The sequence below is a fragment of the Burkholderia sp. Bp8984 genome (assembly GCF_003853755.1).
Taxonomy (GTDB): domain Bacteria; phylum Pseudomonadota; class Gammaproteobacteria; order Burkholderiales; family Burkholderiaceae; genus Burkholderia.
The window spans coordinates 1-42,898 of sequence record NZ_QTQN01000049.1 but is presented as its reverse complement, the minus strand read 5'-3'; the positions used below and the strand labels follow the sequence as shown (position 1 = coordinate 42,898).

33 protein-coding genes and 8 pseudogenes are annotated in these 42,898 nt (G+C 59.2%); 18 read left to right on the top strand and 23 right to left on the bottom strand.

The features are described from left to right. Together DID98_RS32705 and DID98_RS36695 are read right to left on the bottom strand one after the other, a co-directional pair. Positions 1 to 920, bottom strand: a 920-nt coding sequence (locus tag DID98_RS32705; RefSeq protein WP_148091656.1) for a methyl-accepting chemotaxis protein, incomplete at its 3' end; no start/stop codon positions are given. 645 nt (positions 921 to 1,565) lie between these two features. After that, positions 1,566 to 1,670 (bottom strand): annotated as a pseudogene (locus tag DID98_RS36695) (IS6 family transposase); the annotation flags it as partial. A gap of 3 nt (positions 1,671 to 1,673) precedes the next feature. Here DID98_RS36695 and DID98_RS32700 point away from each other — a divergent pair. Further along, positions 1,674 to 1,891: pseudogene (locus DID98_RS32700) on the top strand (IS3 family transposase); the annotation flags it as partial. A gap of 695 nt (positions 1,892 to 2,586) precedes the next feature. Here the strand turns inward: DID98_RS32700 and DID98_RS32695 are convergent. Both DID98_RS32695 and DID98_RS32690 read right to left on the bottom strand, forming a co-directional pair. After that, positions 2,587 to 3,147, bottom strand: coding sequence for a hypothetical protein (locus tag DID98_RS32695; RefSeq protein ID WP_124572033.1), 561 nt, complete (start codon positions 3,145 to 3,147; stop codon positions 2,587 to 2,589). A gap of 211 nt (positions 3,148 to 3,358) precedes the next feature. Continuing rightward, positions 3,359 to 6,307 (bottom strand): DEAD/DEAH box helicase, encoded by a 2,949-nt coding sequence (locus DID98_RS32690; RefSeq protein ID WP_124572032.1) that lies wholly within the window; start codon positions 6,305 to 6,307, stop codon positions 3,359 to 3,361. Positions 6,308 to 7,256: 949 nt separating this feature from the next. Here DID98_RS32690 and DID98_RS32685 point away from each other — a divergent pair. Both DID98_RS32685 and DID98_RS32680 read left to right on the top strand, forming a co-directional pair. Further along, positions 7,257 to 7,445: a hypothetical protein gene (locus DID98_RS32685; RefSeq protein ID WP_034175061.1), complete on the top strand. Its 189-nt coding sequence runs from the start codon at positions 7,257 to 7,259 to the stop codon at positions 7,443 to 7,445. 129 nt (positions 7,446 to 7,574) lie between these two features. After that, positions 7,575 to 7,823 carry a hypothetical protein gene (locus tag DID98_RS32680; RefSeq protein ID WP_260426327.1) on the top strand — a complete coding sequence of 83 codons (249 nt, stop codon included), beginning with the start codon at positions 7,575 to 7,577 and terminating at the stop codon, positions 7,821 to 7,823. A gap of 257 nt (positions 7,824 to 8,080) precedes the next feature. On the opposite strand, the gene DID98_RS32675 is transcribed toward DID98_RS32680, so the two are convergent. Continuing rightward, positions 8,081 to 8,365 carry a hypothetical protein gene (locus tag DID98_RS32675; RefSeq protein ID WP_124524294.1) on the bottom strand — a complete coding sequence of 95 codons (285 nt, stop codon included), beginning with the start codon at positions 8,363 to 8,365 and terminating at the stop codon, positions 8,081 to 8,083. 73 nt (positions 8,366 to 8,438) lie between these two features. Next, positions 8,439 to 8,543 (bottom strand): annotated as a pseudogene (locus DID98_RS36690) (translation initiation factor IF-1); the annotation flags it as partial. Positions 8,544 to 8,600: 57 nt separating this feature from the next. Here DID98_RS36690 and DID98_RS32670 point away from each other — a divergent pair. Continuing rightward, a pseudogene (locus DID98_RS32670) lies at positions 8,601 to 9,731 on the top strand (IS256 family transposase); the annotation flags it as partial. Here the strand turns inward: DID98_RS32670 and DID98_RS32665 are convergent. After that, positions 9,710 to 10,945 carry an IS110 family transposase gene (locus tag DID98_RS32665; RefSeq protein ID WP_124524293.1) on the bottom strand — a complete coding sequence of 412 codons (1,236 nt, stop codon included), beginning with the start codon at positions 10,943 to 10,945 and terminating at the stop codon, positions 9,710 to 9,712. The pseudogene DID98_RS32670 and the gene DID98_RS32665 sit on opposite strands and share 22 nt — an antisense overlap. A gap of 234 nt (positions 10,946 to 11,179) precedes the next feature. Between DID98_RS32665 and DID98_RS32660 the strand changes: the two are divergent. Further along, positions 11,180 to 11,401 (top strand): annotated as a pseudogene (locus DID98_RS32660) (transposase); the annotation flags it as partial. 189 nt (positions 11,402 to 11,590) lie between these two features. Here DID98_RS32660 and DID98_RS32655 read toward each other — a convergent pair. Next, positions 11,591 to 13,012, bottom strand: coding sequence for an aldehyde dehydrogenase family protein (locus tag DID98_RS32655; RefSeq protein ID WP_124524292.1), 1,422 nt, complete (start codon positions 13,010 to 13,012; stop codon positions 11,591 to 11,593). 199 nt (positions 13,013 to 13,211) lie between these two features. On the opposite strand from DID98_RS32655, the gene DID98_RS32650 reads away from it, so the two are divergent. Next, complete coding sequence (locus tag DID98_RS32650; RefSeq protein WP_124489528.1) at positions 13,212 to 13,907, top strand: SDR family NAD(P)-dependent oxidoreductase; 696 nt, start codon at positions 13,212 to 13,214, stop codon at positions 13,905 to 13,907. A 93-nt stretch (positions 13,908 to 14,000) separates the two neighbouring features. Here DID98_RS32650 and DID98_RS32645 read toward each other — a convergent pair whose 3' ends face one another. The 3 genes from DID98_RS32645 to DID98_RS32635 are packed head-to-tail and all read right to left on the bottom strand — an operon-like array spanning position 14,001 to position 17,410. Then, the gene (locus DID98_RS32645; RefSeq protein WP_012366404.1) at positions 14,001 to 14,723 is read right to left on the bottom strand and encodes a GntR family transcriptional regulator; all 723 of its coding nucleotides are present in this window, start codon (positions 14,721 to 14,723) and stop codon (positions 14,001 to 14,003) included. Between the two features lie 60 nt (positions 14,724 to 14,783). Continuing rightward, positions 14,784 to 15,794 (bottom strand): zinc-binding dehydrogenase, encoded by a 1,011-nt coding sequence (locus tag DID98_RS32640; RefSeq protein ID WP_124489527.1) that lies wholly within the window; start codon positions 15,792 to 15,794, stop codon positions 14,784 to 14,786. A 2-nt stretch (positions 15,795 to 15,796) separates the two neighbouring features. Further along, positions 15,797 to 17,410, bottom strand: coding sequence for a GMC family oxidoreductase (locus tag DID98_RS32635; RefSeq protein WP_124489526.1), 1,614 nt, complete (start codon positions 17,408 to 17,410; stop codon positions 15,797 to 15,799). Positions 17,411 to 17,705: 295 nt separating this feature from the next. On the opposite strand from DID98_RS32635, the gene DID98_RS32630 reads away from it, so the two are divergent. The 4 genes from DID98_RS32630 to DID98_RS32615 all read left to right on the top strand — a co-directional run bounded on the left by DID98_RS32630 (position 17,706) and on the right by DID98_RS32615 (position 22,374). Continuing rightward, positions 17,706 to 19,199 (top strand): sugar ABC transporter ATP-binding protein, encoded by a 1,494-nt coding sequence (locus tag DID98_RS32630; protein WP_124489525.1) that lies wholly within the window; start codon positions 17,706 to 17,708, stop codon positions 19,197 to 19,199. Continuing rightward, positions 19,199 to 20,194 (top strand): ABC transporter permease, encoded by a 996-nt coding sequence (locus tag DID98_RS32625; protein ID WP_124524291.1) that lies wholly within the window; start codon positions 19,199 to 19,201, stop codon positions 20,192 to 20,194. Before DID98_RS32630 ends, DID98_RS32625 begins: the two co-directional genes overlap by 1 nt. An 85-nt stretch (positions 20,195 to 20,279) precedes the next feature. Continuing rightward, positions 20,280 to 21,533 carry a sugar ABC transporter substrate-binding protein gene (locus tag DID98_RS32620; RefSeq protein WP_124489523.1) on the top strand — a complete coding sequence of 418 codons (1,254 nt, stop codon included), beginning with the start codon at positions 20,280 to 20,282 and terminating at the stop codon, positions 21,531 to 21,533. An 85-nt stretch (positions 21,534 to 21,618) separates the two neighbouring features. Then, complete coding sequence (locus DID98_RS32615; protein ID WP_124489522.1) at positions 21,619 to 22,374, top strand: SDR family NAD(P)-dependent oxidoreductase; 756 nt, start codon at positions 21,619 to 21,621, stop codon at positions 22,372 to 22,374. An 82-nt stretch (positions 22,375 to 22,456) separates the two neighbouring features. On the opposite strand, the gene gabD is transcribed toward DID98_RS32615, so the two are convergent. The 3 genes from gabD to DID98_RS32600 form a co-directional block, all read right to left on the bottom strand. Further along, positions 22,457 to 23,938: an NADP-dependent succinate-semialdehyde dehydrogenase gene (gabD, locus tag DID98_RS32610; RefSeq protein WP_124489521.1), complete on the bottom strand. Its 1,482-nt coding sequence runs from the start codon at positions 23,936 to 23,938 to the stop codon at positions 22,457 to 22,459. Between the two features lie 169 nt (positions 23,939 to 24,107). Continuing rightward, entirely contained in the window at positions 24,108 to 25,094 is a 987-nt protein-coding gene (locus DID98_RS32605; RefSeq protein WP_124524290.1) for a transketolase family protein, read from the bottom strand. 2 nt (positions 25,095 to 25,096) lie between these two features. Further along, complete coding sequence (locus tag DID98_RS32600; RefSeq protein ID WP_124524289.1) at positions 25,097 to 25,966, bottom strand: transketolase; 870 nt, start codon at positions 25,964 to 25,966, stop codon at positions 25,097 to 25,099. A gap of 240 nt (positions 25,967 to 26,206) precedes the next feature. Between DID98_RS32600 and DID98_RS32595 the strand changes: the two genes are divergently transcribed. From DID98_RS32595 to DID98_RS32580, 4 genes and pseudogenes are all read left to right on the top strand, one after another. Next, on the top strand, positions 26,207 to 27,031 hold the full coding sequence (locus DID98_RS32595) for a shikimate dehydrogenase (RefSeq protein ID WP_124489518.1): 825 nt from the start codon (positions 26,207 to 26,209) through the stop codon (positions 27,029 to 27,031). Positions 27,032 to 27,214: 183 nt separating this feature from the next. Next, on the top strand, positions 27,215 to 28,297 hold the full coding sequence (locus DID98_RS32590) for a glycerol dehydrogenase (RefSeq protein WP_124524288.1): 1,083 nt from the start codon (positions 27,215 to 27,217) through the stop codon (positions 28,295 to 28,297). A 61-nt stretch (positions 28,298 to 28,358) separates the two neighbouring features. Further along, positions 28,359 to 29,660 (top strand): MFS transporter, encoded by a 1,302-nt coding sequence (locus DID98_RS32585; RefSeq protein ID WP_124524287.1) that lies wholly within the window; start codon positions 28,359 to 28,361, stop codon positions 29,658 to 29,660. Positions 29,661 to 29,847: 187 nt separating this feature from the next. After that, positions 29,848 to 30,102, top strand: a pseudogene (locus DID98_RS32580) (transposase); the annotation flags it as partial. Positions 30,103 to 30,345: 243 nt separating this feature from the next. On the opposite strand, the gene DID98_RS32575 reads toward DID98_RS32580, so the two are convergent. Further along, entirely contained in the window at positions 30,346 to 31,395 is a 1,050-nt protein-coding gene (locus DID98_RS32575) for an IS110 family transposase (RefSeq protein ID WP_124524286.1), read from the bottom strand. 72 nt (positions 31,396 to 31,467) lie between these two features. Between DID98_RS32575 and DID98_RS32570 the strand changes: the two are divergent. Continuing rightward, positions 31,468 to 31,867 (top strand): annotated as a pseudogene (locus DID98_RS32570) (IS3 family transposase); the annotation flags it as partial. 912 nt (positions 31,868 to 32,779) lie between these two features. On the opposite strand, the gene DID98_RS32565 reads toward DID98_RS32570, so the two are convergent. Continuing rightward, positions 32,780 to 33,382, bottom strand: a complete 603-nt coding sequence (locus DID98_RS32565; RefSeq protein WP_124469844.1) for a hypothetical protein — start codon at positions 33,380 to 33,382, stop codon at positions 32,780 to 32,782. Between the two features lie 592 nt (positions 33,383 to 33,974). Between DID98_RS32565 and DID98_RS32560 the strand changes: the two genes are divergently transcribed. Then, positions 33,975 to 34,844 carry a LysR family transcriptional regulator gene (locus DID98_RS32560; protein WP_119338660.1) on the top strand — a complete coding sequence of 290 codons (870 nt, stop codon included), beginning with the start codon at positions 33,975 to 33,977 and terminating at the stop codon, positions 34,842 to 34,844. Between the two features lie 293 nt (positions 34,845 to 35,137). Here DID98_RS32560 and DID98_RS32555 read toward each other — a convergent pair whose 3' ends face one another. The 5 genes from DID98_RS32555 to DID98_RS32535 are packed head-to-tail and all read right to left on the bottom strand — an operon-like array spanning position 35,138 to position 39,106. Then, positions 35,138 to 36,343: an L-dopachrome tautomerase-related protein gene (locus tag DID98_RS32555; RefSeq protein ID WP_124524285.1), complete on the bottom strand. Its 1,206-nt coding sequence runs from the start codon at positions 36,341 to 36,343 to the stop codon at positions 35,138 to 35,140. Positions 36,344 to 36,373: 30 nt separating this feature from the next. Continuing rightward, positions 36,374 to 36,664, bottom strand: coding sequence for a putative quinol monooxygenase (locus tag DID98_RS32550; protein ID WP_124524284.1), 291 nt, complete (start codon positions 36,662 to 36,664; stop codon positions 36,374 to 36,376). Between the two features lie 14 nt (positions 36,665 to 36,678). Further along, the gene (locus DID98_RS32545; protein ID WP_124524283.1) at positions 36,679 to 37,473 is read right to left on the bottom strand and encodes an SDR family NAD(P)-dependent oxidoreductase; all 795 of its coding nucleotides are present in this window, start codon (positions 37,471 to 37,473) and stop codon (positions 36,679 to 36,681) included. 56 nt (positions 37,474 to 37,529) lie between these two features. Then, positions 37,530 to 38,384 (bottom strand): type 1 glutamine amidotransferase domain-containing protein, encoded by an 855-nt coding sequence (locus tag DID98_RS32540; RefSeq protein ID WP_260426326.1) that lies wholly within the window; start codon positions 38,382 to 38,384, stop codon positions 37,530 to 37,532. An 8-nt stretch (positions 38,385 to 38,392) separates the two neighbouring features. After that, positions 38,393 to 39,106 carry a type 1 glutamine amidotransferase domain-containing protein gene (locus tag DID98_RS32535; protein WP_124524282.1) on the bottom strand — a complete coding sequence of 238 codons (714 nt, stop codon included), beginning with the start codon at positions 39,104 to 39,106 and terminating at the stop codon, positions 38,393 to 38,395. 120 nt (positions 39,107 to 39,226) lie between these two features. Here DID98_RS32535 and DID98_RS32530 point away from each other — a divergent pair, with 120 nt between their 5' ends. Continuing rightward, positions 39,227 to 40,141, top strand: coding sequence for a LysR family transcriptional regulator (locus DID98_RS32530; RefSeq protein ID WP_124489509.1), 915 nt, complete (start codon positions 39,227 to 39,229; stop codon positions 40,139 to 40,141). Positions 40,142 to 40,328: 187 nt separating this feature from the next. Here the strand turns inward: DID98_RS32530 and DID98_RS32525 are convergent, their stop codons facing one another. Further along, positions 40,329 to 41,183 carry a LysR substrate-binding domain-containing protein gene (locus DID98_RS32525; RefSeq protein WP_059619746.1) on the bottom strand — a complete coding sequence of 285 codons (855 nt, stop codon included), beginning with the start codon at positions 41,181 to 41,183 and terminating at the stop codon, positions 40,329 to 40,331. 105 nt (positions 41,184 to 41,288) lie between these two features. Here DID98_RS32525 and DID98_RS32520 point away from each other — a divergent pair, with 105 nt between their 5' ends. After that, positions 41,289 to 41,993 (top strand): haloacid dehalogenase type II, encoded by a 705-nt coding sequence (locus DID98_RS32520; RefSeq protein ID WP_124524281.1) that lies wholly within the window; start codon positions 41,289 to 41,291, stop codon positions 41,991 to 41,993. Between the two features lie 707 nt (positions 41,994 to 42,700). Here DID98_RS32520 and DID98_RS32515 read toward each other — a convergent pair. Beyond that, positions 42,701 to 42,898 (bottom strand): annotated as a pseudogene (locus DID98_RS32515) (ABC transporter ATP-binding protein); the annotation flags it as partial.

The window sequence follows — 42,898 nt, the reverse complement described above, 5'->3', positions numbered from 1 at the left end:
GCGGTCGCCTGCTGCTCGCGCGACGTCGCCGCGATTTCGGCGACCGACGTCGTCACCTGCAGCGACGACTGCTGCGCCTGCGACACGAGGCTCGCGAGCTGTTCGGCCATCCGGTTGAAGCCGTCCTGCAGCGTGCCGAATTCGTCGCTGCGGCGCAGGTCGAGCCGCTGCGCGAGGTTGCCGGTGCGCATTGCGTCGTGCACCTCGACGAGCCGCGCCATCGGCCCCGTGATCGCGCGGAACAGCGCATAGCCGGTCGCCAGCGCGACCAGCAGCACGACGCTCAGCGCGGTCGCGAGCGTCGCTTCCGCCGTATTGACCGACGTGCGGATCTGCCGTGCCGAATCGTCGGCCTGGCCGCGGTTTTCGTCGACCAGCGCGTCCGCGACACGGACTACGTTCTCCCACGCCGTCGTCACGTGCGCGAAGTTGGCCCGCGCAGCCGCGCGGTCGCTCGCCGCCGCATGCGCTGCGTCGTTCAACAGCGGCAGGTACTGGTCGTATGCGGCCCGGAGCGCGGCGAAGCGCGCCTTGTCGTCGTCGCGGAACAGCGTCGCCTCGTATTGCGTCGACGCCTGATCGAAACGCCGCAGCGCTTCCGGAATCCGATCGAGATCGCGCTTCGTGCCGTCCGAATCGCCGTCGCTGAAGATCGCGCGTTCGACCACCGTATAGCTTTGATTGGTCGCGGCGCGCAGCGACGTCGACAGGTACAGGCCCGGCACCGAATCCCGCTGGAGGCTGTCGGCAGCGGCGTCGATCGCCGTCAATCGAGTGTATGAAATCGCGGCCATGACCAGCATCAGCACGAAGATCGCGCCGAAGCTGAGCACGATGCGCGTGCCGAGCGTGAAGCGTCCGCCGCGCAGCAGGGCGGGCAAAGGGGGCGTGCCGGCGCGGGGCGTCGTCGCAGTGGCCATGTCTATCTCCCGTAGGGCTTGGGTCGTCTGGATCCGGCGGCGCGAAAGGCAGAGAAAACGATTCGGTCGCGGGTCGGCGCGATCGATCGAATCGTTCCGGACGGGTGCCCGATTGCCGACGCCCCGCATGCTGTCATGCGGCGCGTCTGATCGCAATCGAATTTTTTACGCATTGAGCCATGCTTTTTTCATCCCATTAAAGATAGGTCAATACGCAGACGTTTGCGGAAATTTGAAAGGGAGCAGGGGTAGGTTGCTGCCGGTATTTCGGCTGGCCGGCCGACGATTGGGCATCGGCGGCCTGAAATGCGGAACAATGACGCATGATCGAATCGCCTGAAATCTAATTGAAATGTTTCCGATATGGGGATGTGAGCACGACTATCGATTTTTGTGTCGCCCAACTCGTGAAAGCCACGCAAAGACTCTGTAAGTTGGTGAAGAGGCGGCGGGAGAATGAAGCGATGAAGGAGACGAAATAGTTATATCAAGGTGATAAGTGCATGCCACGCGTCTTCCTCAAGAGTCGTTATCCTTATCAGATAACTTCGTTGGCTGCGGGAGAGTCAGTCCAACCATGCCATGTCGCGAGGCGTTCTTTGAGTATGGCGCGACGACATACCGCGTTCATTTGATGTCTCGGCAGGGAATTTCAGCCTTCACCGCCGGATAACTGCGCAGTTGATCGGTCACAATCTTACTCGGCACCAGGTTTGAGCGCAGCATCCGCCGGAAGAAGCGCTTGCGTGCTAGCAACGCAAACCGCCACCGGGATTGCTACTGCACTCCGATTGCGGCACCCAATACGTCAGTCGCGCGTACCGGAAATTGACCGCCGCGTTCAAGATAAACGTTTCAATGAGCCGCCGTGCCAACGCCTGGGATAACGCCCCCCGATGGAGAGCTTCCTCAAGACGTTGCGGGTCGAAAGAATCTACCAGACTCACTACGATACGCGTGCCCACGCCCGAGGCGGCGCTTGACCAAGCGCAGCACCGATTGATCGATATAGGTTTGCCGACATCCCGCTGCTCTGCCGCTTAAGCCCGACTCACCATAGCGACGACTGAAAGCTGTAGCTTGTGTCGGCACTTTGATTTGGCATTGCGGATGATTTGCGATGAGAGTGCAAAGTTTAACGACAAATCGTGCGATCGCCTTTTAATCAGTGGTTCCCTAATTCAGTCGAATATCCAACGACAACATATTGAGAATCCGGACTTCTTTTCAGAGAGACAACTGTGGACGCTCAGAAAAGATGTCTTTGGCGCCCTATAAAAATCAACGGCTTGGACATCTTTTTGAGACGACTGCATGCGGCCCATCTCAAAGAAGATGTCCTTGGTCACTGAAATTCTCAGAAAAGTTGTCTTTGGGGCGCGCTCTCCCGCGTCCGAGTGCCCCTGTAGTACCGAGCGACAAATAATCTCGACGATTCCTGTTTTTTTAGTGTCAACCGCCCCTCCTGGCCAACTCGATCAACGGCTTTCAAAACAACGTCGAGCCGGGGGCTCGTTGCCTACTCTCAGCATCATCTGTTCGATAAGCTCGCAGGCTGCTCGCGTTTCGAAACTTCGCTCGCGCGCCAGTTCGTCAGTCGTCTCGGCTACCTCCTCGATCCTGCGATCGACCAGTTACACACCAATGACCTTGAACGCTCGCGCCATCACTTTCCCTTCAATTCGTCAGAAGTGGAGTCATCGAAGAGCAATCTCTGAATATGAGCGGCAGCAGCCTTGGCGTGCTGTTCAGACGCTAACCCGGTGACTTGCACGTCCAAGCAGTAGTCAGCTTCCCCATTTTTTGAGTACCGCATCGAGATGGTTGGGCGACAGTCGCCTACGGTAGTCGTAACGGACTCAAGACAGCCTTTCAAATCACGGGTGGCTTTCCGAATATCTTCGTCAAACGCTTCTGCCATAAGTGGATTCTCTGCGACTTCATTTCGTAGACTCTCGATGATGGCGAACAATGCCTCCCGAGCGATGGGGTATGATGGATTTGCCGTGTCACCATCGAAGCACGGCTCGTCGCGAAAAAATTCGTCTTCCTCAAGTATCAATTCGCAATAGTCTTCCATATCGAGACACGCGTACCACACCGGAGCCCATCGTCCTGAATACAACTTGACGAGCACCCAGCGGCCGTAGTCTCCACAAATTCGTGAGTTCAGTTCGTCCTGAAATGACTTGAAAGTTCCGGACGGCGGGCGTTGCATAATACTCATGGTTCTGTCTTTCACGGTGCCGGGCTAGCCGGTGTTTTCCTATTCGCTTGCGTACGCCGAGCAGTTCCAGTCGCCGTACAGCGGGTATCCCCCATTGCGTTAGTTGCCTTACCAGCGTTTCCTGGTTTCTTAGTCTCGTTGTGCAGAAGTGGGGTTTAGCTAGTAGAGGCGCCAGCTAGCGCCCCGCTATCTCAAGAACCGATTGAAGTGTTCAGGGGCTGCCGATCACGAGCAGATTCACATTTGCGACGCTTTTGATGTACAGATAGCTTGTGCCGAGAACCGAGAGAACCTCATCTAGGTTGCCCCCTGCAGAAATTGCAGGCTGTACCACGATGAAACCCAGTCGAACTTCCATGTCCCTCGCCTTCTTTCGCAATACGTCTATTCCCTCGGGTGAACCCTTGAGGATGCGATCTCGCCCCTTGCTTTGGGATTTGCTATAACGATCTAGCAGACGCTGGAACAACGCTGGCCCTCGTGTATGCCACTTCACTGACCGGCTTGCTTGGCCGGTCACGACGTATACGTCGTCAACCCGAGCGCCAGGCATTTGCCCAGACTTGCAATACTTGCAGTGGTAGAGGTCAACCTCAATCCAGTGTTGCCGTACACGCACTGCAACCAGATCCGCGACCTCGCCAGCGCCATCGTCATCGAAAATGATGTCGTAATCGTCTTCGATCTTGCTGAACGTATAGCCCTGTACGCTCGCAAGATCGCTTCGATCTGCCATAGATTCTCGACTGATATCAACCCCGTCCCATGACCAACTCTGCATCAGCTCTTGGGGTAATCGAACATTTAGGCTCGTCGGGGAGTAGATCCGGTAGTTGCCGATCACGATGGAGCCATCGACATTCAGTAGTCTCAGTCGATCACGGTCGAGGTACTCCGCAAGCGCACACTCTCTACTGCCAACTGTGAAGCGAGCACCTGGCGCGGAGTAGGAATAAGAATCGCCGCGCAGATGGATCCTGATCTTCAATAGCTCCCGCTCCGACTCGCCATCGCGTGCGGCGATCAACGGCACCGCAAGCGTCGTGGCCGACTCGATGGATGGCGGCCCCAAGACCAGATCCGTTATTGCATAAGACTCCGACTCCACAGTGACCACACACTTTGTCTCCGTGTCGATAAACAGTTGATCTGGCCAGTCTGCGAAAAACAGTCCTTGTGGCCAAGCATCCTTGATCCTGTCGGAGCGAAGTACATTTTTCAGGATGTCTGTCGTATCGATGTTCTCATCGTTGATTTTGACGGCTACCTCGTCACACCAGCTGATCCACTCATCCACTGCAGTAGAGTCCATCTTCCAAAGCTTTCCTTTGGCGGAACATCCCGCTGATGTTCGCTCGCCCTCGGAGTGCCCTACGGCGAAGATGTTGGACTTGGCCGACGTTCCATTCTCTAGATCGGCCATGACCGTGTTTACATCATGGCCAACATGCATGGTAAAGCGAACCTCACGCCCCCCTCTGATCAGGCCAACGTTCTGCAGCTTCAGTAGATCGATGCCACTCAAAATCCGGAAGACTGCCTCATCCCGGATGCGAGAAGCCGAAGGCGCGATTAGCTTCACGAATCGCCCGAGTTGAATCTCGTCACCGGTGCAAGTAGCAAACAAAGTCCTGTCCGACGGCCTGTAGTATGCAAGATAAAGCTGCCAACTGGTTGTCATTACCGAAGCGCTCTTGGCCCAGTCGACCGGAATGCTCTCCTTTGTGACAGCCATCACGATGCGCTCATCATCGCTGACCGACTCCAACTCCAGTGACTCGCCTCGACCGCGAAGCATGCTTACATTGGCAGGTCGCCACCCGGATCGATCGACTCGGTAAGCGACAGCACTAGTGTGTGGCCGAGGATTGAGAGCTACGATCTTTTCGGCATCGTCATTGCCCTCAAACTTAGCCTCGAATTCCTGCCGCTCAACCTCCCGGCGGATCTTGTTCTCGCTGACTTCGCGAATAACCATGCCCCAATCGGCGTCTGACTCGTAGAGCCCTTGCATCTCCCCCTCAATTCTTTGGTTGGCAATATTCGCAACAAACTTGGCAGGACCAAGCTTGGATGACACACGAGTCAACCGTCCGATGAACTGAAGCGTCACCGCAGGGCTACGATGTTGGTCGTGAATCGCGGCCAGTTTCAGTTGAGGTAGGTCGAAACCTTCCCCCAGCATGTTCACGCAGATTACGACCCGGCTCCGACGTTCAAGGACTGTGTTCAACGTCTCACGGCGATCGCCAGTTCGACTATGCAGGAGCACCGGATTGAGTTCGGTTCCTTCCGAGAGGCGCTCGTAGATGGCTGCAATAGTCTTGGCTTTCGCAATCGATGAGCATCGGGCCATCAGGATATGGTCGAACCCGTCCGCAAGGTCCTTTTGCAGTAGCTCCAGCGCTTTCTCGGCGATGGCCTCATCCGCCAGTTCGTCGCGGTACTCGCGTACATGGTGAAATTCAATTTGTTGAAAGTAGCCATCTCGCTGGGCCTGCCGCAAGGTGTAGTTGAACACGATCTTGCTGCCCAAGCGTTGTTCGTCGAGACGGAATGGCGTAGCAGTGAAGTAAAGCATGGGCCTACCTTCGGCACCGGTCCGGATTCGATCCCAAGTTGCAGCCGCTACGTGATGAGCTTCATCGAATACGATGTGGGTATATAGCTCCAGAACGCTTTCTAATGTATTCGTATCCAGCGTGGCGAGTGTTGCCGGCGTTGCAACCGTCACGTTGGCGTTCTCAATTGCGGCTGTATCCGAGGCCTTGTCTGATCCTTCGGCTACATGGACAGCCGGTGATCGCACGCTGTCCGACACAGCCCCGATGGTCCTGAGCGTCTGAAGCGACCGCAGCCTCTCGCTCATCTGCGTTCGCAGTGCGTCGGACGGAACCACCAACAGTGTTCGCTTGAACAACCCAGCTAAGACAAGAGCGAATATCGTATCAGTCTTGCCAGTTCCAGTGGGCATGACGACTGTTGCTGGTTTAGTGGGTTCCATGTCGAGATGCGATAGAACGGCAAGGACTGCCGCTCGCTGGGGTGGCCTGAATCCACGCCCTTCATTAGCTTCGGTTGCGAGACCAAAGTTGATGCGATTGTCGGCCCAGCTCCTGTAAATCTCATTCTTCCCATAAAAATCAACATCAACGTCCATTCCCTTGCTCCCCCGTTAAGCTTCATATGTTTGTATCACGTGACGACGTAAACGCATCTCGCAACAGACTAAGCCGTTGCCAGTCCAGCATCCACTGTAGCGTAACGCGCCGACAGGAGATCAGTGCGTTTGTCACGAAACAGACTTTGCAAAGTGGCTGGATCGATCAGCGGCTCTTACCACCCAACGATCACGATGCGGCTGATCGCAACGTCGAACGGATCAATAGAATTCACAGAAATCCACGCAAACTGTTACACGACTAGACGTCGAGAATCTCCGACGGCCCCATTCTTTCGGCGAGCGCAGCTCTTTCCCTCATATCGATCGCCGCAGCACTCTTCCATCCTGATCGGTATGTCGTTCGATAGTGAATATTCACTTACTCCATATTCGACATATAGCCCGAACAACAACGCGATCATGGATTTCGCATGCATCAAATATGCCGATATATCATCGAATTTTTAAACGCATGACACCGAGGAAATCATTTTTTATTCAAAGGCAACATATTGAGACCGCGGACATCTTTTCTGAGAACCAACTGTGGGCTCGCAGAAAAGATGTCTTTGGCACCCTATACAAATCAATGACTTGGACATCTTTTCTGAGACGATCACATGCTCACCGTCTCAGAAAAGGTGTCCTTGGGCACGGAAATTCTCAGAAAAGTTGTCCTTGGAAGCATCGCTTGCCTCCGTTCGCGCATTCCGTTTGAACCGAGCGGTGAATGCCGTGGATCAAATCTGCACGACATCCCGACCGAAACCTGTCACCTCATCAGTCACAGCTAAGGCCTGCGCCCCAGATCCTTGGATACGGGGCGCGACCGATCAGGTGGAGGTCGAGCGTACCTTCCCCAGGATCGTGCATGTGGAGGCGGTTCGTCCGCGCGGCGTGGCGCAGGACTTGTGAATCCTTCCGCCAAGACGCCTAGAATTCAGTCATGGCTGCATTCCACATTCACAAGGAGGCTGTCATGACTCAGTCGATGATTGGTTGGGTGGTTGGTCTTGCGGTGGTCGCGGTGGTTGCAGTCGCGTTGGCGCGCCGTTACCAGAGCGAACATTCAAGTATGGAAGTCGTTCAGTGGCTGGACTCCCATCACTTGGGGTGGATGCATCGCAAACATTGACCTCTCGGCGCTGGCGGCGATAAACCCCGCCTTGCCGAAGTTTACCGGGAGCCAAACACACGGATGCAGGCGGGCGGGTGAAGTCTGCCATGTCGTTGTCTCGCCAGGGGTCTTGGCAAGGAAGGCATCATGGATGATGAAGTGTGTACGACCCACACGCACGTGGCACGCCTTCGCGTGATGCGGACCACGTCTGGGCGCTATCGCGGAATCGTCCACTTGCACCGCATCGGAGAGGATCCCGGCACCTCTGATCAACACGATACCGAAGGGGATTTTGCATCGGACGTGGAGGCGCGTGACGCCGCACGAACGCTCGCACGCAGATTGCTCGAAGAGCAAATCCAGGGGCACGAAAAGGCGCAAGGCATCGATTGAATCTGCGTCGGCGGCCTGGTCGTTACGCAACGTCGATCGGCAACGCGACGTCCATCAGCGCGTAGCGCGCCAGTCGCACAATGCGGCCGCTCGTCCGTTGATCTGCCTTGAGAGCACGGGACAGAAAGGAATGTCGGCTTACGACGCGAGTTTCCCGTTGACCGGCAGCATGGCGTCGGCTCGCGCAATTTCGGATCGGGACGCACGTCTCCGATTGACGCGCGCTCCCATGCATTGCTGTTCAACAGAGAGCCGTATCAAAGAACTGCGTCGAACATCCAATGTTCGCCTCGGTTCTGATCGATGATGTCTTCTGCGTAACGTTGCGAAGCCCGGCGTGCGTCACCGGCACTGGCAAACGGCGAACCGTCGACAAGCTTGAAGGTCTGGCTCCGGGTCAGCGTGGTGTTAGTGCCACGCAGGCAAACCTTGACCGCCGCGTCGAAACCGGCTTCGTAGTTGTGAGTACGGCCAGCGCCTGTGTGAAAGTGAGGATAAGTCAGCGGATATATTTCGAATCCGCGATAGGTACGCATACTCATGATGAACTCCCGGTGATTGATGGCTACGAATTGCGTAGAGGAGCGCAATCAATCCTGTATCGGCGCTACATGGTTAGCGTCGAACAAATCTGTTTCGAGGCACACCGGGCGAAGCCCGTTCGTCTTTGTGCCGGAAATTGATACGCCCTTTGGTGAGGTCATAGACCGACAATTCCAGTGGACCTATCCGTCATTTTGTGGGCGGGGCATATCATGAGAGGTAAAAGTCATGGATATGCCAATGAAGAAGAAACGGAGAACAGTAGCCTCTCAGGCAGCGGCCCGCGGGCCGCTGCCTGAGTTGCCCAAAGAACTGCTGGACCAACTGGTCAAGGGGCCGATGACGCCGACCGAGGTTCAGGATCTGATGCTGGCGTTCAACAAAGCGGTCATCGAACGCGCGATGGGCGCCGAAATGAATCTACATCTGGGCTACCCGTCGGGCCAGTCCAAGCCGCCCGGACAAGCCAACGAGCGCAACGGCGCCAGCGGCAAGACGGTCATCACGGATCGCGGCCCGGTTCGTGTCGAAGTCCCTCGTGACCGTGACGGAAGCTTCGAGCCGATCCTGATTCCCAAGCACGAGCGCCGCTTCACCGGCTTCGACGAACGCATCATTGCGATGTACGCGCGTGGCATGAGCGTGCGCGAGATTCAAGGGTTTCTGGCCGAGCAATACGGCACCGAAGTGTCGCCCGACTTCATCAGTTCGGTCACCGACGAGGTGATGGCCGAAGCGCTGAGCTGGCAGAGCCGCCCGCTCGAGGCGATGTATCCGGTCGTGTTCTTCGACGCGCTGCGGGTCAAGATCCGCGACGACGGCGTGGTCAGCAACAAGGCCGTCTATCTGGCCTTGGGCATCCAGGCCGATGGCCAGCGCGACGTGCTGGGCCTCTGGATCGAGCAGACCGAGGGCGCCAAGTTCTGGCTCAAGGTGTTCAACGAACTCAAGACGCGCGGCTGCCAGGACATCCTGATCGCCGTGGCCGATGGCCTGAAAGGACTGACCGAGGCGATCAGCGCAGCCTATCCGCGGACCACCGTTCAGACCTGCATCGTGCATCTGATCCGCAACAGCCTCGAATACGCCAGCTACAAGGACCGTAAGGTACTCGCCACTGCGCTGCGCCCGATCTACGCGGCTGCCAGCGAAGAGGCGGCAAGGCAAGCGCTGCAAGACTTCGCCGACGGACCTTGGGGGGCGAAGTACCCGACGATCGTGCAGTCGTGGCAACGCGCGTGGGAGCACGTCGTGCCGTTCTACGTGTTCCCGCCGGAGATCCGACGGGTCGTCTACACCACGGATGAAATACACAAGCCCCCACGCCGTACTTCGCTCGTTCGCTATGTCCGCGCTTCCGGCCACCGTATCGGCGCGCTGTCTGATTTGGGGCGCGACTGCTTCCACCGGTTAAACAGTCTTTGATAGGTTCGCTCAGACTGCTCAGCCACGGCTCGTTCCTGCTGACGGACACTCTTCAGACTGTAGGCGGCAGCCGGACCTTTGCGCGAGCCATGCTGCGCCGGCATTCCAGCCTGCAGTTCCAGCGCACGTAACTTGTGTGCGGTCAACGCGGGACGGTCCCACGCGAACGGCTCGTCGCGTGTCAGCACATACCATACGATCACTGCGAGTTTGCGAGCGGTCGCGACGACAGCAATTTGCTGGCCGCGGCGATCGCGCACGCGTAGGAAGAAGGCGCGCAGCGGCCCAGGCGCCTGCGTGGCGCCCCAGGCAGCCTCGACCAGCATCGCCCGTGCGTAAGAGCGCCCGCGCTTGGTGATGTGGCCGTGCCTGGCCGGTGTCGGGCCGGACTGATAGACCGACGGATTGAGCCCGAAGTAGCTCACCAGCTTCTCCGGATTCGGAAACCGCTCGATGTCGCCAATGGCAGATAGCAGCCCGATCGCCACCGTGGTGTTGACGCCGGTGATCGTCAGCATCACGCGCAATCGCGCGTCGTCGATGGTCGCTTGCGCGAGTGCTTGCTCCACCTCGCGCAGATCCTCACCGAGGCGGTCCAGTTCGCGCAGCCGCTGCTCAACACCGAGTCGCTCGTCCAACGGAAGCGGTTGAACGCCGAGCCAGGCACGCCCCTTCTTGCCAAACAGATCGGTGGCGGGGCATCGCTCGATCAGATGCGCGGCCAGAACCGCATGAATCTCGTTCTTCAGCCGCGTGCGCTGCCGCACCAGCTGTGAACGACGCGAGATCTGTCGGCGCAGCGCCAGCGTGTGCTCGTCCGGCATCCATACTTCCGGCAGAAAGCCGCTTGCATACAGCTGTGCCAGTACGGCTGCCTCGATCTTGTCCGTCTTGACGCGAGCCTCCGCGATCAGCCGAACTTGCAGCGGATTGGCAATCGCCACGCGCGCGACGTGCCGACGAAGCACGTTGACGATGGCGGCAGTGTTGCCGGTTGCTTCGAGCACCACATGATCGGTGGCGCGCAGCTTCTCGGCAAAACGCTCCAGTTCGTCGCGTCGCAACCCGGTGCGGCCGCCTGCATGCAGCGTGCCATCCTCCAGGTACGCGATCTCGGCCACTGAGCGCGAGACGTCAAACCCCACGATTCGCATAACCGTCTCCCGCATCAGATCACTGTTGGGAGCCGGTGGGACAGCACGACAACTACGGATTCGCGCTCACAGCGCAACCGGGCGGGTCGCAGGGGCGGCCAACTACTAACACGAGCTCGCGGCTCATCGTGTAACAACGGCCTGCCCACCCGAAGTGCTCCCCAGTGCCCCTGTCCCGGATGGTCACACCATACGCTCAAACCACTCGGCGCGGAAACGCGAGGCACCGGCTATATCATGCCGGTTACGAACGCCATAGAAAGTTTGAACATGCAGTTGCGCAAGATCATCAAGACCCGTGGTCACTTCCCGAATGATGAGGCCGCGATCAAACTGCTCTGGCTGGCGTTGCGCAACGTGCTGGCCAAGACCGTACGCGCTGCGTTCGACTGGAAATCAGCGATGAATCAGTTTGCTATCCTGTTCGGAGAGCGATTTATGCAGGCGCGTGGATAACGCGCTGTTCAACCGCCTCGCCCACAAAAATGCAGACAGGTTCCGCTGACGCGTATCACCGCTATGCGCGGGCATCTCCGCATACGGACGCCCGGCATCATCAATATCATTCCGGAGCTCCACGAATCTCAATATAGCCAGGCTGGCTGAACCTCGTCCTCACACGTTCACGAGCATCGACCTGGCATTTCATCCGGCCGCGTTGATGACCTTCGTTTCCAGGTAATCCTCGAAACCGAACGCCCCCCACTCGCGCCCGTTCCCCGACTGCTTATAGCCGCCAAACGGCGCATCGAAAGACTGATCGGCGCCGTTGAGACTCACCATACCGGCACGCAGTTCGCTTGCTACGGATCGTGCCAATTCCGCATTGCCCTGCAGATATGCCGCAAGTCCGTACGGCGTGTCATTCGCAATGGAGATGGCTTCGTCGAGACTCCGATACGGGATCATCGTCAAAACGGGGCCGAAGATTTCCTCGCGCGCGATACGCATATCGTTATGCACATCAGCGAACAGCGTCGGTTTGACATAGTAGCCGAGCTCGAGACCAGCCGGCGCATCCGGCCCGCCGGCGACGAGCGTAGCGCCTTCATCGATCCCCGCCCGGATGAGAGCACGGACCTTTTCGAACTGAGCGTGCGACGCAACAGGGCCGATATGGCCGCCGTGCTGCTCAGGACGACCGACCTGAATGCTGTTGGTCACCTCACGAGCGATTTCGACAGCCGCCGCGTATTCGCTCTCGGGCACGAGCATACGTGTGGGTGCGTTGCAAGACTGTCCGCTATTAGCCATGCAATGACGCACGCCTCTCTCCACGGCCGGACGCAAATCCGCGCCTTCGAGAATGATGTTCGGCGATTTGCCGCCCAGCTCTTGGGCTACCCGTTTGATCATTTGCGCACCCACCGCGCCGATCGTGCTGCCTGCGCGGGTCGAACCCGTAAACGAAATCATGTCGATGTCAGGATGCGCCACAAGCGCCGCGCCCGCAGTCGCACCGTCGCCGTTGATCATGTTGAACACGCCGGGCGGCAAATCGAGTTCATCGATCATTTCGGCCCACAACAGCGCGCTCAGCGGCGTGACCTCGCTCGGCTTGAGCACCATCGTGCACCCGGTTGCGATGGCGGGCACCACCTTGCACGCGATCTGGTTGATGGGCCAGTTCCACGGTGTAATCAATGCGCACACGCCAATGGGTTCGCGAACCACAGTCCCGCCGGAGACTGCGTGCTGGAAGCGAAACGTCCGAAGGGCATGGATCCCGGCCTCAATGTGCCCTTGCCCCGTGCGGGCCTGTGCCGCTACAGCGAAATCGATGGGCGCGCCCATCTCTAGCGAGATGACGCGCGCCATCTCGTCGTAGCGCCGGTTGTAGATCGACAGCAGTTTGACGAGCCATCGCTCCCGCTGCTCGACGGTAGTCCGCGAAAATTCGCCGAACGCAGCTTTTGCGGCCGCTACCGCACGACCGACGTCCGACGCGGAAGCAGCGGCAATCGTCTCGATAATCGACTCGTCCGCCGGGTTTTCCACTTCGATCTGCGCGCTCGACTCAGGCGCTTGCCATTTGCCCGCAATGTAAAACCGCTTCGCATTGGTCATTCGAGTCTCCAGTTGTTGAATTTAAAAAGGGGATTCAGCCTTGCCGTCATCGTCACCGCATCTGCTGCATCTGCTGCATCGCATCGAGAAATGCCCGTGGCTTTCCTCCTCCACTGCCACGATTGACCCGGGCGCTTGTGCCTGCCCGCATACCGGAATATGATGCATCATATATTTTATTTTCACAGGAGGAAAGTCCATGACGAAAGTTGCTGTAGTAACGGGGGGCGGCACCGGAATCGGTCGCGCGATCGCCGAAGAATTCTTGCGCGCGGGTCTGCGCCCCGTGTCCGTCGGAAAGGACGCGGACGAGGATCTCGATCCGGCGATCGCGTTCAAACGAGTCGACGTGACGTCAGCTGCTGAAGTTCGCGACGCATTCGGCGATCTTGCGCAGATTCACGTGCTCGTCAACGCCGCCGGAATCATCCTCCACGACCGCGCGGAGTTCGATTCAGCGGGCTTTCGAAAAGTGGTCGACGTCAATCTGAACGCCTGCCAGCTCACGACCGAAGTCGCGCTCGACAAGCTGTCCGCGGTGCGCGGCTGCGTCGTCAATATCGCATCGATGTGGAGCTTTTTCGGCTCGGCCCGTAATCCTGCCTATACGGCAAGCAAGGCCGGCCTTGTTGGCTTGACGCGCGCGCATGCCGCCGCGTTCGCGGATCGCGGAGTGCGCGTCAATGCAGTGGCGCCTGGCTGGATCGAAACGCGACTATCTGCGGGAGCGCTGAACAACCCCGAGCGCAGCGGTTCAATTCGCGCACGGCTGCCGCTCGGGCGCTGGGGGCAGCCTTCGGATGTCGCCAGGGGCGTGAAATTCCTTTGCTCGGCCGACGCGGACTACATCACGGGAGTCGTCCTTCCGATCGACGGCGGATTCAGCATCGCATGATGAAGCAGTGAGGATAGGCGGCGGCGATGCGCCGCCGCACGCATGTGCTACCCGCGTGGGGTAGCATCGCAATCGGATCGGGTAATCGGCTACTTACGTAGCGGCGACTTCGCCATGCTCCCGCTCGGCCATCCATTCGAGCAGCACGCGCTGGCCCCATTCGATATCTTCCTGGATCGCTCGCGATGCCCCCTCGGGATCACCCTTGCGCAGCGCGGCCAGCACGCGATAGTGGGGGTGCGAACGATTCGATATCTCGCGCCGCGGCAGATGCGAATGAAACGTGTGCAGCAGCGGCCCCATCCGGACCCACATGGTTTCCACGGTTGCGCTGAGCGTGGGCATCCTGGCTGCCGCCATCAATTCGAAATGGAAGTCGCGATTGCGCTCCGCGGCCTCTGAAGGGCTCGCGGCAACTGCCTCGATGAACTCGTCGTGCGTCAGGCTCAGATGGCGGATTTCCTTTGGGGTAATGCGCTGCGCCGCCTGTTCGGCCGCCGCACCCTCGAGAAGCCGCCGCATGAGCTGAATCTCCGCAACGGTATCGGCGTCGAGCACCGGCACCACGATCGAGGTTGCCGCAGTCATTTCCAGGGCCTGTTCACTGACCAGGCGGAAAATCGCTTCGCGCACCGGCGTGATGCTCGTGCCGAGCTTTTCGGCAAGGTCGTTGATACGCAGTCGGTCGCCAGGCGCGTACTGACCGTTCATTAATCGGGAGCGGATCTCTTCGTAGATGCGTGACGAGAGATTGCTCTTTTCGACACGGGCGAGTGGCTTCATTCTGATAACGGGACGAAAAATGTTTTCATGCATGATACATCACGCTCCATCGCCGCAACAGGCGGTGCCGATGCCGATAACCCGGCTGCGGGCTCAGTCGACTACGGCGACGGGCCGGCCGTGCCCGGTATGGGCTTTCAACGATTCCAGTGCTTCGGGCAAGCGCGACAGCGGCATCGGCTCGATAGGCAGCGGCGCCAGTGCGCGATGCAGCACGTCAGTGAGCAGACGCTCTCCCGCATCGACCAGCGTGCGCCAATGCGCGGCCGAGCCGTGGGTGTGCAGTGCATTCAGGGCCACTTCATGCAACGAGATGGCCGTCGTAAACGGTGCGACCGGGGATGTCTCCAGACGGTCCTGGATGCAGACGAGATGGCCGTTCACGGCGACGAAGCGCGCAAGTCGGGCGGCATGCTGGCCGCTCACCGTGTCAAACACGACGTCGAACGGCCGATGCGATGAAAAGGCGCTGCTTCCGATGTCCGGCAACAGACTCGTCGAAGCGCCAAGACGCGCCATGCGCTCGAAATGACGTGAGTTGCACATCACCGACACTCGCCAGCGAGCCCGCACTGCGAGCTGGACCAACAGCGTGCCGACCGCTCCACCGGCACCCGTTACCAGTGCTTCGAGGCCGGTCCGGTGCGGCACTTTCTGCGTGGCTTGCCACGCCGTCAGCATGGGGCACGGCAACGCCGCCGCCTCGGCAAAACTCAGGCCCGGCGGCAAGCGCAACAGTGCGCGGACCGGCACTGCGGTGTACTCCGCGAAACTGCCGTCGCGCGTGAGCGACTGGTGGTAGGCCACACGCACGCCGAGCCATTCCTGTTGGATGCCCGCGCCTACCGAGACCACCTCTCCCGCCCCGTCAACCCCTGGTATGTGGTCCGGCCGCCATGCCGGCGACCCCCATTCGATGAATTTCCAGTCAACGGGATTCAGACCCGCGGCGCGGTTGCGCACGAGCACTTCTCCGGGCCCCGGCACCGGCCTCGCCGCACGCCGCCATGCGAGCGCGGAAGGCGCGCCGGCGATCTGCCAGGTCCAGGCGCCCATCGTATCCGTCGTGTTGTTCGTGCCGATCGTCACGCTATCTTCCAGCATCGCTACACCACCGCGTCAAGTGCTGCGCCGCTCAGGGTCGTCTTGCCGAGCACGTAGTCCGCGCCCTTCTCGCCGATCATGATGGAAGCGGCGTTCGTATTGCCCGACACGAGATTCGGCATGATCGATGCATCAATCACGCGCAATCCATCGATGCCGCGCACGCGCAATTCGGGATCCACCACCGCGTGCTCGTCCACGCCCATCCTGCACGTGCCGACCGGGTGATAGACGGTTTTCGCGCGCTTGCGAATGTAGTCCATCAGCGCGGCGTCGGTCGCGACGCCCGCGCCCGGCAGCGCCTCCTCGCTCGTATAGCTGCGCAGAGCCGGTTGCGCGAGAATCTCGCGCGCCTTTTTCAGGCCGGCTACAGCGAGGCGTCGATCCTCGGCATGCTGGAAGTACTTCGGATCGATCCACAGCGCGGCGCCCGGATCCGCGCTGCGCAGACGAATCTCGCCACGGCTTTGCGGACGAAGCACGCAAGGATTGATTGTCGCGCCTGCCGACTTCACGTGGTCCTGATCCAGGTCCAGAAACACGATCGGCACGAAGTGCATCTGGATATTGGGACGCTCTTGCGGCGCGTCGACGTTGACGAACGCGCAGGCTTCGGTCACGTTCGATGTGACGGGCCCGCTCTTGAAAAGCAAATATTGCAGCCCGTTCTTCAGCGTGTTGGTGAAGCTGTCCTGGCCGTAGTAACCGTAGTTTCCCGTGCAGTAGGACACCGCCGGAAATTCGATATGGTCTTGCAGGTTCGCACCGACACCCGGCAGATCCTGCACGGCCTCGATGCCGTGCCGAGCGAGTTCCTCCGTCGCGCCGATTCCGGAAAGCAACAGCAGACGCGGCGACTGCACGGCTCCTGCCGACAGGATCACCTCCTTGCAGCCCTTCTCGCGTACGAGCTGGCCGTTGCTGACGTATTCCACACCGATCGCGCGACCCGCCTCGATCAAAATGCGGTCCACGCGCACACCGGTACGGATCGTCAAACGCCCGCTCGCCTCGGCGTTGCGCAGATAAGCTACGGCTGCGCTGCAACGCTTCTTGTCGCGTGTCGTGATTTGATTGAAGCCGACGCCATTCTGCCGCGCGCCGTTGAAATCGTGCGTGAAAGGAATGCCGGCTTGCTGCGCGGCGCGCACGAACGCCGTCGACAATTCGCAGCGTTGCGAAAGATCCGACACGCCAAGCGGCCCGCCGACGCCGTGATACCGATCGTCGAGCCGCTCGTTGTCCTCCGCGCGCCTGAAGTACGGCAACACCTCGTCGTAAGACCATCCCGAGTTGCCCAGGCGAGCCCATTCGTCGTAGTCCTCTTGTTGCCCCCGGATATAGATGAGCGCGTTCACGGAACTGCCACCGCCCAGCACCCGGCCTTGCGGCACGATGCGCGGCCGGGAGTCGAGCCCTGTCTGCGGCTCGGTTTCGTAGTGATACAGCAGATCCGTCGAGAGCAGTCTCGTGAAACCGGCGGGGATATGCACGAGCGGATTCCTGTCGCGCGGCCCCGCCTCCAGCAACAGGACGCTTGCGCCAGCTTCGATCAGTCGGCCGGTGACGGCGCTGCCCGCCGAACCGCCTCCGATCACGATGTAGTCGTATGTCAAGGGTGTCTCCAGTGTCTGCTTCTGGTCGATTGAACGGGCGCGACTTCTTTTGCACTACACATCGCTGCACTGCACATCGCTACAGCCCGCCAACCAATGATATATGATGCATCTCTATTGAACAACAACGACCGTGGTCGTATGGCTTCGCAGCGCCTAGGGGAAATACCCATCTAAGTCAGGCCATCTTGAATATATGATGCATCATCCATTCTCAATCGCCGCAAGATGACACGCTTTCACTTACGGGCAGCAATGAACACCGCCCATGGCAAACAGGATTACAGAGGAGACGATGAGCAACCACTTGATCATGCGCAACATCAGCAAGCACTTCGGTGGCGTACAGGCGCTGCGCAACGTCAGCCTGGAAGCGCACGGCGGTCAGGTACACGCGCTGATGGGCGAAAACGGTGCGGGCAAATCGACGCTCATGAAAATACTGGCGGGTGCGCACACGCCTGACGAAGGCGAGATCCTGCTGGACGGTCGCCACCTTCCAATCGACAGCCCGCACGCCGCGCAGGCGCACGGAATCTCCGTCATTCATCAGGAGTTCTCGCTCGCAAAGCATTTATCCGTCGCGGAGAACATCTTTCTGCACGACCTCGGCGCGGGAACGTCGATCATCCGCTGGTCGAAACTGAAGGCGCGCGCCCGCGAACAACTGGATGCGCTCGGCTTCGGTGAGTTGGACGTGTCGCGTCCCGTCTCAACGCTGTCGGTCGCCGAGCAGCAGATCGTCGAGATCTGCAAGGCGCTCTCGCGCACGTCGCGTGTTCTCGTATTCGACGAACCGACGGCCGTGCTCACCGCGCGCGAAACGACGCGTCTGTTCGCCCTGCTCGAGCGACTCAAGCGTGATGGCGTATGCGTCATTTACATCTCGCACCGGCTGGAAGAAATCTTCCGGCTGTGCGACAGCGCCACCGTGCTCAAGGACGGCACCTTCGTCAGCACGGTGCGCATTGCCGACATCGACGAAAATCGCCTCGTTCAGCTGATGGTCGGCCGAGAGCTGCAGGATCTCTTTCCGAAGCGCGACGCGTGCATCGGCGACACACGGCTGGAAATACGCGGCCTTTGCGCAGGCGAACGCGTGCGCGACGTCTCTTTTCACGTGCGCGCGGGCGAGGTGCTGGGCTTCAGCGGCCTCGTCGGCGCAGGCCGAACGGAGACGATGCGCGCGATCTTCGGTGCGGACCGCAGGAGCAGCGGCGAAATTCGGGTCGACGGCCGTCCAGTCGCAAAGCTGAAGCGTCCCCGCCACGGCATCGAGAGCGGTATCGGGATGCTGCCCGAGGACCGCAAACAGCAAGGCGTGCTCCTGAACATGCCGATCCGCGCAAACGCGATGATGACGCCGCGCAACACGCTCGCGCACCTGCGCTGCATTCTCGATCATCGTGCCGAGCGCGTGCGCACGCGCGAACTGATCAAACAGCTGCGGGTGAAGGCGCGCGATACCGACGTCGACGTATCGACGCTCTCGGGTGGCAATCAGCAGAAAGTCGCGCTGATGAAGTGGCTCTCGAACGGCTGCCGGGTACTGATCCTTGACGAGCCGACGCGGGGCGTCGATATCGGCGCCAAGATCGAGATCTATCACGTCATCAACGATCTCGCACGCGCCGGCGTCGCCGTCATCGTGGTCTCCTCCGACATGCCGGAGATCATCGGCCTGTGCGACCGCGTGCTCGTCATGCGTGCGGGCCGTATTGCGGGCGAACTCAGCGGCCCCGCCATCAACGAAAAGTCGCTGATATCGCTGGCCATGGGAGTCAAGTAATGGAAGGAATCATGCAAACACAGCGCACCGATGTTCCGCTGCTCCGCGGTCTGTTGCGCCATAACGCGTTGATCATGCTGATCGTGCTGTTCGTCGTATCGAGCGTCATGTCGCCCGCGTTTCTGAGCCAGGAAAACCTCTATAACCTGCTACGGCAATTGACACCCCTGCTGTTCGTCAGCCTCGGCATGTTACTCGTGATCAATACGGGCGGCATCGACCTGTCGGTGGGGTCGATCGCAGCGGCGGGCGGCCTGCTGGTAGCCATGCTGGTCCCGGCGATGCCGTTCGGCGGCATGACCGGGCTCCTCCTCTCGGTCGTGCTGGCCGTGATGCTCGGTGCGCTTTTCGGGGCGTTCAACGGTGTACTCGTGACCGCCCTCGGTCTCGCGCCATTCATCGTCACGCTTGCCATGATGACCATCGCACGCGGAATCACATACATGATGTCGAATGGCCAGCCGACGATGCTGCCGCTCGATCTGCCGGCGGCGGAATTGCTCAATGAATTCGGCAGCGGCAGCGCTCCTTGGATCAACGTGCCATGGCCGGTCGTGCTCGGCGTGGTCATCGCGCTGCTGTTCTACTTCCTGATGACCTACACCACGTTTGGACGCATGGTCGTCGCCACGGGCAGCAATGAGACGGCCGTGCGGCTGGCAGGTATTTCCGAGCGCGGTTACAAGTTCTGCGTCTACGTGATTTCCGGTGCGCTGAGCGCCGTCGCCGGCATCGTTTTCACGGCACGCACGGGTGTTGGCACGCCGATCACCGGCGTCGGCCTGGAACTCGACGGCATCGCGACGTGCGTGATCGGTGGCGCGTTGCTCTCGGGCGGGAAGGGATCGGTTCTCAACACGGTGATCGGCGTGCTCGTGCTGGGCCTGATCGGCAATGTGATGAATCTCCTGAGCGTGCCTGTTTATCCGCAACAGATCATCAAAGGCGCCATCATCGTTCTTGCCGTGCTGGTCCAACCTATCGGCCAACGCTAAACCACTTCTCCATCCGCCCGGGCCGCCACGCGGCCCCTCCGCTTCATCTTTTCTTTCATCCAACAATATTATTCAGGAGACTGAAATGAATGTTGCTCGCAGAGCACTCGCCGTCGCCACCGTGCTGGCGTTCGGCATCACCGCCCCTGTCCACAGCCAGGCCAAGGCAAAGATCTACACGCTTCTGCCGAATACGGCACTGTCCGGTGTGGTGGATCCGGCCCTGCCCGATCGAACGGCGGTCCGCAAGGCATGGCCGAAGCAGCCGGCCAATCCGAACCAGCTAAAAATAGGCTGGACCGACATCACGCTGGGCAATCCGTGGTTCGTTGAGCTCATCAAGGGGGCACGGCAGAGTGCGGCGAAATACGGTTACTCGATCGACGTGCAAGTGGCCGACGGCGATCTGCAGCGCCAATGCGCGCAGATCGACAACTTCGTCACGCGCAAAATGGACGTCATTGTGGTCGATCCGACCGATACGCTAGGTGTGTCCGCATGCATCAATCGCGCCGTCGATGCCGGCATTCCGGTCGTCACCGTCGGCACCACGCCGGACGCGAGCGCCCGAGTGCTCACCACACTGCTTGGCAACCCCTATGCAAGCGGTTTCGAGGTAGGCCGGTACGTGGCGAAGGAGGCAGGCAAAGACACGCCGATCGACGCAGCCGTCGTCATCGGCGTGCTCGGAAACTCGACGTCGGAAAGCCGCATCAACGGACTGATCGCGGGCATCGTCGATCAGCGCATGCGCGAGCGCACCACAAGCGCGAGCCGAGAGGACGCCATGTTGCGCGGCTTCGAACTGTTCCAGACCTTGAAGAAAACCGGCAAGCTGAGCGCCCCGGACATCAGATTCAACGTACTCGCGCTGGGCGTAGGCAAGTGGACCGAGGAAGGCAGCCTCGCAGCAACTGAAGATATTCTCTCCGCGCACGGCAACAAGCTGAATTTCATCCTCTCCGAGAACGACTTCATGGGGCTCGGCGCATTGCGCGCCGTACGAAACATGGGCAAGCAGGGGAAGATACGCATCGCCGATGCAGCCGGCGGTTACCGTGGAGAGCTTGACCAGATCAAGAAGGGCAACATCCTCGTGTCCGGCGAAAACTCCGGCGAGCAGACCGGTGTGGCTGCCATCGAATTCATCCACAACGCGTTCACGCGGCGCGTCGATGCGAACAATCTGCCCATGGGCTCCGGTTTCCCGCCGGCAATCATCACGCAAGGCAACGTCGACCAGAAGATCGATCCGAATCCGGCGAACCTCTTCTACAAGTACACGATTCCGCCCGTCCGGTCGATTTCGGAGATTCGGGCGCAAGGCACAAGCAACTAATTCGTTTCGCTTTGTTCCGCATGTAATGCAAGGGCGTGCACTGCCTTGGTCCGCACGCCGCGTGCTTTCACTGGAGATTCACTTCATGAGCTTTGACACCGACAGTTTTCGCGACAATCTTTTTACAGGACGGCACGTGCTCGTTTCCGGCGCGACGAGCGGCATCGGGCTTGCCATCGCGCGTGCGTTCCACCGACTCGGCGCGCATACCATCGCCACGGGCTCATCCGCAACGAAGCTCGACGCGCTACGCAACGAGGCGTCGCTGACCGGCCTGCGTTTTGCCGCGCTGGACGTGCGCAGCCACGGCGAAATCGACGCATTCTTCGGCAGCCTCGGCCGCCTTGACGTGCTCGTCAACGCGGCCGGCGTCGCTCGCCCGCGCGACGAATACGCGGATGATGTGTTTAGCGATGTACTCGACGTCAACCTGCGTAGCGTAATGCGCGTGTCGCAGGCCGCACGCCCGCTCCTCGAACAGTCGCGCGGCTCGATTGTCAATATCGCGTCCATGCTCAGCTACCTCGCCGACGCCGACGTACCGGCCTACTGCGCCAGCAAGACCGGCGTGGTCGGTCTGACTCGCTCGCTGGCCCATGAATACGGGCCGCGCGGCGTGCGCGTGAATGCGATCGCTCCCGGTTACCATCGAACCGACATGACGCGGATATTCTGGGAATCGGAAGAGTTGTCGCGCAAGATCGTGTCGCGTTCCGCTCTCGGTCGCTGGGGCGAAGCAGGGGATCTCGCGGGCGCGGCGGTGTTTCTCGCGTCACCCGCCGCGGCTTTCGTGACCGGGGTGACGCTGCCCGTCGACGGAGGATATGTGTCCGGCTTCTAGGCCGATTCGATACGGCGTTCGAAGCCGATCAGCCAAAAACGGCCGCCCGTGGCGGCCATTTCCTTTTCCGCACGTTCGGCGATCAGGCGATGCCGCCGAAGCACAGATACTTGATCTCGAGATAGTCGTCGAGGCCATAACGCGATCCTTCCCTGCCAAGGCCGCTTTCCTTGACGCCGCCGAACGGCGCGACTTCGGTCGACACGATTCCGTCGTTGATGCCGACCATTCCGTACTCGAGCGCCTCCGCGACACGCCACACCCGCGCGATATCACACCCGTAGAAATACGAAGCAAGCCCGAACGGCGTATCGTTTGCGAGCGCGATGGCTTCCGATTCCGTCTTGAACCGGAAGATCGGCGCAATCGGGCCGAAAGTCTCTTCGTCAAAGATGCGCATGTCGCGTGTGGCGTCGGCCAGGATAGTCGGCTCGAAGAAATTCGCCCCCTGCGCAGCGCGCTTGCCGCCGGCCACGACACGTGCGCCCTTCGCGAGCGCATCCTGCACATGCTCTTCGACCTTCGAAACGGCAGCGGCATCGATCAGCGGCCCGATCGTGACGCGTTCGTCCAGGCCGTTGCCGACCACCAGCTTGCCGACGGCCTCCGCGAGTCGCGCGACGAAGCGGTCGTAAATGCCATCCTGCACGAGCAGGCGGTTGGCGCACACGCAGGTTTGACCGGCATTGCGATATTTCGACGCGATCGCACCGCGCACTGCCGCATCGAGGTCGGCATCGTCGAACACGATGAACGGTGCGTTACCGCCTAGTTCCATCGATGTCTTCTTGACCGTTGCGGCACACTGGGCCAGCAGTTGTTTGCCGATTTCCGTCGAGCCGGTAAACGACAATTTGCGCACGAGTGGATTCGACGTGAGTTCCGCACCGATCTGATTCGCTTTGCCCGTCACGCACGAAATTACTCCGTACGGAATACCGGCGCGTGCGGCGAGCACGCACAGCGCCAACGCACTGAACGGGGTTTGACTCGCAGGCTTGAGTACCATCGTACAGCCGGCGGCCAGCGCCGGCGCGAGTTTTCGCGTGAGCATCGCGGCCGGGAAGTTCCATGGCGTGATGGCCGCACAGACACCGATGGGTTGCTTCAGTACGACGATTCGCTTGTCGCCGGCCGGCGACGGAATCGTGTCGCCATAAACCCGTTTGCCCTCTTCGGCGAACCACTCGACAAACGACGCCGCGTAGTCGATTTCACCGCGGCTCTCGTTCAGCGGCTTGCCCTGTTCGAGCGTCATGATTTTCGCCAGATCGTCGCGATGTTCGCGCATCAGCTCGTACCAACGGCGCAGCAACGCGGCGCGCTCCTTTGCCGTTTTCGCACGCCAATGCGGCAGCGCCTGCGCAGCCGCATCGATCGCGCGGCGTGTCTCGACCGTGCCCATCCGAGGGACCGTGCCAAGCAACGCGCCGGTTGCCGGATTGAACACGTCAATGGTCGTGCCGTCATCGGCCGCGCCCCACTCACTGCCGATCAGGCACGCGTCTCTCAACAGATCCATATCGCGCAGCTCCGCGCCGCGCCAGCCATCGTCATTCAACATCGCTACTCCCGTTTATCAGAACCGGCGCGAAGTGGTGGCGCCCGAGTTCCGATGTCGGGAGATGGCTTCGCGAGCCAGCGCGTCGCTGCCACCCTTCGCGTACCGTAAACACCTCGATTACCGCGTGCCGCCCGCGATACGGTGAGCTGTTTTGCGGGCGGCTGGCACGTCAGGTCGCCTTCGCGAGCGCGGCTCGCGCAACGCGGGTGATCCCGGGACCGTCGAGTTCGTAGTGCGCATACAGATGCGTCGGCGGTGCGATCAGGCTGTACTCGTCGTAGATTCCGTGCCGCACGAGCCGCACGCCGAGCCCCTCGTCGGCCAGGACCTCGGCCACCGCCGCACCCAGCCCGCCGATCACGTTGTGCTCTTCGACCGTGACGAGCACCTTCGACTGTCGCGCCGCCGCGATAATGGCGTCACGGTCGAGCGGCTTGATGGTCGGCATGTCGATCACGCCCGCCGAAATGCCTTCCGCCCTCAGATTGTCAGCCGCTTCGAGTGCACCGGCGACCGGCAATCCGCAGCCGATAATGACGACGTCGCGTCCCACCGAATGAACGATGGCTTTGCCGATCGTGAACTCGACACCATCCTCATAGACTTTCGGATCCCGCCCGCGTCCGATGCGGAAGTAGATCGGGTCGGGCCACGTGGCCGACGCGCGGATCGCGGCGGCGAGCTGCGCGCCGTCGGCGGGCGAAATGACGGTCAGATTCGCAATCGCGCGCATCGTCGAGATGTCTTCCGTTGCATGGTGCGAGGTACCGTAGAAGCCGAGCGAGATGCCGGTATGGTGACCCACGAGCCGCACCGGCAGCTTGCAGTACGCGACATCCATGCGAATCTGCTCGCAGCACAGCAGGCCGAGAAACGATGCGAAGGTCGCGACGAACGGCATGAGGCCCGTGGTCGCCATGCCGGCGGCGGCGGAAACCATGTTCTGCTCCGAGATGCCGAATTGCACGTAGCGCTCCGGGAATTCGCCGGCGAACTTGTTCAAGCCGTTCGAATACTGGAGATCGGCGGAGCCGGCGACGACGGGATGACCTTCGCGCGCGAGATCGATGAGCGCATCGGACAGATAGTCGAGGCCAGGATTGCGCGCGTTGAGCGCGCGGTACTGCCACGAATCGGGATTTTGCGGAGTAGACATGCTTAGATCACCTTGCTCTTGATTTCTTCGATCGCCCGTTGCGCGTCATCGGGTGCCAGATAGCCGAGATGCCAGCCGGGTTCGGTTTCCATGTACGACACGCCCTTGCCCTTGACCGTCTTCGCGATGATGCAGACCGGCTTGCTGCGCACCGGGTCGGCCTTCACACGACGCAGCAGCGGCACGAGGGCGGTCAGATCGTGGCCGTCTACTTCATGCGTCTCCCAGCCGAAGGCGCGCCACTTCTCCGCAAGCGATTCGATACCGATGACGTCGTCGACCTTGCCGTCGAGTTGATAGCCGTTGCGATCGACAATCGCGATGAGGTTCGAGAGGCGGTGATGCGCGGCGAACAGCGCGGCTTCCCATACCTGCCCCTCCTGCATTTCGCCGTCACCCAGCAACGTAAAAACCTTGAAGGGGCTGCCTGCCATCTGCGCCGCCTTGGCCATGCCGGCACCGTTCGATAGCGCGTGGCCGATCGACCCCGAGCTGAAATCGACGCCCGGAACCTTGGTCATGTCCGGATGATCGCCGAGCGGATTGCCGAGACGGGAGTAGCCATCGAGCGTCTCCCGGTCGATGAACCCGTAGTCCGCAAGAATGGGAAAAAGTCCGACGGCCGCGTGCCCTTTGCCCATCGTGAACCGGTCGCGATCCTTCCATTGCGGGTTGCCGGCACGCAGTGCCATGACGTCGTAGTAAAGCGCGGCAAAGATTTCGGCTGCGGAAAACACCGACGTGTAGTGTCCCGTCTTCGCGATTTCTATCAGACGAATCGTCTCGAGGCGGACGAATTGCGCCTTCTCGCGCAACTGCGCGAGCGTCTCCCTGGAAAGCGCCTGATCGCTCTCCTGCAATGCTGTCGACATAGAGTCTCCTATTGGAACCTGAAAGGAACGAGGCGAGCGCGGCAAGACTCGGCATTCCGCCTTCGTTTCATACATGATGCATCATATATCATGATAGCGCAATGATCGACGTGCCCTGTCTTCTGTTGTCGATGTGTACGCGTGGCATTCCGGCAATCATGAATCGCGCTCCGCAAATTGACCTTGCCGTATCGCCCTCAAATGATGCATCATATATCTTCAAACAACACGGAGACACGCATGATGACCACTCCACCCTCCTCGCCCACGGTCAATGGCGAAACACAGGTTATCGTCCTGATGGCGTGGCCGTCCGCTCACGTCCGGACGCCCACACTGTTCAATGCCCTTTGCGCGAGGAAGAACATCAACGCGATCATGGTTCCGTGGGCCGTGCGTCCCGAGCATCTGACGCAGGCATGGGACGGACTGCGGCACATCGCCAATCTGGCCGGTGTCGTGCTCACTATTCCGCACAAGCAGGCGGCGGCAGAACTGTGTGAGGAACTCGATGGCGACGCATCGTTGCTCGGCGTTGTGAACGCGGTCCGCCGCAACGCGAGCGGCAGTTACACGGGGCGAATGTATGACGGTTCCGGTTTTGTCGCCGGCATGCTGCGCGAGGGCATCGCGCTCGCGGGCAAGCGCGTGCTTTTGCTTGGCGCAGGTGGAGCGGCGACTGCCCTTGCGTTGGCACTGGCGCGCGAGGGCATTGCACGGCTGACGATCGCGAACCGCAGTCGAGAAAAAGCAAGCGACCTGGCGGCACTCGTCGGAAAGGCAGTGCCGAACTGCGAGGTAAAAGCGGGCAGCGACGAGCCAGGCAATCACGACATCGTGATCAACGCAACGTCGCTAGGTCTGAAACCTGACGACGCGCTGCCCTGCGACACGTCGAAGCTGACGCCCGCAATGGTCGTCGCTGAGGTGATCATGCAGCCCGCGGTCACGCGGCTTCTGGTAGAAGCTGAAGCGCGTGGCGCCCGCACTCACCGTGGCGAACACATGGTTATGTCGCAACTCGATCACTTTGTCGAATTCCTGCTCACCACCGTGAATGCGTAAGGCTGAGGCTGGCGTCCTTGTCGCCCAACGTCTCAGCGAGCTCGCCACCCAGATACGCGGTCCTTGCAAGCAAACCGATCGGCGATTCCGGCACGCTTACTGCACCCTAGTCACTGATGCATCCGATGAGATTCATCTGTTCAGGATTCCATATCTAATTCTATTCGACCGGTACTCGAAATCATGACTGCACTCATTTTTGGCTCTCCGGGCCGATACATCCAGGGCGACGGACTCCTTGACGATATCGGTCAATACATTCGCGAATGCTCGGAGCGTGCGCTGATCCTTTGCGACTGCTTCGTGAAAGAACAGTTCGGATCGCGAATCGCGGCCTCGTGCGCCGCGCACGAAATCGACGTACGCTGGATTGCGTTCAGCGGTGAACTTACGGATCGAAAGATTCGCGAGCTCGAGCAGGCCGCGCATTCGTTCGACCACGAAGTCGTTGTTGCGATCGGTGGCGGCAAAACGCTCGACGCTGGAAAGGCGCTTGTCGATGCTGCACATTGCGCGTTGATCACCGTGCCCACCGTTGCATCGAACGACTCCCCAACTTCCAAAAACTATGTGGTTTACGACGAGGATCATCAACTCGTGGCGGTCAGGCACTTGCGGCGCAGCGCCACGTACGTGTTGGTTGACACAACGTTGATCGCGCAGGCGCCGACACATTTTCTGCTTGCCGGCATCGGTGATGCGATCAGCAAATACTTCGAAGCAGAGCAGTGCCTGCACAGCGACGGCAAAAACATGTTCGGCGCCAGGCCGTCCTACTCTGCGTACGTACTCGCGCGCGAGTGCTTTTCGATCATTCGCGCCCACGCGGAGACGGCGCTGGCCGAGCTCAAGCACGGCCGCACTGCTCCGGTATTCGACCGGCTTGTCGAAGCCGTCATTCTGATGAGCGGCCTGGGCTTCGAAAGCGCGGGGCTATCGATCGCGCACTCGATGACGCGTGGCCTGTCCCGGCTCGAAACGTCGGCGCGGGCACCACACGGCTTGCAGGTCGCGTACGCGCTGCTCGTTCAACTACATCTCGAACGTCGAGCACCGGACTTCATGCGCGACATGATCGGCCTCTATGCGCGCATTGGTCTGCCGGTCCGCTTGTGCGACCTGGGTTCTGGCGTCGTCACTCGCGAGCACTACGAGACCGTCGCTCGCTTCACGTTACAAGCACCCTACTCGGCAAATTTCGAGCGCACGCTCGGCATCGCGGACATCGTCGCGGCAATGGAAGCCATCGACCACGCTACTGCCTGAGCCCACAGGCAGCGCGAACCGGGCGCGAAAACATTTCCCGCGACAATAAATTGGAGACTTCATGACTTACCTTTCTCATCTTTCCTCGTCGTCGCGACGTGCCACGTCGCAACCTTCATCTCATCGGCGATCCTTGATCGCGTCCAGCCTCGGCAATTTACTCGAATGGTTCGACTGGACGGTCTACACGGTCGCATCGGTCTATATTGCTGGCGCGCTGTTCGATAATACGAACAAGACATCGTCGCTGCTCGGTACGCTGGCCGTATTCGCTGCAGGCTTCTTCGCCCGCCCGTTGGGTGGCATCGTATTCGGCGCGATCGCCAACCGGATCGGGCGCCGCTCGGTACTCTTGAGTACGATGCTCCTCATGGCGTTCGCGAGCCTTCTGATCGCGATCATCCCGCCATATGACGCAATCGGCAGTTGGGCCTCGGCTGCATTGCTGGTAGCGCGACTCGTGCAGGGTGCGGCGCACGGCGGCGAAACAACTGCGTCCTACGCCTACGTTGCCGAAATCGCTCCTCCGGCGCAGCGTGGTTTGTGGTCGAGTGCCGTGTTCATTTCGGTCGGCGCCGGCTCGCTGCTTGCCACCTTTTTTCTTGCGTCGCTCACGGCGTTCCTTTCACCGAACGCCATGCAGGACTGGGGATGGCGGGTGCCGTTCGCGTCAGGCGGGTTTCTCGCGATATTCGCGCTATGGCTGCGCCGCAATATGGTGGAGAGCATCAGCGTTGACGCTTCGACTAACGCCCGTCATAAACCGTGGCCACGGGCCAAGGTCGTGCGTGAAGGCTTGAAGCTGTTCGTGTATGAGGCCGGTTCGACGCTTACCTACTATACGTGGGTAACGTCCGCGGCCATCTATGCAATCAGTGTCAAGCACATGGATCCGCACCGCGCGTTCGCAATGAGTTGCATTGCCCAGGTGATCTATCTGATCGCGCTTCCGCTCATTGGACGCCTTTCCGATTTCACAGGACGCAAGGTTACAACGCTCATCTCGCTACTCGGCATCTCGATCACCATCTTTCCGCTCTGGAGCTTGATTTCCAGCGAGCCGTGGACGTTGCTTGTCACGCAATCGGTCGGGCTCGTGCTCGTTGCATTTATCACCGGGAGCAAGCCTGCAGCCATTTCGGAACAAGTGCCGACACGCTACCGCACCCGTCTCTTCGGCTTCTTCATTTCACTTGCGGTCGCATTCTTCGGCGGCACCGCCTCATATCTGAATGCATGGTTGTATTCCATCAACAGGGGGCAGCTATTCAATGTCTATCTTATCGTGGTGGCCGTAGTCGCGAGTTGCGCCGTGCTGACATGGAAAAACAACACCGGGGTAAAGCTGGACGATATCGAATGAGCTTGGATACCGACCCTGATCTAGGAAATAGTCAGGGTCAAAACTGGAGAAATTCGACATGACGTGTCCGACTGGGACACGAAGGCCATGTCATGAAGACGAGCAAGTTTACGGAAGATGACCTGCCCTGGAATTTTCGGACCAGTTGAAACTTGAGAGAATGGCTTCCAACGGAGAAAAGGAAGTCATGAAGAAGAGCCGGTTTACCGAAGAACAGATGGTCACCATCCTGCGCGAGGCGGACAAGGCGCCGGTCGCGGAAGTTGCGAAGAAGCACGGGGTCAGCGAGCAAACCATTTACAACTGGCGACAACATTTCGGCGGGCTGGAGGCTGCCGACGTGAAGCGGCTCAAGCAGCTCGAGCAAGAGAATGCGCGGCTGAAGAAGATGCTGGCCGAGCGCGATCTCGAGCTGGACGTGATGAAAGAGATCAACGCAAAAATGTATGGTCCGCCCCGGTTTTGCAAGCGGGTTCTGTGTGACGAAGCAGTCTGCGTAAATGTATCCGGCCTCTCGCGAGTCAGCCGCTTTTGGCGGCAAGGCCATGATGGGATATGCGCGCTCGGTTCCCAATAAATGGACTGACCTCAAGGACCGCTTTTTTGTCCCGGGTTTACCGAACGCCGTAGCACAGTTTCGTCATCAGGTATCAGCCTGCAAACTTGGAAGGGTGTTCATTGCCTCCTACTGCTGTTTCGGTTGCCTAAGATAGAACGCGCCTTGTCGGGTCAGTACGGCCCACGCAATTCTTGCGAGCTTGTTGGCCAAAGCGACGATGACTTTGTTGCGATGTATGCCCCGTGCTTCCATTCGGCCTATCCAGGCACCGAGATGATCTTTTGTTCGATCGAGATGCAGCACACAGGAACGAGCGCCGTGCACAAGCAGCTTGCGCAAATAGGGATTGCCGCGCTTACTGATTCCGAGCAAGCACTGTTTGCCACCCGTCGAGAATTCCTTCGGCACAAGCCCAAGCCAGGCCGCCAGATGCCGACCGGATTTGAATTGAGTGCCTGTTCCGGCGAAAGCAGTAATGGCCGTCGCTGTGAGTTGGCCGATACCCGGGACTGATGTCAGTCGCGTGGCAGCATCGTCGGCGCTGGCAATAGATTCGATTTGCTGCCGAAGTTGCAGCAGACGTGCCTCGATGGAACGATATTCCTGCCATAGCTCCTCGAGCAGGCGGCGCATCGACGGAGTCAGTCCGTTTTGGTCATCTGAGAGAATCGACGGCATGTCACGGACGAAGTATGCGGCGCCGACACTGATGGTGAGACCGTATTCGAGTAGAAAAGCACGGGCCTGATTGATGACGGACATCTTGTTGGAGACGAGTCGTTGCCGGACACGGTGTAGCGCTTGTAAATCGAGCTGGGCCTCTGTCTTCGGCTGTGCGAAGCGCATGGTGGGACGGGAAATCGCTTCGGCAATCGCCTCTGCGTCGATCATGTCCGTCTTGTTGGACTTGACGAACGGTTTGACGAACTGCGCGGGGACTATCCGGACCTCGTGACCTGAGAGGACGGCCTTACGAGCAAGCCAGTTACTGCCGGGGCAGGCCTCCATCCCGACAACTGTTGGTGACGCACGGGCGAGAAATTCGATGAGGCGTTCGCGAGTGAAGCGGCTTCTGAACACCGGCTTGCCAGCGAAATCGAGTCCGACGACGTGAAACGCTGATTTGCCGATGTCGATGCCCATGCGAACCACGACAGGTTTGACAGGCTGACTCATGACACACCTCCTCGGAAGCTGTACGTGTCACCGCCGATTATGCGACTGCGGGAGGGGCGGACCATCCTATTAGTGGTGAGCGCGCCCGCCCGACGCCAGCAGGTCACCTACGCGAAAGCACGGGGCCTGTCGGAGCGACGTGCGTGCGCGCTGATGTCGGTCGCCCGATCGGCGCTGCATTACGAATCGACGCTGGCCGTGCGGGACGCGCCGGTGCTGGCAGCGATGAGCATTCTGTCGGCGCAATATCCGCGTTATGGTTACCGCCGCATCCAGATCTTTCTGGAGCGGCAAGGTCACCCGATGAGCGCCGACCGGGCTTGGCGGCTGTGGCGTCTTGCCGGGTTGCAGGTGCCGCGCAAGCGACCCCGTCGACGCGTGTCGGTCCATCGCCCTCGGCCGCAGCCGGCGACGGCGGCACGACACGTTTGGGCGTACGACTTCGTATTCGACGCGTGCGCCAACGGCCATTCACGCGCGTACTCGTCGATCACCGCTAGTCACTTCAACTGCTGGTTCGCCGTTCTGCGCGACGGTACGATTTCACTCAAATCGGGCCCATCACTCATCGAAACAATCTGGCCCCGCACGGCCGATCGCCCCTCGACGAAAAAGGGGCGGAGCCTGCCAGGGCCTTCGTCCAAGTCAATACGGTATCGGTGGCAACGAGCAACCCTTCGGCGGGCCGTCCCCGACTCGGGGCGCGACGGTATCTCTTGTCGCACACATGAAAGCACGGTGATACGTCACCATATGGCCCTTCCATGTTGAGAATGTATAGTCGTTATCCCATCGCATTTCGTAACGATAAGGTCCACAACCCCACTGGGTACACGTCGGATTCTGCCTTTTTCCCGTCGCCCTCCAAACACCTCTATAATCCGCCGCTGGAATGTACTTATCGAGCGCGATTATCATCGCATACGCCGTAGATCCGGATGGCACATAGATTGTTTGCCCAATGGTGAAACTCTGCTCTTGCGTCACGGCCTGACTATAGGAGGCACTTAGGCCGCCGCCTTGGCTTTTGAAGGTCGGGGATAAATCGATACCGATCGTCCACTGCCTCGTGATCGACGTGCTACGGCCTTCTGTCTTGTTCGCTGTGCATCCACTATTCGACGGCGTACTGCAACTGAGCGTAAATTCGGGATAATATTTTTGGACCCTCCACACCCAATACGTTCCTTGGGCACCTTGATTGGAATAGTACGAAATATACGAATTATTTCGATCAGCGGAAATCGTTGGATCCGTCACCCACTTCGTTGTTCCGGTAGCGAGAGCGTGACTATTTTGGGAAAGCAAGCCCAGGCAAGCCGCGAGCAATGTTGCCAGAACGGCATATCGAGAGGATTCAATTTTCATTCGATTCACCCCGCAATCATTGCGTTTTTTGTTTAATCAACGAATCGCTTCCACGTCGCCCGAGTTTGGGCAAGAGCGTGGCCAACTCATCTCGCTCTGCGGCATCAAATGCGAGTACGCCTACCCCCTCATCCGGCGCCCCCTTATACAGCAACGCAACCGCTGCTTTGCGCCCGACATGGGCCAATTCGATACTAAGGTCGAGAACGCGCTGTTGACTATCGGCACTCCCCGATGAATCGATGATTATCAGATAGCCTTCGTTCAGCGCACTGGATACTTTCTCTTTATAGCGACCGAAATCTTCATCTGCGTTCACAATCACCCCGTCAAATTGATTCTGAATTGCGGGATTCACCGAATCGCTGGACTGGATTGTTGCAGAACGGCCAAGTTCTTGCATTGCAATCCCCATGGATCCACTCGACAAGTTGACCCATGCAGATTTTCTTACGGAATAGTCCTTATCGATCGCGACGGAATTTTTCCCGGCGGTCGAAAGGGAGTTCGATTCGAACTGCTGCCCGGATGCAGACTGCTGCGTCAGCACACTGGCAGGAGAACCTACAGCTCCGTCATCCCCTCCACACGCACTGACCGCAAGCGACGAAATTCCCATGAACAACGCAATGCGCCACCTCATCCGACACCCCCAAATTCATTGAAAGTTTCTAAGTTTCAAATAACCACCCACAACAAAACAACCAATACATCAGCACACCGCATCATTACAGCGAATCGATATTTGCAAAAAGCCGCATCGAATACCGTGCAGCGGGTCCCATTCGGATAATTACCTCGGAAGCACCACCGGGCCGTGACACCACCCCACACGACCATAACTCATTCTTGACTCCAATTTACAACCCGCAGCCTAACCCGCCTCATTTTTACGAGGAAATTAAATATCTCGATAAGTGTTATTAATTATAATAATATGCCTCTCATGCACACCAGCTCAGCCATTCCACATACAATCACGATCGACTATTTGAATATGTGAAGATCAAAAACTCCCATTTTATTCATCAAATGCCAAACCGCCTTACTCCCAGCCACCACATGCGATTCGCGACAATTCCATGGATGGCGCTCCAAGCAAGACGGAAATCTTGATCCGTCGAGCAAAACTATTGTTCCGCGCCACCGAATGACAATCGTCAAGGAAATGAATTACCGTTTTTAATTCCGAGATTCAGCACATCCCGATAATGATTGACCTCGATCTATTGAACACCCTGCTGTGCGTCGTCGAAGAGCGGAACTTTACGAGAACCGCGGAGAGAATCCACAAGACGCAATCCACAGTAAGTCAACAAATATCGAGGCTCGAGAGATCACTTGGACACACGTTGCTCGTCCGTGATAGAAGTGGTAACAATGTTGTCGTCACGGAACAGGGTGAAATATTGGCGACCTACGCGCGTCGTCTTATTGAACTTGCCCAGGAAGCAAAAAATGCTCTTGCGGCCAACCGGGATTTGATTCAAATTCGAATTGGAATACCAGAAGATTTTCGGGTCGACCGGATTACGCAAGTTCTTTCCGGATTCGCCTGTATAAACCCGTCCATTCGACTTGAAATAGCAAGCGGCATGAGTATTGATCTGCATGCGAAGCTTGCTGCTGATCAGCTTCAACTCGCCTTGGTAAAACGGGAACCCGGAACGGGGGCGTGTGTGGCGTCTTGGCCAGAGTCCGTCGTCTGGGTGACAAACCGGCAGACTGTCACGCCGTACGACGTGTTGCCATTGGCAGTCTTTCCTCGAGGATGCATCTACAGGGCACGAGCGGTATATGCTCTCAAAAAAGCAGGAATACGATGGAGAGTTGGTTTCGAAAGTCCCAGCTTGACCGGAATTCAAGCCGCGGTATCTGCCGGCTTGGCCGTTGGCGTATTGCCAAGATCTGCCGTCTTGCCCTCCCATCGAATCCTGTCGTCCTCCGATAAGCTGCCCGATTTACCGGGGACCGAACTTGCCTTAATTGCAAAAGTGAATCCAGTCAGCTTTGAACAACGTCCTCTCGTAATTTTTCTTTGCAGTGAAATCGAAAAAATCCTAGACGATCAGGAAAATTAAAGGAATGATGGCGTAAGAGATCAGTCTATTCGCCGATGATCAACATCCTCTCGCGGCGATGAATCAGAGCGCCGGAGAATGATCTGAAACAGCCACGGTTTCGACACAAGGCATAAACGGACTCGTATCGGATCGCCGAATTTAACCGCGCAATTTCAGGTTGCTCAGGCACATGGCTTTCAGCACCCTTCGCCGTCACACCAGGAGCCAATGCCGCAAGCGCACACGCCGTTCTATTCTCGGTTGGCCATAAAACGGCTGTCGCCCAATACAGATGCAGCCCCGACTCCCAATTACTTGCCGCCGCCGATCGATATCCGCCATAACTCGTAGCGCTCGTGACCGTTTGGGACCAGACCTGCGACATGGTCACTCAGCGCGCTCGACGTGAAGACGAGATCGCCGGTCGGAAGCAGAGCCGGAGTGTCCGGCCAATGCACGCCATCGTCGGATGCGATCAACGACATCGATTTCGTGCCCGGTTCGTACTTCACGATGCCATTGTGCGTGACATCGGTAATGTAGAGCACACCGTGCGAATCCGTCACGATTCCGTCCGTGTTGCCACCGACAGCACCAAGATCACGAATCTCCGTGGCGATCTGCTCATCTGTTGCACCGTGCAGCCTAAGAACGGCGGTCGGAACCGAACGTGCGCGTGTTCCTGTCGTCACGGTCCAATACAGCGTCGCACCGTCCGGCGACAGCGCGATACCATTGATACCTATCAGCAGCGGCTTTTCCGGCCATACTTCAACGCCATGGGAGACGACCTTTACCCCCGCTTCGACCTGCAAATACGGATGCCCGTCCAGCACACGTCGCGCCGTGCCTGACGCAAAATCGGCGACGATCAGTCCGACCTTGTTATGCGGTGAACTGCGCGAGCCACTGTCGGAAACATACGCGATGCGCCTGTGTTCGTCGACGACGATGTCGTTGAGGAAGCTGCCGACACGATCGGCCACACCGTCGAGGGCGATGCGCTTCACGATTCGTCCGGATTTCAGATCGAACACCACGATTTTCTGGGCTCCAGCAGGTGCCTCCGATTCGCCGGCAACGAACCCCATGTCAAGTGCCCAGAGCCAGTCGTTTTTCCGATCGACGTAGAAGCCCAGCACGTTGCGCAAATGCTCGCTCGGAGCAGTTGCTGTGGAATTGCCTTCCATTGACGGAAATGGCGTCAGTCGCGCCGGGCCGGTAGTTGCCCGAGTATCCAGCCTGCTCAGCGTCGCCGGTGTCGACGCGGCGACAAACCGCGGGGTACTCACATATGCGGTACCGCGTGCGTCGAAATGAAGCCCGGCAATCGGCGCATTGACCGAGCCAGCGAACGGCGCGGGATCCCCACCGTCTTTCGGAATCTCCCAACTTACTCCGGCGTAGCTCCGCCAGCGTTCGAGCCGGGTATCGGCCACCGCAGTCGCTGCGGTCGCGCAACTGATGAAGGCAATTGCGAAAGCAAATGACGTAACTCGACTCAATCGCTCGAACATGATGAAGGATGGTGAATTCGTTAGATGTGGTTATGCGACTTGATGCAGATGCAGCAATTTGAAGTTTTCGATCCATTGACCGGCGGTCGCGCGGAATGCGTCCATCAGCGGGCTGCGCATGTGGTACTCCCACGACGCGCGGTCCGCCCATTGCTCAAAAAAGACGACCATCCCCGGCTGATCCAGCGATTCATGCAGTTCGTAACTGAGGCAGCCGGGCTGGTGGCGCGCCATCTCGACGAGTTCCTGCTGGGCTTGAACCAGCGCCGCTTCGCAACCGTGCTTCGCCTCTACGAGTGCGACAATGACGTGGGCTGACATATCGAGGCACCTGTTCACAGAATCGACCGAAAAGTGCCGCCTTCGACGCGCACCGCAGCACCGTTGGATGCGGCACCCAAAGGACTGACCAGCAACGCCACTATGGCGGCAATCTCGTCGGCCTCGATCATGCGGGTGATCAGTGAGCTCGGACGATACGTGTCGAAGAAGTGGGATTCGATTTCCGCATCGGTCATATCGGGCCGTGGCGCGGTCTGCCGCAAATACGCGACGATGCCTTTGGAGCGCGTAGCGGACGGCAGTACGCTGTTGACGGTCACACCCGTACCCTTCGTCAGTTCGGCCATTCCGCGCGAGACGGCGAGCTGGGCCGATTTGCTGACACCGTAGTGCACCATGTCCGGCGGCGTGAACGCCCCGACTTCGCTGGACATGAAGATGACACGCCCCCAGTTCTTCGCAAGCATGCGAGGAAAGTAATGACGTGACAGCCGTACGCCCGACATAACGTTGACATCGATCATTCGCAGCCATTCGTCATCAGTGATCTCGGCGAAGGCCCTGGATTCGTAGTAGCCAAGGTTATTCACGAGAATATCCGTATCCGGCTGCGCTTCGATCAGTTCCGCGACACCTCGCTTGCCGCTCACATCGGCGACGATTCCGCGCACGCTGCCGCGATGCGCGGTAGCGGATATCTCGGCGACGGCGGTGTCGAGTTTGTCACGCTGACGCCCGGTGATCGTGACCGACACACCTTCGCCGGCCAACGTTCGTGCAATGGCCATACCGATGCCAGCGGTGGCGCCGGTGACGATGGCAGTTTTACCTTCAAGTTGCAGATCCACCGTTTGCTTCTCCCTTGCTCGTCGAAGGACCGGCTACGCCGGTCCATTGCGTGGCATTACTTCAGCCGCTTCAGCATCTCGCCCGCGACGTCGAGTGCGGAGGCCGGATTCTGACCGGTGATCAATTCGCGGTCGGTCACCATGTGCGCGGTAAATGGCACCTCGTTGCTGCTATAGATGCCGCCGGCCTGCTGCAGCGCGGTCTGCGGATAGAACTTCATCACTCCGCCGCCAAGCAGTCCTTTTGCCTGCTCCTCTTCCGCGTTGCTGATCACCGTCATGCGGTAACCGGAATAGATCCATTTCGGGTAGCTGCCGCTCGCGTTCCCCGAGGCGAGCTTTCGTGCAAAGCCCTGTGCATCGGGCAGGGTCGACAGCAACGCAATCGGACCATGACAAACGAGCGCCGTGGTCTTGCCGCGCGCGTGAAAATCGGCCAGCAGTCGGCCCACCGCGGGGCTGGTCAGAAGATCCTGCATCGGCGCGTGGCCGCCGGGAACATAGACGGCATCGAAGTGCCCGTAACCGATCTGCTCCACCCGCGACAGACTGATCACGGGAGAGTGCGAGCGCGACGTGATTTGCAGCTTGTCGAGCAAAGCCTGGTAACCGCGCATCGCCTTTTCGTCGCCGTTGAAGTACATCTTGTCGGCAGACGTCGCATCCATCGCGGGCGCGTTGCCCTCGGGCGTGGCGAAGGTCACCTGGTGGCCGGCATCAAGCAAGGCCTTCACGGGCTGCATCAGTTCGTTCAGGTAGAAGCCCGTCGCGAAGACCTTGCCGTCCTTCAGATCGAGGTGATCGGAATCCGACAACACCACGAGCACGTTGGCCGCGTGAGCGCTGTACGCTGCAATGCCGAGCATGGCGGCAACGGCGAGCTTGCGCATCGAATGCATAGCGTTCTCCATGGGGAATTTCAGGCCTGCCCTGAGTGATTCAGCAACAGATAACGGATCGCCGCGCCAACGCCGGAAGCCGACTGCGGGTTCTGGCCGGTCACGAGACGTCCGTCGACGACGACCTTCGCCGTCCAATTCGGTACGGGATGGTGATGCGCGCCGCGCTGTGTCAACGTGCTCGCGAGCAGGAAAGGCACGACGCGATCGAGCTGAACCGCGCGCTCCTCTTCATCCGTGAATGCGCTGAGGTTCTTGCCGGCGACCAGGTACGTTCCGTCGCCGAGGGTCACATCCACCAGCGCGGCGGGGCCATGACATACCGCACCGACCACACCACCTGCCTCATAGACCGCGCGAGTCACCTTTTGCACGTCGGGATTGCCCGGAAAATCCCACATCGCACCGTGGCCGCCTGCAAAGAAGACAGCCGCATATTTCGACGCGTCGACATCGCCCAGTCTCTGCGTGTGGCGCAGCGCGTCGCGGAAAGCACTGTCGTTCCAATAGCGCACGTTGACTTCGTCCGTCAGGTCAAGCCCGTCGACGGGCGGCTCGCCGCCCAGAATCGACGCGAATTCGACCGGGATGCCGGCCGCGTCGAGCTCGGCAAGCGGATGCGTCACTTCGCCGAGATAAAACCCGGTCGGCTCGCCGGTCGAGCCTTTCGTCGCGTGGCTCGTGAGTACGAACAGCACGGACAAGTCCTGCCGGTCGCGATGTTCACTATTCATGGTTCGCTCCTCGATTTCAGTGGGTGACCCGACGACGGATCACAATGCGCCCACTTTATTTGACTCAATGGAGGAGATAAACTGAGTCAGAAGTAAATCTTCTGTTCTCCGGAGGACAAGATGGGGCGAAGATTCGACCATCTCGGTGATGTGGAAGCGTTTGTCACGGTAATTGAAAAAGGCTCGATGACCGCCGGCGCGGTGGCCTTAGGCAGCACACCTTCGGTTCTGAGCCGAGCTATCACGCGCCTGGAGACTCGGCTGGGTGTGCAATTGCTGCGTCGTTCGACCCGACGGTTGAGCCTGACGGAGCAAGGCAGGCTCTATCTGGAACAATCGCGCGCAGCGTTCTTGTTGATCGACGATGCCGAGCGCGCCATTCAGGGGCAGGACGGCGCGCTGACAGGTCATGTCCGGCTCAGCGTACCGACGACGTACGGACACTATCGTCTGCCACCGCTGCTTCGGCAGTTCACGCAGCAACACCCGCAGGTTCGCGTGGAGTTGAATATCGCGAACCGGAACGTCGATCTGGTGGCCGAAGGTTTCGATCTGGCGATCCGGCTAGGCGCATTGCCCGACAGTGGACTGGTCGCGCGCAAGCTCGAAGATGCAGCGTTATGCCTGGTAGCGTCGCCCGATTACATCGCCAATGCTGGCATTCCGGAAAACGTGGCCGATCTGGAGCGCCACCTTTGCTTGCCTTTCATGCTGCCCAGCAGCGGCCGTATCGCACCGTGGGTGTTCCAGGACGGCGGTCAGGACATCGACTGGCTGCCGCCTTCGAACGTCGCGGTCTCCGACGATGTGCTGGGTGTCGTTTCAATGGCGCAGAGCGGCGCCGGCATCTGCCAGACCTATGATTTTATTGTTCGGGACCGGATTCAGGCCGGAACTCTCGTCGAACTGCTGCCCCACCTCCGTGGCCGCACACGGCCGTTTTCTGTGATTTATGCGCCTCATCGTCGCTTGTCTGCGGCATCACGGGCCCTGATCGACATGCTTGTCGCGTCTACCCCCGATTCATCCAAATGAAAGCAGAATGATGGTTGATGGACTCTCAGCGCTCAGCACGGGTTCGGGAAATTCGAACGGCTCACTGATTGCCACGATTGAACGGCACTAGTGAATGCAAGTGGCGTAGCGGCTTCATGCAACGATTCGAAGCACGTTGAAATCAGCCTGAAGCCGGCATGTCTTAAGGCTTTTCGTATTCGGGCGGTTACGCGCGTTTGATTTGCTTGATCAAAAAATCGACCATATCTCGCTGTGCGTTGTCAAGAATATCGCCGGTGCCGACTAGCGCAAGCTCTGACGGTGGCAATGGAGGCAAATCGGTGCAGACTCGATGCTCCGGCAAGATCGCAGACTTCGGTAGCACCGAGATAGCCAGACCTGCGGCGACCGCTGCCTGAATCGCAGTAAGGCTTTGGCTGCCAAACGCTATGCGCCAGGCACGCTGCGCCTTGTCGAGACTGCGGATCGCCCGCTGACGGTAAATACATCCGTGGGGAAAAAGCGCAAGCGCGATCGGCTCATCCGAATCCGGCTTCGGGGGATCAGCATCCCGCCCCCGCACCCAAGCAAGCGACTCTGGCCAAGCCGCGAAGCAGTCGCCTCTGCCGGGTTCCCGCTTGACGAGTGCGAGGTCTATTTCCCTCGCGGCAAGCTTGCCTTGCAAATCCGCGCTCATACCCGCCGACGTTTCAAGCCTCACATCCGGTCGGACCTTCAGAAAACCCGAGAGTATTGCCGACATGCGCCGCGCATCGAAGTCCTCCGGGACCCCGATTCGAACCGGCGAAAGCTTGACGTCGCGCTGGAGCACCTCGCGGGCTTCCTGCGACAACGCCAGCAGCCTCCGCGCGTACTGCGCGAGCAAGACACCGTGTTCGGTGGCAACGACATGATTCCCCGAACGGTCCCTGAGCAGCAGCGGGCGACCTACCGACTCTTCCAGCTTTCGCACCTGCTGGCTAACAGTCGACTGCGTGCGATGAACACGTTCGCCTGCACGAGTGAAGCTGCCTTCATCAACGACGCAAATCAGCGTCTTCAGTAGCTCGAGATCAAACATGGTCAGTCATTTGAAATTTAAATATCAATGATTTTATTATCTAATTTCTAAATATGAGACCTTCTGCCTATGATGCGAATGTCTTCTAGCCAAACAGGAACAATGATGTCACTGAAAGATACGAGTCGGCCACAATGGCTGACATTCGACTGCTACGGCACGCTCATTCAATGGGACGAAGGTTTGCTGGCAGCGGTACGCGAGATTCTTGGAAAACGGCAGGCAACGGAGGTCGACGCATCCAGATTCATCGAGGTTTACGACCGGTATGAACATGAGCTCGAGCAGCAATCGCCCCACCGCACCTTCCGTCAGGTTTCCGGTCAGGGCCTTCGACTTGCGCTGGAGGAATTCGGGCTTGCCGGGAGCGAAAGCGACGCCGCAGTGCTGACTTCGAGGATTGCGGCGATGCCACCGTTTCCCGAGGTCGTCGGCACGCTAGGGAAGTTGAAAGCAATGGGATACCGTCTGTGTATTGTCTCGAATACGGACGACGACATTATTGCAGGCAACGTCGCACAACTTGGCGGCTATATCGACAGGGTCATTACTGCACAACAGGCCGGGGCCTACAAACCAGCACGTCGGCTGTTTGATTACGCGCACGAACAGCTTGATGTATCGAAGGACGACGTTGTTCACATTTGCGCCAGCCCGCATCTGGACCACGCAGCGGCGCGAGACATCGGATTTCGTTGCGTGTGGATTGATCGAGGCACGGGTCGAAAATTGCTGCCGGACTACACTCCAGACGCGACGTTACAGACGCTGCACGAAGTACCGGAACTCTTTGCTACGCTCAACTGGTAGTCCATTGTCCCGTTACCCCGATCACGGCTTGCCCAAGTGCATGCAATATTGCCGGAAGAAGCGACGCGTTCCGATCGGGGTACATCACACACGCTTCTCATCATCGACATACTGATCGCGGTCCGGCACATAAACCCTGATCCCAGAACGACACGTAACGATTTGCATCCGGTGACCCGAAACGTCGACGCTGAATCCCGACGCAAATCAGGATGACTCTCGCTCCAGGACTGCCCCGCTCCACCACCCATCTTGCTCCGCTTCCGACACCGGCAAGAACCCGTTGGTTTCCCAAGATCACTTGTCGGACCGGCCGCTGAAAAACTTGATCGGCATGGTGCCGGTCTACTTGGTAAGGCGACTGAGACTTCTCTCTTTGAGCCGTTGAAGGGCGCTCAGGTCGGATCCTCTTGCTCCCGATGCCAAAGGTCGTGGATGCTTTGCATGCAACGCGCTCCAACTTCCAACGACGGCCTCAAGCTCAGTTCGCTCCAGCACAAACGCATTCTGCCAGCTCATGTGGCTGGATCATCTACATGATTGGTCCGGTACTGGCCTCGACACATCCGATCGCAATCAGTCGGTTCGGTCGATGCGAATGTCCGGACTTTCAGGACACGAAGGCGTGAGAGTCAAGTCATGTGATATCACTCCCTGCATTGCTCGTTTCGACCAGCATCGTCGGCATGCCGCACTTGTTCACGAGGTTACTCACCCAGATACGCAGCCCGCACCTTCGGATCGTCGAGCATCTGCTTCGCGTCGCCTTCCATCGTGACCGTGCCGGAATCCATCACGTAGCCACGGTCCGCCGCCTGCAGCGCGAGGCGCGCGTTCTGCTCGACCAGCAGCACCGTGATGCCCTCCTTCGAGATCTCGCGCACCACTTCGAAGATCTTCTCGAC

Coding starts and splice junctions, on each gene's coding strand:
- DID98_RS32625 (WP_124524291.1), top strand. CDS start 19,199: ATGGAAGGAATCATGCAAACACAGCGCACCGATGTTCCGCTGCTCCGC.
- DID98_RS32675 (WP_124524294.1), bottom strand. CDS start 8,365: ATGAGTATGCGTACCTATCGCGGATTCGAAATATATCCGCTGACTTAT.
- gabD (WP_124489521.1), bottom strand. CDS start 23,938: ATGTTGAATGACGATGGCTGGCGCGGCGCGGAGCTGCGCGATATGGAT.
- DID98_RS32630 (WP_124489525.1), top strand. CDS start 17,706: ATGAGCAACCACTTGATCATGCGCAACATCAGCAAGCACTTCGGTGGC.
- DID98_RS32665 (WP_124524293.1), bottom strand. CDS start 10,945: ATGCGAATCGTGGGGTTTGACGTCTCGCGCTCAGTGGCCGAGATCGCG.
- DID98_RS32565 (WP_124469844.1), bottom strand. CDS start 33,382: ATGGGAATTTCGTCGCTTGCGGTCAGTGCGTGTGGAGGGGATGACGGA.
- DID98_RS32560 (WP_119338660.1), top strand. CDS start 33,975: ATGATTGACCTCGATCTATTGAACACCCTGCTGTGCGTCGTCGAAGAG.
- DID98_RS32550 (WP_124524284.1), bottom strand. CDS start 36,664: ATGTCAGCCCACGTCATTGTCGCACTCGTAGAGGCGAAGCACGGTTGC.
- DID98_RS32535 (WP_124524282.1), bottom strand. CDS start 39,106: ATGAATAGTGAACATCGCGACCGGCAGGACTTGTCCGTGCTGTTCGTA.
- DID98_RS32615 (WP_124489522.1), top strand. CDS start 21,619: ATGAGCTTTGACACCGACAGTTTTCGCGACAATCTTTTTACAGGACGG.
- DID98_RS32540 (WP_260426326.1), bottom strand. CDS start 38,384: ATGGAGAACGCTATGCATTCGATGCGCAAGCTCGCCGTTGCCGCCATG.
- DID98_RS32640 (WP_124489527.1), bottom strand. CDS start 15,794: ATGCTGGAAGATAGCGTGACGATCGGCACGAACAACACGACGGATACG.
- DID98_RS32645 (WP_012366404.1), bottom strand. CDS start 14,723: ATGCATGAAAACATTTTTCGTCCCGTTATCAGAATGAAGCCACTCGCC.
- DID98_RS32680 (WP_260426327.1), top strand. CDS start 7,575: ATGGATGATGAAGTGTGTACGACCCACACGCACGTGGCACGCCTTCGC.
- DID98_RS32650 (WP_124489528.1), top strand. CDS start 13,212: ATGACGAAAGTTGCTGTAGTAACGGGGGGCGGCACCGGAATCGGTCGC.
- DID98_RS32655 (WP_124524292.1), bottom strand. CDS start 13,012: ATGACCAATGCGAAGCGGTTTTACATTGCGGGCAAATGGCAAGCGCCT.
- DID98_RS32530 (WP_124489509.1), top strand. CDS start 39,227: ATGGGGCGAAGATTCGACCATCTCGGTGATGTGGAAGCGTTTGTCACG.
- DID98_RS32605 (WP_124524290.1), bottom strand. CDS start 25,094: ATGTCTACTCCGCAAAATCCCGATTCGTGGCAGTACCGCGCGCTCAAC.
- DID98_RS32690 (WP_124572032.1), bottom strand. CDS start 6,307: ATGGACGTTGATGTTGATTTTTATGGGAAGAATGAGATTTACAGGAGC.
- DID98_RS32595 (WP_124489518.1), top strand. CDS start 26,207: ATGATGACCACTCCACCCTCCTCGCCCACGGTCAATGGCGAAACACAG.
- DID98_RS32525 (WP_059619746.1), bottom strand. CDS start 41,183: ATGTTTGATCTCGAGCTACTGAAGACGCTGATTTGCGTCGTTGATGAA.
- DID98_RS32585 (WP_124524287.1), top strand. CDS start 28,359: ATGACTTACCTTTCTCATCTTTCCTCGTCGTCGCGACGTGCCACGTCG.
- DID98_RS32590 (WP_124524288.1), top strand. CDS start 27,215: ATGACTGCACTCATTTTTGGCTCTCCGGGCCGATACATCCAGGGCGAC.
- DID98_RS32685 (WP_034175061.1), top strand. CDS start 7,257: ATGGCTGCATTCCACATTCACAAGGAGGCTGTCATGACTCAGTCGATG.
- DID98_RS32520 (WP_124524281.1), top strand. CDS start 41,289: ATGTCACTGAAAGATACGAGTCGGCCACAATGGCTGACATTCGACTGC.
- DID98_RS32575 (WP_124524286.1), bottom strand. CDS start 31,395: ATGAGTCAGCCTGTCAAACCTGTCGTGGTTCGCATGGGCATCGACATC.
- DID98_RS32695 (WP_124572033.1), bottom strand. CDS start 3,147: ATGAGTATTATGCAACGCCCGCCGTCCGGAACTTTCAAGTCATTTCAG.
- DID98_RS32600 (WP_124524289.1), bottom strand. CDS start 25,966: ATGTCGACAGCATTGCAGGAGAGCGATCAGGCGCTTTCCAGGGAGACG.
- DID98_RS32620 (WP_124489523.1), top strand. CDS start 20,280: ATGAATGTTGCTCGCAGAGCACTCGCCGTCGCCACCGTGCTGGCGTTC.
- DID98_RS32555 (WP_124524285.1), bottom strand. CDS start 36,343: ATGTTCGAGCGATTGAGTCGAGTTACGTCATTTGCTTTCGCAATTGCC.